The sequence below is a fragment of the Undibacterium sp. JH2W genome, assembly GCF_049340425.1.
In the GTDB taxonomy this organism is placed as follows: Bacteria; Pseudomonadota; Gammaproteobacteria; order Burkholderiales; family Burkholderiaceae_D; genus Undibacterium.
Genome location: NZ_JBMPOT010000016.1, coordinates 57,672 through 115,342, shown reverse-complemented (window position 1 = coordinate 115,342; position 57,671 = coordinate 57,672). Strand labels below are relative to the sequence as shown.

At 49.2% G+C, this 57,671-nt stretch carries 46 protein-coding genes and 1 tRNA gene (2 of these 47 cut by a window edge); 19 read left to right on the top strand and 28 right to left on the bottom strand.

Annotated elements, in window-relative coordinates; translation table 11 throughout:
• Together ACO0LC_RS22545 and ACO0LC_RS22540 are read left to right on the top strand one after the other, a co-directional pair.
• A protein-coding gene (locus tag ACO0LC_RS22545) for a rhodanese-like domain-containing protein (protein WP_423007316.1) crosses the window boundary here: on the top strand, window positions 1-412 show its 3' portion. Its footprint begins 53 nt before the window's first position; 412 of the gene's 465 nt are visible here — the last part of the coding sequence; its start codon lies beyond the left edge, outside the window; its stop codon occupies window positions 410-412.
• A gap of 108 nt (window positions 413-520) precedes the next feature.
• Window positions 521-610: transfer RNA gene (locus ACO0LC_RS22540), tRNA-Ser, on the top strand.
• A gap of 315 nt (window positions 611-925) precedes the next feature.
• Here ACO0LC_RS22540 and ACO0LC_RS22535 read toward each other — a convergent pair.
• The 4 genes from ACO0LC_RS22535 to ACO0LC_RS22520 are packed head-to-tail and all read right to left on the bottom strand — an operon-like array spanning window position 926 to window position 4,626.
• Window positions 926-1,546: a hypothetical protein gene (locus tag ACO0LC_RS22535; RefSeq protein ID WP_423007314.1), complete on the bottom strand. Its 621-nt coding sequence runs from the start codon at window positions 1,544-1,546 to the stop codon at window positions 926-928.
• Window positions 1,521-2,690, bottom strand: a complete 1,170-nt coding sequence (locus ACO0LC_RS22530) for a helix-turn-helix domain-containing protein (protein WP_423007312.1) — start codon at window positions 2,688-2,690, stop codon at window positions 1,521-1,523. The genes ACO0LC_RS22535 and ACO0LC_RS22530 overlap by 26 nt, the downstream gene beginning before the upstream one ends.
• Window positions 2,687-4,060, bottom strand: coding sequence for a 7-cyano-7-deazaguanine synthase (locus tag ACO0LC_RS22525; protein ID WP_423007310.1), 1,374 nt, complete (start codon window positions 4,058-4,060; stop codon window positions 2,687-2,689). The genes ACO0LC_RS22530 and ACO0LC_RS22525 overlap by 4 nt, the downstream gene beginning before the upstream one ends.
• A complete protein-coding gene (locus ACO0LC_RS22520; protein ID WP_423007308.1) occupies window positions 4,057-4,626 on the bottom strand; it encodes a hypothetical protein in 570 nt (189 codons plus the stop codon). Before ACO0LC_RS22520 ends, ACO0LC_RS22525 begins: the two co-directional genes overlap by 4 nt.
• A 532-nt stretch (window positions 4,627-5,158) precedes the next feature.
• Between ACO0LC_RS22520 and ACO0LC_RS22515 the strand changes: the two genes are divergently transcribed.
• Window positions 5,159-6,421 carry a hypothetical protein gene (locus ACO0LC_RS22515; RefSeq protein ID WP_423007306.1) on the top strand — a complete coding sequence of 421 codons (1,263 nt, stop codon included), beginning with the start codon at window positions 5,159-5,161 and terminating at the stop codon, window positions 6,419-6,421.
• Window positions 6,422-6,951: 530 nt separating this feature from the next.
• Here ACO0LC_RS22515 and trhA read toward each other — a convergent pair.
• Together trhA and ACO0LC_RS22505 are read right to left on the bottom strand one after the other, a co-directional pair.
• Window positions 6,952-7,569, bottom strand: a complete 618-nt coding sequence (gene trhA / locus ACO0LC_RS22510) for a PAQR family membrane homeostasis protein TrhA (protein ID WP_423007304.1) — start codon at window positions 7,567-7,569, stop codon at window positions 6,952-6,954.
• Window positions 7,570-7,935: 366 nt separating this feature from the next.
• Window positions 7,936-9,450, bottom strand: coding sequence for a hybrid sensor histidine kinase/response regulator (locus ACO0LC_RS22505; protein WP_423007302.1), 1,515 nt, complete (start codon window positions 9,448-9,450; stop codon window positions 7,936-7,938).
• Between the two features lie 799 nt (window positions 9,451-10,249).
• On the opposite strand from ACO0LC_RS22505, the gene ACO0LC_RS22500 reads away from it, so the two are divergent.
• The 5 genes from ACO0LC_RS22500 to ACO0LC_RS22480 all read left to right on the top strand — a co-directional run bounded on the left by ACO0LC_RS22500 (window position 10,250) and on the right by ACO0LC_RS22480 (window position 17,553).
• A complete protein-coding gene (locus tag ACO0LC_RS22500; protein ID WP_423007300.1) occupies window positions 10,250-11,374 on the top strand; it encodes a sensor histidine kinase in 1,125 nt (374 codons plus the stop codon).
• A gap of 143 nt (window positions 11,375-11,517) precedes the next feature.
• On the top strand, window positions 11,518-12,270 hold the full coding sequence (locus tag ACO0LC_RS22495; RefSeq protein WP_422952408.1) for an ABC transporter ATP-binding protein: 753 nt from the start codon (window positions 11,518-11,520) through the stop codon (window positions 12,268-12,270).
• Window positions 12,271-12,399: 129 nt separating this feature from the next.
• The gene (locus ACO0LC_RS22490) at window positions 12,400-14,763 is read left to right on the top strand and encodes an FtsX-like permease family protein (protein ID WP_423007297.1); all 2,364 of its coding nucleotides are present in this window, start codon (window positions 12,400-12,402) and stop codon (window positions 14,761-14,763) included.
• Between the two features lie 64 nt (window positions 14,764-14,827).
• A complete protein-coding gene (locus tag ACO0LC_RS22485) occupies window positions 14,828-16,198 on the top strand; it encodes an efflux RND transporter periplasmic adaptor subunit (protein WP_423007295.1) in 1,371 nt (456 codons plus the stop codon).
• A 104-nt stretch (window positions 16,199-16,302) separates the two neighbouring features.
• Window positions 16,303-17,553 (top strand): IS256 family transposase, encoded by a 1,251-nt coding sequence (locus tag ACO0LC_RS22480; RefSeq protein ID WP_423007293.1) that lies wholly within the window; start codon window positions 16,303-16,305, stop codon window positions 17,551-17,553.
• Window positions 17,554-17,907: 354 nt separating this feature from the next.
• Here the strand turns inward: ACO0LC_RS22480 and ACO0LC_RS22475 are convergent, their stop codons facing one another.
• From ACO0LC_RS22475 to gnd, 8 genes are read right to left on the bottom strand one after another with little or no spacing between them, the layout of a single operon-like run.
• A complete protein-coding gene (locus ACO0LC_RS22475) occupies window positions 17,908-18,222 on the bottom strand; it encodes a chaperone modulator CbpM (protein ID WP_423007291.1) in 315 nt (104 codons plus the stop codon).
• Complete coding sequence (locus ACO0LC_RS22470; protein ID WP_423007289.1) at window positions 18,219-19,151, bottom strand: DnaJ C-terminal domain-containing protein; 933 nt, start codon at window positions 19,149-19,151, stop codon at window positions 18,219-18,221. Before ACO0LC_RS22470 ends, ACO0LC_RS22475 begins: the two co-directional genes overlap by 4 nt.
• A gap of 13 nt (window positions 19,152-19,164) precedes the next feature.
• Complete coding sequence (locus ACO0LC_RS22465) at window positions 19,165-21,549, bottom strand: phosphoketolase family protein (RefSeq protein WP_423007287.1); 2,385 nt, start codon at window positions 21,547-21,549, stop codon at window positions 19,165-19,167.
• Window positions 21,550-21,552: 3 nt separating this feature from the next.
• Entirely contained in the window at window positions 21,553-23,220 is a 1,668-nt protein-coding gene (gene pgm / locus ACO0LC_RS22460) for a phosphoglucomutase (alpha-D-glucose-1,6-bisphosphate-dependent) (RefSeq protein WP_423007284.1), read from the bottom strand.
• A 5-nt stretch (window positions 23,221-23,225) separates the two neighbouring features.
• Window positions 23,226-25,391, bottom strand: a complete 2,166-nt coding sequence (gene tkt, locus ACO0LC_RS22455) for a transketolase (RefSeq protein ID WP_423007281.1) — start codon at window positions 25,389-25,391, stop codon at window positions 23,226-23,228.
• Entirely contained in the window at window positions 25,388-26,518 is a 1,131-nt protein-coding gene (tal, locus tag ACO0LC_RS22450) for a transaldolase (RefSeq protein WP_423007279.1), read from the bottom strand. Before tal ends, tkt begins: the two co-directional genes overlap by 4 nt.
• Window positions 26,519-26,538: 20 nt before the next feature.
• Window positions 26,539-27,324: an HAD family hydrolase gene (locus ACO0LC_RS22445; protein ID WP_423007277.1), complete on the bottom strand. Its 786-nt coding sequence runs from the start codon at window positions 27,322-27,324 to the stop codon at window positions 26,539-26,541.
• Window positions 27,324-28,376 carry a phosphogluconate dehydrogenase (NAD(+)-dependent, decarboxylating) gene (gene gnd, locus ACO0LC_RS22440; RefSeq protein ID WP_423007275.1) on the bottom strand — a complete coding sequence of 351 codons (1,053 nt, stop codon included), beginning with the start codon at window positions 28,374-28,376 and terminating at the stop codon, window positions 27,324-27,326. The genes ACO0LC_RS22445 and gnd overlap by 1 nt, the downstream gene beginning before the upstream one ends.
• 278 nt (window positions 28,377-28,654) lie before the next feature.
• Here gnd and ACO0LC_RS22435 point away from each other — a divergent pair, with 278 nt between their 5' ends.
• The 3 genes from ACO0LC_RS22435 (at window position 28,655) to ACO0LC_RS22425 (ending at window position 30,422) form a co-directional block, all read left to right on the top strand.
• Complete coding sequence (locus ACO0LC_RS22435) at window positions 28,655-28,873, top strand: hypothetical protein (protein WP_423007273.1); 219 nt, start codon at window positions 28,655-28,657, stop codon at window positions 28,871-28,873.
• 130 nt (window positions 28,874-29,003) lie between these two features.
• Window positions 29,004-29,393: a translational machinery protein gene (locus tag ACO0LC_RS22430; protein WP_422977665.1), complete on the top strand. Its 390-nt coding sequence runs from the start codon at window positions 29,004-29,006 to the stop codon at window positions 29,391-29,393.
• A gap of 84 nt (window positions 29,394-29,477) precedes the next feature.
• Window positions 29,478-30,422: a CHAD domain-containing protein gene (locus tag ACO0LC_RS22425; RefSeq protein ID WP_423007271.1), complete on the top strand. Its 945-nt coding sequence runs from the start codon at window positions 29,478-29,480 to the stop codon at window positions 30,420-30,422.
• Window positions 30,423-30,800: 378 nt separating this feature from the next.
• On the opposite strand, the gene dnaK is transcribed toward ACO0LC_RS22425, so the two are convergent.
• From dnaK to ACO0LC_RS22375, 10 genes are all read right to left on the bottom strand, one after another.
• Complete coding sequence (gene dnaK / locus ACO0LC_RS22420; protein WP_423007268.1) at window positions 30,801-32,729, bottom strand: molecular chaperone DnaK; 1,929 nt, start codon at window positions 32,727-32,729, stop codon at window positions 30,801-30,803.
• Window positions 32,730-32,753: 24 nt separating this feature from the next.
• Entirely contained in the window at window positions 32,754-33,251 is a 498-nt protein-coding gene (locus ACO0LC_RS22415; RefSeq protein WP_422952326.1) for a general stress protein, read from the bottom strand.
• A 93-nt stretch (window positions 33,252-33,344) separates the two neighbouring features.
• Window positions 33,345-33,998: a BON domain-containing protein gene (locus ACO0LC_RS22410; protein ID WP_422977673.1), complete on the bottom strand. Its 654-nt coding sequence runs from the start codon at window positions 33,996-33,998 to the stop codon at window positions 33,345-33,347.
• A gap of 124 nt (window positions 33,999-34,122) precedes the next feature.
• On the bottom strand, window positions 34,123-35,106 hold the full coding sequence (locus ACO0LC_RS22405; protein WP_423007265.1) for a zinc-dependent alcohol dehydrogenase family protein: 984 nt from the start codon (window positions 35,104-35,106) through the stop codon (window positions 34,123-34,125).
• Window positions 35,107-35,117: 11 nt separating this feature from the next.
• On the bottom strand, window positions 35,118-36,599 hold the full coding sequence (locus ACO0LC_RS22400; RefSeq protein ID WP_423007263.1) for an NAD(P)H-hydrate dehydratase: 1,482 nt from the start codon (window positions 36,597-36,599) through the stop codon (window positions 35,118-35,120).
• A 9-nt stretch (window positions 36,600-36,608) separates the two neighbouring features.
• Complete coding sequence (locus ACO0LC_RS22395; protein WP_423007261.1) at window positions 36,609-37,643, bottom strand: zinc-dependent alcohol dehydrogenase; 1,035 nt, start codon at window positions 37,641-37,643, stop codon at window positions 36,609-36,611.
• 332 nt (window positions 37,644-37,975) lie between these two features.
• Entirely contained in the window at window positions 37,976-39,358 is a 1,383-nt protein-coding gene (locus ACO0LC_RS22390; protein ID WP_423007259.1) for an NAD-dependent succinate-semialdehyde dehydrogenase, read from the bottom strand.
• Between the two features lie 399 nt (window positions 39,359-39,757).
• On the bottom strand, window positions 39,758-40,249 hold the full coding sequence (locus tag ACO0LC_RS22385) for a response regulator (protein WP_423007257.1): 492 nt from the start codon (window positions 40,247-40,249) through the stop codon (window positions 39,758-39,760).
• A 400-nt stretch (window positions 40,250-40,649) separates the two neighbouring features.
• A complete protein-coding gene (locus ACO0LC_RS22380) occupies window positions 40,650-41,495 on the bottom strand; it encodes a DUF6920 family protein (RefSeq protein ID WP_423007255.1) in 846 nt (281 codons plus the stop codon).
• 4 nt (window positions 41,496-41,499) lie between these two features.
• Entirely contained in the window at window positions 41,500-42,660 is a 1,161-nt protein-coding gene (locus ACO0LC_RS22375) for an Acg family FMN-binding oxidoreductase (protein WP_423007252.1), read from the bottom strand.
• 939 nt (window positions 42,661-43,599) lie between these two features.
• Between ACO0LC_RS22375 and ACO0LC_RS22370 the strand changes: the two genes are divergently transcribed.
• Together ACO0LC_RS22370 and ACO0LC_RS22365 are read left to right on the top strand one after the other, a co-directional pair.
• Window positions 43,600-46,170, top strand: coding sequence for a cation-translocating P-type ATPase (locus ACO0LC_RS22370; protein WP_423007250.1), 2,571 nt, complete (start codon window positions 43,600-43,602; stop codon window positions 46,168-46,170).
• Window positions 46,171-46,646: 476 nt separating this feature from the next.
• Entirely contained in the window at window positions 46,647-46,871 is a 225-nt protein-coding gene (locus ACO0LC_RS22365; RefSeq protein WP_423007248.1) for a hypothetical protein, read from the top strand.
• An 84-nt stretch (window positions 46,872-46,955) separates the two neighbouring features.
• On the opposite strand, the gene ACO0LC_RS22360 is transcribed toward ACO0LC_RS22365, so the two are convergent.
• The 4 genes from ACO0LC_RS22360 to ACO0LC_RS22345 form a co-directional block, all read right to left on the bottom strand.
• The gene (locus tag ACO0LC_RS22360) at window positions 46,956-48,182 is read right to left on the bottom strand and encodes an acetate/propionate family kinase (protein WP_423007246.1); all 1,227 of its coding nucleotides are present in this window, start codon (window positions 48,180-48,182) and stop codon (window positions 46,956-46,958) included.
• Window positions 48,179-49,600 (bottom strand): bifunctional enoyl-CoA hydratase/phosphate acetyltransferase, encoded by a 1,422-nt coding sequence (locus tag ACO0LC_RS22355; protein WP_423007244.1) that lies wholly within the window; start codon window positions 49,598-49,600, stop codon window positions 48,179-48,181. The genes ACO0LC_RS22360 and ACO0LC_RS22355 overlap by 4 nt, the downstream gene beginning before the upstream one ends.
• Window positions 49,601-49,617: 17 nt before the next feature.
• A complete protein-coding gene (gene fabI, locus ACO0LC_RS22350) occupies window positions 49,618-50,397 on the bottom strand; it encodes an enoyl-ACP reductase FabI (protein WP_423007242.1) in 780 nt (259 codons plus the stop codon).
• 677 nt (window positions 50,398-51,074) lie between these two features.
• Entirely contained in the window at window positions 51,075-51,941 is an 867-nt protein-coding gene (locus tag ACO0LC_RS22345) for a hypothetical protein (protein ID WP_423007240.1), read from the bottom strand.
• 252 nt (window positions 51,942-52,193) lie between these two features.
• Here ACO0LC_RS22345 and ACO0LC_RS22340 point away from each other — a divergent pair, with 252 nt between their 5' ends.
• The 6 genes from ACO0LC_RS22340 to ACO0LC_RS22315 form a co-directional block, all read left to right on the top strand.
• Window positions 52,194-52,523 carry a hypothetical protein gene (locus ACO0LC_RS22340; RefSeq protein ID WP_423007238.1) on the top strand — a complete coding sequence of 110 codons (330 nt, stop codon included), beginning with the start codon at window positions 52,194-52,196 and terminating at the stop codon, window positions 52,521-52,523.
• A 105-nt stretch (window positions 52,524-52,628) separates the two neighbouring features.
• Window positions 52,629-53,003: a hypothetical protein gene (locus tag ACO0LC_RS22335; protein WP_422952342.1), complete on the top strand. Its 375-nt coding sequence runs from the start codon at window positions 52,629-52,631 to the stop codon at window positions 53,001-53,003.
• Window positions 53,004-53,161: 158 nt separating this feature from the next.
• Complete coding sequence (locus tag ACO0LC_RS22330; protein WP_423007236.1) at window positions 53,162-54,121, top strand: DUF932 domain-containing protein; 960 nt, start codon at window positions 53,162-53,164, stop codon at window positions 54,119-54,121.
• Between the two features lie 247 nt (window positions 54,122-54,368).
• Window positions 54,369-55,409 carry a YqaJ viral recombinase family protein gene (locus ACO0LC_RS22325; RefSeq protein WP_423007233.1) on the top strand — a complete coding sequence of 347 codons (1,041 nt, stop codon included), beginning with the start codon at window positions 54,369-54,371 and terminating at the stop codon, window positions 55,407-55,409.
• Between the two features lie 96 nt (window positions 55,410-55,505).
• Entirely contained in the window at window positions 55,506-56,480 is a 975-nt protein-coding gene (locus tag ACO0LC_RS22320; RefSeq protein WP_423007231.1) for a hydrolase or metal-binding protein, read from the top strand.
• Window positions 56,481-56,532: 52 nt separating this feature from the next.
• Window positions 56,533-57,671, top strand: partial view of a DUF4942 domain-containing protein gene (locus ACO0LC_RS22315; RefSeq protein ID WP_423007229.1) — the 5' portion only. 436 nt of this gene lie beyond the right edge of the window; only the first 1,139 of its 1,575 coding nucleotides appear in the window; it begins with the start codon at window positions 56,533-56,535; its stop codon lies beyond the right edge, outside the window.

Here is a 57,671-nt window from a genome sequence, read left to right as displayed (position 1 = left end):
CCTGCCCTATGCTGGCGCAGTCACCCCGCAAGAAGCCTATGCCATGCTGCAAAACGACGGCAAGGTGCTACTCATCGATGTGCGCACCAATGCCGAGCGCGACTGGGTAGGCAGGGTCAACATCAATCCAGAACAACACCTGGCCGTACAATGGAGCCTCTACCCCGGCGGCACACCCAACCCAGACTTTCTGGCACAACTGCAAGCTTGTGCAACAGACAAGAACAACATCATCCTCTTCCTCTGCCGCTCCGGCGTACGCTCACGCCACGGCGCCAAGCTGGCAACAGAAAAGGGCTACACAAACTGCTTTGACATCCTGCAAGGCTTTGAAGGCGACAAGGACGAGCAAGGCCACAGAAAAACCATAGGCGGCTGGTGCCAACACGGCCTGCCCTGGCTAGGTGCTTAACTTAATGCATAAGCAAGATTTACAAAAAACAAGAAAAAGCTTCCATATTGAAGTTTGCTTTGCTAGAATAGCGGACTTCGCTGTTACGGCAAGTTACTAGCGAATGCAGGAGAGGTGGATGAGTGGTTTAAGTCACACGCCTGGAAAGCGTGCGTAGGTTTATCCCTACCGGGGGTTCGAATCCCCCCTTCTCCGCCAAGATAAATGAATAAGCCCTTGATTTTCAAGGGCTTTTTTATTTTGTAGCTATTTCAGTGTGCCATTTGGTGTACCAACGCCGCTTGGAAGCTATTGGAACGCATTGGCAATGTGTCCCTCTAAAAAGCTCAACGAAAGCAAACCTGCGCCGCCGCTGAATTCCGCGATGAATTACGAAACTTCCTGATGCAGGCTTGTGGCGATTCTAAAGCAACAGGCTCAAAGAGGTGTTGACTGCCAGCCTGCACTGAATTACGACCAGCGCTTCAATATTTCCATAGAAATCAACAGTACAGACCTCAACTTCCATCGCTATCACTTCAAAGTTTTAAGACGGGCATGCCGCCTTAGACTGGGACAAGCCTGCACTTTTGCATCCCCAATTATGTTAACCACCCAATCGAACTGACAATCTCGGACCTGCATTCTTGCAAAACGTAGCGCATCGAACGTCGCCTCAGCAAGTTTTTCATCTCCTAGCGCTGCCTGCACCCGCTCATGCGCCAAGATGTCGATAGTAGTCACAAGTTTCAGCGCACAAAACCGCTCAGCAGCAATCCTCGTGGCCTTTTTTTCATCAATCGCAGCAATAAATCCATAGCCATCCGCGAGCGCAAGCGTAGCAGCCTCGCCATCGCCAAGCGAATTAGATGCATCACCCGACACCAATTCGAAGAACGTCCTCAGAGCCGTCCCCTCAAGCCTTTCCAATTTCAAAATCTGATCATTTATAGCTTTTGTCAAAAGGCCAAACTCCTGACGGCCTTCTGTCGCACCTTGTTCCAACTCCCGAACAACACTATCGGTGACGAGCAACGGCACATTCAAGGATTTGAGAATAGCATCGGATTGCCCTGTCGCTAGTAGATTGATCACTACACTCGCATCAAGCACAAGCACTGAGCCTTGGTCAGTAAGATAATTTGAAAAGGTCATTAACCTCGTCCTCCTCAGCCTCGTCTAGCAGCTGGCGTACTTTTTCCCGTCCGATCTTCAACATTTCCGACATCTGGCCCTCACTGATGAGATTCTTCTTCCACGCCTCGATCGCGAGCAAAAAGAGGCGCGACGACTGCGCCAATTCAGTAGCGGGCGTGTCATCTGCTGAAACTCCTAAGACCTGCTGGACTTGTTCGTCGGTAATTCCGCCGTTGTCCATGAACCAATCCCATGTACCTTTTTTCGTAAGTCCGAGCTCTTCTAAGCGCAGTACCATGGCTTGACGAGATACTCCGAAAAAACCTGATAGCAAAATGATGTGGCGACGGGTAAGATGCGTTCCGCCAGTCGTTACTTCTTTAAACTTCTCCATTACTGTACGGGTAGGTGTTAAAAACGCACTTCCAAACGCATTTGCATAACGCTCCTCCCGTGAATTCTCGTACTTCCCGTCCTGATAAATTTCAGGTTGCCTACGAGTTGCGATAAAATGACCGAGCTCGTGCCCTCCAGTTTGAGTTCGTCGGTCCTTTCGATGGCTCGCATTAATGAGAATGCAAGCACCAACATTGTCATCATAGGCAAATAGTCCTGCGACTTTTGAATCAAGTTTTCGACTGTAAACCCTGACCCCTAATTGAAGTTCAAGAATGGGGAATAAGCTCTGGATTGGCGCCTCACCCAACCCAAGCCAGTTTCGCAAATTCTGCGCGTCGTGCTCCGCCTGCTTGCGAACATCTCCTGGCAACAGGTTCTTTTCTGCTGGATAGTTATACGTTTTTTTGACGCCTAAAATATTCTCAAGCTCTACCTCTGCTCGAACGAGATCATTCAATAGTCGTGCAGCGTGCTCAATGCCACTATCGCCCGTTTCAGGCAATGAACGGAATCGTGGCACCAAGTCAACAAAGATCGACTCCCTGCGCAGCAACGCGTTAATTGATACGCCATAAAGTCGGCTAAGCGCCTGAATTTCTTCAAGCCTCGCGGCTCGCTGCCCCTTTTCAATCGAGACAAGAGTTGTCCTTGCTATTAAAGCAGCCTTCGCCGCAGCATCTTGGGTGACGTTCGCAGTTTCGCGCGCAACCTTTAGCCGCTCACCCAGTTGCACTGGGCTCAATTCATAATCTAATTTACTCATAACGCATTACCTATCCAATTTCGAACAAACGACTCTCGCCCCAGAGCGTCTGTAAATGCAAACCATTCCAAGGAGTGCTGCTCTAGCAGTCGGTCAAGGCGCTGCACAATGACTCGGGAATCCTCTGCCAGTGATCGTGCTAGTTCGCTCGTGTGTCGGCGCTTTAAGAGCTCATACTCCATTGATTTTCTGATTAGGGCCAGATGCTCGAAATGAAGCACTCCCGCTATGGCATATTCGCGCAAAGAAGACGTTAAGCGCTTGAAGTCTTTCGATGCTCCCGCCTCCCAAGTCGTAGCCTGCAGAGACTCCCACACATATGTCTCCCGTGGCTCTTGTAACCCAGCTGCGTGAACGCTAAGTCGCCGAAGGACACATGCCGCACAAATACCGCATTGCCTTTGTGCCCCGGAGACACCCACTTGCCTCGACTGCTGCCAGCACGATCTCGTCTTAATCCATTTCGCACCATCAGAACAATTGACCACGAACTCACGCAAGGTTTCAGCTTTTGTCATCCACAGACGCGGGAATCTGTACTGAATTTGATGTCCGAGGAGCTCTCGTATAAATCGCTCCATTAAGGCAGTGAATACAGGGTGACTGCGATAGTCCTCATACCCATGTCCAACGGGAAGAATTGCAGGCCCTATCGCGCCCTGCCCACTTTCAGGAACAATTATGTCATGGGCGTCGATTAAATAAGCCGCCATTGAAGATACGACACTGAACTTAAACCCTCGACTGCGAGCGCTACTCTCGGCGTTCCATTCACCTTCAATTCTTACAGAATAAGGGATGGCGGCAAAAGGAACTTGCCTACGCTCCCGCAATGGTACATCATGTTTTTTGTTACCGACTCTCACGCGTATTAAGCGCTGACCAAGCCGGTTTCGCTCAAGCCCATCGACTGCCCGTGAGTCCATTCCATCGCTGAACGCAATAACTGCCTCGGCATTAGATGGAAACTCCATACGGCTCTGTGCTGGTGGCTGCGCGGCAACCTTGCGCGCTCTAAATTCGAAATGCCAGTCATCTCCAGTTAGTAGATTCAGCGCCCGAACCAATGAACCGCCCACGGATTTATCGGACCATCGGAATGGTTCATGAACTGGAATATGAACAACGAATCGTCGCCCCCAATTCATTGAACTACGGGCCAAGCTACGATCACAGAACTCAACTACTGCGGCAACGACAAGTGCATCAAAAACAACTGGCTGCCATTTCTTCGAAGAAAAAGATTCAAGCGCAGCGATATCGAACTTGATATTCTGCTCCAACCGACATGCAACTGCACCCTTGCGGCGTCTCTCTCCAGGCTCGACCACGTGAACAGTCATTTCCTTAAGCTGAAGTGCATTCGTCATATTGGAACTCCTTCATCTAGGCTAGTGCTTTTCTTCAAACGGCGGGAATTGTTTGACTGACGGTCAAGAAGCATGGACCCAAGCGCGCTTTCCGATAATCCACTGATCGCATTGTTTAAGCGGGCGGCCACGCCTTCCGCTCGGTGTTGATTAGTTTCACGGAGAACATGCTCTTGAATAGAACGAGTATTTGCAAACCCTCGAGCTTTTGCAGCAAGGCCAATAGCGTCATAGACTGCTTTGGGTTCCAAGCGCCCCTCATTGACGAGCTGAATACTCCATTCAACGGCATTGCTCCCAAACACAGAGCCAGCAGTTGACGGCCGCAATTCTGATAGTTGGTGAATGGCAATTTCCGGGATCATAAGAGAATTATCAAACCCAGCGAAAATTGACTTCAGGGCACTGATCAACGACCAGGAAACCTCATTTTTGAAGTCGCTGGCGAGTGCGCTGGTTGCTGCCTCTGCAACTTGATCCGAATCGTATGTAGATTGGTCACCACGCTTCGCCAGCTCCTTCCAAGGTTTTCGCATCGGCAGACTTCTATGTGGTCCATCACTCATCGCCAGTCCTCCATTTTGTCAGATTTTACAAAATATATTCAGACAATGTCAAATGTTATTTCAATCTTGAAAAAGAGGCCATTTCACTTTGCCTAAGCTAGAGAAAGTGAAATAGCAGCCACCGCCATTTGCCCTCCTCGTCTCGACTCCCCAAATTCGCAGCCCAATTTAGATCTATGCCCCAATACGTCGCCGGAGAGTCAGGTCCTGTGGCAAAAGTCAGTATTTGAAAAAAGTTAACTGAGTGAACCCCCAGACGTATCGAATTCACGGATCAGCAAATCGGCAGTCCACGGCAGATCCGTTCCGCTACTCTTATCTGTACGGCAATTGGTCTGGCTACCGCGCTACCAGGCTTTTTCGGTTGCGGCCGAAACGCCAGCTCCTACCCAAATTGCAGCCACTTTCTGCAGTCGACTGCAGACGACCAGATCCATTGGTATGATCTTATAAAGTTTCAGCTCATACTGAGCCATTGCCAGTAAATCGGTTGGACTAGCATATATTGGAATCTTTTAGATCGTGAGATGAAATGAACGAAGCAATTGTCGTTTTTACGAGGAATGGGCTGTTCGCCGCGACAGTCGCGGCGCACGATGTTCATAGCCACGAACATGCACGTAAGCTTTGGCCGCTTGTTACAGCGACAACACCACGTCAATTAGTAACTTGGGTCAAGCCTTCTTTTGAAAATGGTAAGTGCACGCGACGACCTCATTTTCGAACACTCCCAGGAACCAAAAATCTCAGTGTTGGTCAGATTTTTGATCAAGAAGAAGCAGTACGCTTTAAAGCTACTCAGGAAAGCCAAGAACATGCGCAAGCGAAGTATATGGTCGCAGAAGCTTTGCGGACACGGCTAGCTGGCGGAAAAGCGATGCCTTGGTACTTCAAAGACGAAGAAAGCTCCCAGTATCACCTTCAAGGCAATCTACTAATGGGCGCAGCAGCCGTTCATGTCGAAGAACCAGTAGAAACGTCTTTTGGCTGCAAGTACCGACTGGACGTGGCAATTAGTTCAAAGCCCATCAACACGAAACCTATCCTACTAGGAGGTGTTGAGATTGAATGGGGTCACCAATTTGATGGCAGGAAAGCTCTCATTGGCAAATCACAGGCATTTCCCCTTATTTCGATAGACATATCAGGAATGACGTTGGATGAAATCACACCGGAATGGGCAGATATGGCCTTAACAGCAACAACCCACTCCAGTAATTCCGGCCAGCGAAAAACCTATGTTTACCTTCATGATGTGCTGTATCCGTTATATGTTCAAATTCCAAGCGGATTGATAAACGAAGATCGGCATCAATTCTTAGTGTTTGCCCCTGACGTGGAACTATCTCAACTAGAACGATGGACAAGACAATTGCAGGGACTTGTAGGCCTTCGATCAGGTGTTATGGCGGTCTCGATCATCAATGCTAAAAGTGAGCAATCAAGAACCATGCTAAACAATGCTGGCGAAGTTGTTGGTATCGACTGGCAGCAAGTCAATGCTCAAAGATGTCTAATGCTCACTGTGCAACGCCCCACTGCTGTCGATGTTTCATCCCATCTTTTTCACTTGTGCATGGCGAATCTGTTCCTGTCACATACAGATAGCTTGGTGGGGTATAAGTACATGACTGGGATTTTAAATGAAGACCCACAACAAGATGTCTGGCATCACTCAAAATGGAATCCTGAAACAAAAAGATTCGATTACTATCGAATTCTGCCTAAACGACTTTCAGAACCACGCTCTCGCATTATTAATGTATTGAATGACCTAGGGCAATCGGCGAATTGATGCGTAAGGGTAAAACCATCCCAGACGATCAGTTTTACGCGATTGCGCTGCCGATTGGGCAAAGACGTAGTCAGTGCCATCGCAAGGAGCGCGCCAGTGCTTGCCGGACACGCAGTGACATGCCATCGACACCGATGCGCATATCAACAGGGGTGACGACCAGCCAGACTGATTCTGGTTGCAACATCATGTTGGAGCAACGCCGTCCCTTAATGCAAACTTGGGCGGATTTTCTGAGTAGTGCAACTATTTTGGGTCGAGCGGATTGAGGATCCTTGTATCGTTGTTAGATTCTGCAGTGGTCCGCCAAGACCAGGCGTCACGCAACGCCCGCTCATGCAAGTAGGCGTTTTGGTTTGTGGGTTCGTTGTTCTCACGTGTGTCTATTTCCGGTGCCTGATCAATTGGTATAGAGAAATACTGGCGACACTCATGGAACGAGACGATGTGCAGATTTATTTGGCACCTTTCGATCAACAGATTTGCAGTAATCCTGTCAGGAGTAGTCAAATCGCTCTGCTTGGCCTCTACTACGCCACGTACAGCAATACCGCGCCAAAATGGCATATGCTTCCGCCAAGCACGAACAGGTGCCAAACCCCGTGTCCGTGACGCCATTTGTGATCTGTGGCATAAAACACGATGCCGCCGGTGTAGAGTGCACCACCGGCTGCCAGCCACCGGAAGCCGTCCATCGTGAGCGCATTGATGAGCGGCTTAGCAGCGATCACGCCAACCCAGCCCATCACCACATAAATTAGCAACGACATTAGCCGTGCTCCTTTGGCGTACCACAATTCTTGCAGGACACCAATAACGGCAAGCCCCCACACCACGCCGAACAGCGACCATCCCCACGTCCCCCTTAGGCTGACCAGTGTGAATGGCGTATAGGTACCAGCAATTAGCAAGTAGATTGCGCAATGGTCGAGCCGACGCAATACGTCTTTGGCTGGCCCTTGGGTGCTGTGATACAGGGCAGATGTAAAATAAAGGGCAAATAACGTGGCAGCGTAGATGCTGAAACTAACAATCTTCCAATAGTCACCACTGCGAACTGCTATCGTGATCAGCGATACACCGCCCACTGCCGCCAATGCAGCACCCACCGCGTGGGTAATGCCATTGAAGCGCTCTCCGTAATACATGCGTATTCCCTTACAAATTTCCCACTATTGAAAGCTGCGGCCCAGACATTGTATTTTGCGTGGGCGCGCTGTGCACTTCCTGACGAACGCCATCACCCGGTTACGCAACCTATCAAATCCCAATTCTTTCCGATCGAAGTGAAGTTGTTGCAAGCTACGCCGTTAATTGTCATTTCAATAAATTTTAATTTTAAGCCTGCTTAAAAGTTACAGTGCATATTTATCGATGGCACTTGTTGTCTGTCGCTCCGCATAGGCTGGTTCTGTGATCTCAAAGCGCAGATATAATCGGCGTAAAGCAAAAACAAGGACATTGTCCTTAAACATTTGTGTTTTGTTTGTTATCTTTATTTAAATCACACTTGGTCAACTACGATTCAACAATTTTTGCAATTCATCCATATCCGGTGGTTTGACTAGATGCGCATCAAATCCTGCAGCAAGCGATTTACGTATGTCCTCAGCCTGTCCATAGCCCGTCACGGCGATCAACAGCGAGGTCGCAGTCTCTGGCAGTTCACGCAGGCGGTTCGCTAATGCCATGCCATCCATATCAGGCAATCCGATATCCAGTAGACTTACTTGCGGTTTTAGGCGGCGTGCAATATCAAGGGCAGCACTAGCGTCATAAGCAACAACGACCTCATGACCAAATTCGCGTAATACTGTACAGAGCATATCGGCCGCATCTTGATTGTCGTCTACTACCAATATCCGCTGGGTTGGAACCTTCGGTATTAGTTCTCTACAGGCTACCGATTCTCGCATCACCTCATCAGCAGGCAGGCAAGGTAACCTGAGAGTGAATGTACTGCCCTGCCCAAGGCCTTCACTACACAGATGAACGCTACCGCCGTGGGCATTGGCTATCAATTTCACAAGTGCCAAGCCCAAGCCCAGACCACCTTGAGTGCGGTCTGGTGCGCGTTTAGCTTGAGTAAACAAGTCAAAAATATAGGGGGCCAGATCAGGCTCTATGCCCATACCATCGTCACTGACCTCGAGTACCACTGAATCTTTTTCAACTGCGAGAATCACTTCAATGCTTCCTCCAGTCAATGTGTACTTGACTGCGTTGTTGAGAAGATTGGCGATCACTTGAACCAGCCGATTCGGGTCACCTTTCACCCACACAGGGCGAATAGGCAAGCAAAGGTTTAGCCGGTGTTGCTTTGCTTGCATAGCAGATTCAAGTTGCTCAACGGCTTCTGATGCTGCATTTCGCATATCAACCTGCTCACTCGCGAACGCTACCAGATTGCGTGTGAGCCTGGCCATGTCCAGCAAGTCGTCAATGAGATGTGACATATGCCTGACTTGACGCGCAATAGTCTGGCTGGTCTTCAGCACCACCGTTGCGTCTTGTGGTCGCAGGCTAAGCAATTGCGCAGCGGCCCCGATCGGAGCCAGTGGATTGCGCAACTCATGCGCCAACATAGCCAAAAACTCATCTTTGTGCTGGTATGCTTCACAAATTTGGTATTGCCGCTGCCTCCCTCGTAGCGCAGAACGCACTGCGCTCATTAAGGTTGGAACGCGTATAGGACGCTCCAACAAAGTCAGATTACCCAAAACATCATAAGCGTGCTGTACCCAATGAGGATTGCTACCCGGCTTAGTTAGAACGAGAATAGGAAAATCAGACCAGTCAGGCTGATGGGCAATAAATGTATATAACTCGTCAAACCATTCACTGTTCAATGCCTCTTCCACTGTTACTAGCGCTCCAGCCCCCTCCTCCAGTGCCTTTAGCAATGACGGTAGGCCCGAACAATGCTCGCAAAGCACATCAGCGCTATGTAGCGCATTGGCGACGAGCGTAGCGTCCTTACCGTAGGGTGCGTAAATCAAGACACGATTTTTGATATGCAACTCGCTCATAGTTGAACCTCTGCGCCCTTAATAACAGGCAAATGCGGCGTCCGACTTAAAAAATCTCTGGCGTTTGCAAGTATGGTATCGATAGGTATCACTTCGACGATAAATTGTAGTGTCATAGCAAGTATTCTGCACTCGGCCAATCCAAATCAGGCAATGCCAATGGACAACGAACTTTATGGTATCAATGCTTTTGTTGGCCATAACCATCTGCTAACATTGTCAGGAAATATTGCTGGCACACTACATTATTCGTTACAAAAAAACAATAGTGATCGCCCTCAATATAGGCTTTCGAAGCCGTTTTATGCCATCGATAGTTGTTCTGCCTTTATCTCCCATTTGTAAATAACTTAACTACAAAGCTAAATTGTCAGCGATAGACTAAATCAGGGATTAATAAGCAACCGTGCGTTGCCGCACAAAGAAGGAGATATTACGCATCAAGCTTGTCGGGATGATCGCGTCACTGAGATTCAAAAGAGGCAAAAAGTATATGTTGCTCAGCACTTTCAATCTCGAATTATTATGCACTTAGCCGTTTGTCAGCCTATATTCTTGTATCATTTCTTTCACTCGGTTATGAGTTAAAGAACAGTTTTAAATATTAGGAAATTTTCAATTTCTTGCATCTTAGAATGCGCGATTTGTTTGACTCGCACTTCCCTCAATACATCTTAGAGGAAGAGAGTTTAAACAGCTTACAAAGTACAAAAGCATTGTCTACTTGATATGTAGTAATATTAATCAAGCATTCTCGCATCCTTCTCAAGACGCACTTTCTCCTCACCACGTTCAAACTATGAATATCGCTAAATTCATTAATCAAAATATGGAGCTGATCCTTGTTGAATGGGATGCATTCGCGGCGACCTTTGGTACTGTTGCGGATAAGATGTCTACTCAGGAACTACGGGATCACGCTAAACAAATACTACAGTTCGTGGCCGAAGATATTCAAACAGCAGAGACCCCGGAACAAAAGGAGGCAAAATCACAAGATCTCAGCTCACCTCCAGCCAATGATGAGAGTGCTTCATCAATTCATGGGAGATTGCGTTACGCGAGCGGATTCACTCTACGTCAATTAATTGCCGAGTACCGTGCATTGCGAGCAAGCGTACTTAAGCTATGGCAGCAAAGTTGTTCTGATGTTTGGGTAGAAAATGCGCAAGACATGATGCGGTTTAATGAAGCAATAGATCAATCACTTGCCGAGGCTGCTATAGCGTATTCGGACAAAGTGAATGAAACCCGGGATATTTTTTTGGCCATATTAGGTCATGACTTGCGTAGCCCCCTGGCGGTTACAGCATTGGCCGGCACATATCTATCCAGAGCGGGCGCATTTGACAATCAAATTCAGCAGATTGGATTTCGTGTCAAGCGTAGTGCTGCCACAATGAACGCGATGGTCAATGATCTATTGATATTGGCACGCACTCAATTGGGTGATGGCATTCCAATCGAACGACTTGAATGTGATCTCAACGACATAGGCCGTTGGGCTATTGAAGACTCTACTGCTGTACATCCAAAATCTCTGTTCGAACTGAACACCAGAGGCGAGTTGAAAGGTGCTTTTGACCAGCAACGGCTTCAACAAGTGTTAATAAATCTAATTAACAATGCCGCACAGTATGGTGCGGCGGATAGGCCGATCATCGTTGATATAGTGGGAGAAAAAGATCGCATACTTCTTCAGGTCTGCAATGAAGGGCCTCCAATTCCAGAAGAGCTATTACCAACATTATTCAGCTCATTGGTGCAATTGCCAGAGCAGGATGGCAACGACAGGCCGCGTAGCAGTCTAGGCTTAGGCTTGTTCATAGCAAAAGAAATCGTTGTAGCACACGGCGGCGATATTAATGTAAGTTCTGATCAAGATGCGGGCACTGTATTTTCAGTTTATCTACCCCGAAAATAATATAAAGTATTTTTAATCTGCCTCAAAATTAGCAAACATGCTTTCCTGAGCCGCAAAGCGTATTAAATACCAAGATCTATTGGGACTGCCTTTGTGTGACAACGCACAGACCTACTTCAAGCCATTGGAGTAGCGTGCAGGTCATGCAAAACATCAACGTCCAGGCGCTACCTGTCACCGTGTCACCGCAGGGTACACCTCTTTTTGTTGCCAAAGGACTTGCCAAAACCTACCAGATGGGCGAGATAACGGTCACTGCCCTGGTTGATGTTGATCTAACTATCTACAAGGGCGAGTTCATAGTGTTGTTGGGACCGTCTGGCAGCGGCAAATCGACTTTATTGAATATTCTGGGCGGCCTGGATCGCCCTAGTAGCGGCAGTGCCCTTTTTGCTGAACAAGATTTAACCGCAGCCAACGAGAAAGAACTCACCACCTACCGGCGTGAGCATGTAGGCTTTGTGTTTCAGTTCTATAACCTCATCCCCAGTCTGACGGTGCGGGAAAACGTGGAGCTGGTGACCGACATTGCCATTAACCCCATGCCCGCGCTAGAAGCGTTGACGCTGGTAGGGCTGGCAGACAGGGTAGATCACTTTCCATCGCAATTATCTGGCGGTGAGCAGCAGCGGGTGGCGATTGCCCGCGCCATCGTAAAGCGGCCAGACGTGTTGCTATGCGACGAACCCACAGGAGCACTGGACTATGTAACCGGCAAGCTGGTGCTGGAGGTAATTGCCAACATCAACCGAGGCATCGGTACTACGACAATCGTCATCACTCATAACGCCGCCATTGCAGGCATGGCGGATCGGGTGCTGTTTTTGGGTGAGGGGCGAATTCAGCGCATCGAAGTCAACACTAACAAGCTGCAACCGTCCCAACTGACCTGGTAATGCTCTAGTCCCTTGATTTAATAAGAGGCAAGTAAGCGCAAAGATACGCAACAAAACCAGCTTAATTTTCATTAGCTTCCACATAGGGGTGCGGGTCACTACAGACCGCAGAGTCCAGATAAAAATTCCATGAAAACGCTGAACAAGAAGCTACTGCGCGGCATGATTTTGATGTGGAGTCAGGCCTTGACAATTGCGCTGGTGGTCGCTAGTGCCGTCGCTGGTTTCATCACCAGCTTCAGTGCTTACGACGCGCTATCGTGGTCGCGCGATTTGTATTATGCCGATTCACGTTTTGCAGATGTGTTTGCCACACTCAAGCGAGCACCACTGACTCTGGAGCGACAATTGCAGGAAATTGTTGGTGCCGCGCATGTTGAAACATCCCAAGCCCAAGTCGTCCCAGTGAACATCCCCAATGTAGTGGACCCAATTGTCGGTCTGTTGTTGGGGATGGACCCACTGCTGCCGCAGCGGCTCAATAAGGTCAATCTTCGCCTGGGGCGTATGATTGCTACACGCCATACAGGCACAATGGAAGCACTGGTATCGGAAGGTTTTGCCGTGGCGCGCAAGCTTGCGCCGGGTGACCGGGTCAACGCGCTCATCAATGGCAAACGAGAAGAACTGCTAATCGTAGGCATTGCTCTGTCGCCAGAGTATATTTTTGCGGGTTTGGGGGGCTCGCCCGACCAGCGCGGTTTTGGCGTTTTTTGGGTGGATAAGCGTGCACTGGCATCAGCCTACAATATGGAAGGTGCGTTCAACCAGGTTGCCGTGCGCCTTAGCCCTGGTGCCAGCGAAGGGGCGGTGATAGATCAACTAGACCGCCTGCTGAAGCGCTACGGCGGGAACACCGCTCATGGCCGCGATTTGCAGATGTCGCACGCCATGCTCAGCTCTGAAATTACCCAGCAGCGAGTGATGGGCACGGTCTTGCCAGCTATCTTTCTTGGAGTTGCCGCCTTTTTGCTTAACGTAGTCCTAGGGCGGCAAATTGCAACCCAACGCGGACAAATCGCCGCGCTCAAGGCACTGGGCTATGACAACCTGGCAATTGGCGTGCATTACTTAAAGCTGGTACTAATCATCGTAGCAATAGGGTTAGTTTTGGGACTAGCCCTGGGCACAGCAATGGGCAAGTTTTTTGTCGGAATGTATGAAGAAAGCTTTCGTTTCCCTGACATGCATTTTCGCTTGCGCCCAGATATCGTATTGGTAGCCGTGAGTGTGGCCGTAGGCGCGGCAGTACTTGCCACTGTCAACGCCATTTATGCAGTCGTGATCTTGGCTCCGGCAGAAGCCATGCGCCCTCCCTCCCCTGGCATCTTCAAACCTATGCTCATTGAGCGCTGGGGTTGGCAAAAGTGGTTTTCGCCTGCGCTGCGCATGGTCTTGCGTACCATGACACGTAGACCGTTGCGCACCGTCTTGACGGTGTTTGGCATAGCCATGTCTATGGCGATTGTTGTTACCGGCTCTTTTATGCGCGATTCGGTGGCGGTGCTGATGGAAACCCAATTTCGGCAAGTGTTACGCGGCGACGTGGTTGTTGCCCTGCTGGAAGCAACGCCATCCAACGTCTTGTACGCAGCTGACAAGTTGCCCCATGTCACAGCGGTGGAAGGAGCTCGCAGCGTGTCGGTGCGGCTGGTACATGATAACCACAACTGGCACGGCATCATCATGGGCAAAGCACCCCGACCTGAACTGCAACGCATCGTGAATCTGGGAAGGCAATTCTTTGCTGCCCCACAGGACGGCCTGTTACTAACTGATCGCCTCGCTACCAAGTTGCAGCTTCGCGTGGGCGATATAGTACGAGTAGAAGTTCAGGAAGGCGAACGCGCAGTGCTGGAATTGCAGGTGACCGGCACAGTACAAGAAATGCTGGGTATGAATGCCTACATTGAGCGAGCCAGCCTGAACAATCTATTACGCGAAGGCGATCTGGTAAACAGCTTCACCCTGGCGGTTGAACCTGGCTTTGAACCCGAGCTGCTACAACGTCTGCAAGGATTACCCCGTGTTGGCGTGGTCATCAGCAAGTCAACCATGGCCAAGAACATAGAGGATGTGACCGTCGGCAACCTGCTGATGGTCAGTTCTGTGTTGACAGCATTTGCTATCGTGATTGCCGTGGGGGTGGTGTATAACAACGCCCGCATCGCACTGGCCGAGCGCGCCTGGGAATTGGCCAGTCTGCGCGTTCTGGGCTTTACCCGCACCGAAGTGTCTGCCATTTTGCTGGGCGAGCTTGCAATTGAAATCACACTTGCCATGCCGCTGGGCATGTTGCTGGGATATCTGCTCGCGGCAGGCATCGTCAGCGGGATACAAACCGACGATTTTTACTTTCCCTTTGTGATCACGCCCGCCACCTATGCCTTTGCTGCCATCTGCGTGGTACTGGCAGGCATGGTCAGCGCCTTTATCGTGCGCCAGCGTGTAGATGGGCTGGACATGGTCAGCGTGCTCAAGACGCGTGAATAAAATACACATCAGCCAACACCATATCCCTCTAACGATTTCGTCTCAACAATAACCTGGATTCAATATGACTGATAGCTCGCCCCCAACAAGCGCACAAGAGCCGAGCACGGTACCGCCGGCACCTCCTTCTCCGACGCAAGTCGCACCTGCGACTCTGCCAGTGACACCCGTTGCGCCGACGTCCGGCACGTCACCTGTTCCGCCCGCCACCGCCCCACCAGCACCACCAACTAAACCCAAGACCAAACTGAAACGCTATCTGATCATCGCGGGCGTGAGCATGGTAGTCATCGCGCTGCTGGTGTGGGCATTCAAACCCAAGCCGCTGAGCGTGGAAGTAGCCAAGGTGACCCAGGGCCGGTTTGAACGTGCCATACAGGAATATGGCAAAACTCGTGTGCGCAACCGCTACATTGTCTCTACTCCACTGGCAGGCCGCGTGGGACGGGTACTACTAAATCAAGGCGACAGCGTCACACAAGGTGATACCGTGGCACTGTTGTGGCCAATGGCACCTGCCTTACTGGACGAACGCGCCCGCGACGAGCAAAGTGCGCGCATTGCTAGTGTGGCAGCATCGCTGGCGCGCACCCAGGCCAACGTGGGGCATGCGAACGCGGCATTGGATCAGGCCCAGGCAGACTTAAGGCGCAGTGAAGCCTTGGCGAGACAAGGCTTTGTATCGCCCAATCAGAATGAAACCGGACGGCTCAATCTTAGCCTGCGCATCCACGAACTGGAAACTGCGCGACAGGAAGAAAATGCAGCAAGGCATGATCTGGAACAGTCTCGCGCTGCGCTAAAACAGTTTGCGCAAGCGCCGTTGGGTGGTTCGCAGCCCAGCTTTGCTATCAAGGCACCAGTCAGCGGCAAAGTGTTGAAAATCTTGCAGCAAAGCGAAACAAGTGTAGCGGCAGGCGCAGGCTTGCTGGAACTAGGTGACCCGACCAAGCTGGAAGTGGTGGTTGATCTCCTGACCGAAGACGCCACTCAGGTACGCCCAGGTACTACCGTACAACTACTGAACTGGGGCGGTGCAGAAGTGCTCAGTAGCAAGGTGCGCTGGGTTGAGCCAGCCGCATTTACTAAAGTGTCGGCGCTGGGCGTAGAAGAGCAGCGCGTCTACGTGGTCATCGACATAATAGCCCCGGCTGCGCAATGGCAGGCATTGGGCGACGCCTTCAAGGTCGACGTGCGGGTATTGGTGCAAGTGGTAGACAATGTCATCATGGTACCGGTGAGCGCCCTGTTCCCTATCGGCTCCCGCTCTGGCGTATTTGTCGTTGAAAAGAACCACGCTGTCCTTAAAGAAGTCAGCGTAGAAGCACGCAATGGCGTCAGTGCCTGGGTGAAAGAGGGGCTACCCGTAGGCACCCAAGTGATTGTGTACCCAGATAGCAAGCTCAAGGACAAGGCAGCAGTGAAGGTGCGGTGAGTATTAGATAAAACACAGAATTGACTCTTGGTTTTCGAGGAGGGTGTAAATAATTTTGTGTAAACGGTCATTTAGCAGGACACTGCTACCCTCAAGGAGAAATGATGACCGTTGCAAAGCGTAACAAGCGGGCCAAGCCTGACCCGGAATTGCTCAAGCTGGCCGATGGATTGTTGGCCAACTACAAGAAGCCCGAAGACCTGATCGGCGAGAACGGCCTGCTCAAGCAGCTCACCAAGATGCTTGTCGAGCGAGCTCTGGAAGTCGAAATGACCGACCATCTGGGTCACGACAAGAGTGGAGCCGTCAGCAATGACAGCGCCAACACCCGCAACGGCCACAGCGGCAAAACACTCAAGGGTGATTTCGGCACGCTGCCAATCGACATACCGCGCGACCGTCAAGGCACGTTCGAACCGCAAATCATCGCCAAGCACCAAACCCGCTGGAGCGGCTTCGACGACAAGATTATCTCCCTCTACGCCCGTGGCCTGAGTGTACGTGAGATCCAGAGCCACCTGGAAGAGATGTATGGTACGGAAGTGTCACCAGCGCTCATCTCCAGCGTGACCGATGGCGTCAGTGAGGATGTGAAGGCCTGGCAAGCCCGTCCACTCGACGCGCTCTACCCCATCCTGTACCTTGACTGCATTCACGTCAAAGTGCGCGATGCGGGTGCAGTACGTAACAAGGCCGTATTTCTCGCCATTGGCGTGAACATGGATGGTCACAAGGAAGTACTGGGTCTGTGGATTGCCCAGACCGAGGGAGCCAAGTTCTGGCTGCAGGTCGTCACTGAACTGAAAAATCGTGGTGTGCAGGACATCTTCATTGCCTGTGTAGACGGTCTCAAAGGCTTCCCTGATGCGATCGAAGCAGTCTACCCCAAGGCGGCAGTCCAGCTTTGCATTGTTCACATGGTACGCAACAGCCTGCACTTTGTGCCATGGAAAGATCAAAGGGAGGTAGCCGCCGATCTGCGCACCATTTACACTGCAGCCACTGCCGACGAGGCCGGTCTTATGCTCACGCAATTCGAGGCTAAGTGGGATCAGCGGTACCTGCCCATAGGACAATCATGGCGACGTAACTGGGAGAGGGTCATTCCCTTCTTCGACTACCCGGCAGAGATCCGTAAGGTGATCTACACCACGAACGCCATTGAATCGATTAACATGAGTCTGCGCAAGGTCATCAAAACGCGTAGTTCATTCCCTACTGATGAAGCAGTCAGCAAGCTGTTTTATCTGGCGCTCAACAACATCAGCAAGAAATGGACAATGCCAATACGGGACTGGAAAGGCGCGCTCAATCGCTTTACCATCCAGTTCGATGACCGGATGTCGCTGAACTAAACGAAAAACCGTTTACACAAAATTCCGGACACCCCCTTTTCGAGGGCATAAAAAGGAGTCTGGAATCTTTGCCAGAATCGATGGAAATCCACCAAGACAATATATGGCATTACTTTAGGATGTTCAAATTCTGCATGTACTAACAACACCACCTGATGATAAAACAAAAAGATCGCTACTGAAATACGTTTGCAAAAGGAGGCGCGACACATGAATCGACCTAAAAATACCTTGACTGCAATAATCACTCGAAGTGTTTCAGGCTCAGATTCAATCGCACTAAGATCAAGTTGCACTTCGAACTTGAATCCACCATGGCAACAAAGGCCGACACTATCAGATTACTATTTTCACTTAATTGAATTGTGCACGAATCTGTTGTAACTCACTTTGCAATTCATCTATGCGCTGCATCAGGGTGAGTGCCAGTATCATGCCATGACTATCCAATTCAAAGTCGTCACGCAACCTGCGGGCACTGCTCACTGTAACAATGGAATGCATAGGAAATATCTTTGCCATCGCATTGTCGTCAATCGGAGTAATTAGACCATTTTCAATCAACTCATTGACTTCTCCTTCAGATAAGCCTGATACGTCACACAGGTAAGTGATGGAGCAGGAATTTTGATCATTGAGCAAAGTCCATTCTGCAATTTGAACGTTCATTTAGCCTCCAAGTTGAAGTGGGCACGGGGCTGGAAGGTGGATAGACCAGAAAGCTGTTGGTAGATATCTTGTTCGGCCTTGCTAATTTCTTTTGGAACCTGAATTTGCGCAACTGCATACAGATCGCCGATTTGTCCGTCTACTTTTGGTAACCCGCGTTTTGACAAGCGCAGACGCTGCCCCGAAGATGTGCCTGACTTTACCTTGAGTTCTACATTGCCGCCGGGAGTCGGAATCTGCATGCTCGCGCCAAGTGCCGCTTCCCAAGGAGACAGTGGCAAGTCAAAATACAGGTCACTGCCACTGACCCTGAACAAAGGATGCGGAGCAATTGTCAGAACCGCATAGAGATCACCAGATTGACCTCCATTGAGGCCAGGGCCACCTTTGCCAGCAAGCCGCATGCGCTGACCTTCTTGCGCTCCTTTTGGGATGGTTATCCGAAAAGTATGGGGCTTGCGATGAGGCAAGCCATGTTGGTCATACTCTGGCATTTCGACAGATACATTGACTGGTCCCCCGTGAAAGACTGTTTCAAGTGGTACGGAAACGGATACCGAATAGTCTTCACCTTTCAATGGAGAGTTTGCTCTTTTTTGCCCACCTGACCTGAATGCACTGAAGAAATCGGAAATATCAACATCATCAAAACTTGAGGCACCTGCTCCGTATTGCGCTTGCCATTCAGGAGGTGGCGTGAAATTTTCACCGTTTTTATGGCTGCCTATTTTGTCGTAGTCTGCGCGTTTATCTGTGTTCTTCAAAGTGGCATAAGCTTCAGCGATTTCTTTGAATTTTTCCTCGCCTTTTGGGTCCTTTGATACATCGGGATGATACAGGTGAGCCAACTTGCGATAGGCTTTCTTGACATCATCTAATGTCGCCGTCCTGTCTACACCCAGAACTTCGTAATAATCTTTATATTTCATGGGAATCCAGTCTTTAATTTATCCAGCGCCAATTAATTACCTCGGGCAAATCTTCTCCATGTTCACATATAAAGCGTTTATGACGCTCCATCGTTGTCCAGTATCGTGCCTGTGCAATTGGTATCTGATCGCTAAAGCGTGGTATATGCATAATCGCGTCAAGTGCCAACTGGTAGCGATCAAGATTATTCAATACGACCATATCAAACGGTGTTGTGGTAGTGCCCTCTTCCCGATAACCACGAACATGAAAATTGCTATGGTTATGTCGCCGGTAAGTCAGTTTATGTACCAATGCCGGGTAACCATGAAATGCAAATATGACTGGCTTGTCAGTCGAAAATAAGTTATCAAATTCGTTATCATCCAGACCATGGGGATGTTCAGACTGAGGCTGCAACACCATCAGATCAACGACATTGACTACACGGATACGAATTCCCGGTACATAGCTGCGCAATAAGCTAACTGCTGCGATGGTCTCTAGTGTCGGTACATCGCCTGCGCAAGCCATAACTACATCTGGGCTTCCGATATCATTGCTCGCCCACTGCCAGATACCCGCACCAACAGTACAATGTCGAATTGCTGCTGCCATATCCAGCCATTGCCATTCTGGCTGTTTACCAGCAACAATGACATTCACATAGTTGCGGCTGCGCAGGCAATGGTCGGTGACTGATAATAGACAATTGGCATCAGGAGGAAGATAAATACGAACCACCTCAGATTTTTTGTTGGCGACATGATCAATGAACCCTGGGTCCTGGTGTGAGAAGCCATTGTGATCCTGGCGCCAGACATGCGAAGTCAGCAAATAATTGAGTGACGCAATCGGTGCACGCCACGGGATGTCATTGCAGACTTTAAGCCATTTTGCATGTTGATTCATCATTGAATCAACAATATGTATGAACGCTTCATAGCAAGAAAACAGGCCATGCCGCCCAGTGAGCAAGTAACCCTCCAGCCAGCCCTGGCAAAGATGTTCGCTTAACACTTCCATGACCCGACCATTGACACTAAGATGAAGGTCAATGTCCTTGATGTCTGCCATCCAGGCTTTGCCGGTCACCTTAAAGACGGCATCAAGGCGGTTCGACGCGGTCTCATCAGGACCAAAGAGGCGAAAATTCTTTGCATCAAGATTATTGAGCATCACCTGCCGCAAGAAATCTCCAAGTACGCGCGTTGCCTCAGCTTTAACCAAGCCGGGCATAGGAACAGCAACCGCATAATCATGCATGTGAGGCATTTGCAAAGCTTGTAATATGCCCCCACCATTGGCATGTGGATTAGCCCCCATACGTCGATGTCCGGTCGGAGCCAGGTCCGCCAACTCTTCCAATAATCTGCCATTTTCATCAAAAAGCTTATTGGCCTGATAGCTTTGCAGCCACGCTTCAAGTTGAGCAAGATGTTGTGGATTTTTGAAGTCAGCAATCGGCACCTGGTGTGCCCGCCACGTATTCTCGACTGCCAATTGATCAACGAATTTGGGTCCTGTCCAGCCTTTGGGACTACAAAATACGATCATCGGCCAACGGGGACGTTGCAACTCATCTTTTGCAATGGCATTGCGTGCAAGATGTTGAATGTCTCTGATTTTCTGCAACACAGCGTCAAGTGTCGCTGCCAAGGCTTGATGCATCAACGCTGGATCATCACCCTCGACAAAGTAAGGTTCATGACCATAGCCTCGCAGCAGTTCACACAACTCTTCACGACTAATGCGCGCAAGAACTGTAGGATTAGCAATTTTATATCCATTCAAATGAAGAATGGGGAGCACCGCGCCATCCAGTGCAGGGTTGAGAAATTTATTCGAATGCCAGCTCGCCGCCAAAGCACCAGTTTCGGCTTCACCATCACCAATGACACATGTAACGATCAGGTCGGGATTATCAAATGCTGCGCCATAAGCGTGTACCAGGGAGTAACCTAATTCACCGCCTTCATGAATAGAGCCTGGGATGTCTGGCGAGACATGACTAGGAATGCCGTTTGGCCACGAAAATTGACGGAACAATCGCAACATGCCGTTTTGATTCCGTTCTATGGCAGGATAGTGTTCTGTGTACGAACCTTCAAGATAGGTATTCGCAACGATACCTGGCCCACCGTGGCCGGGACCAATCACATAGATCATATTGAGGTCGTTCTCTTTGATCAGCCTGTTTAAATGTACATAGATAAAATTCAAACCGGGAGTTGTACCCCAATGCCCTAAAAGGCGAGGTTTAATTTGCTCCAGTTTCAATGGTTCTTTGAGAAGAGGATTCGCCTGAAGATAGATTTGCCCCACGGTGAGATAGTTTGCCGCACGCCAGTAGCCATGCATTTTTTCTAGCAGCTCGGCAGAAAGAGGATGCGAAGTATAGGGATTAAATGTGTCCATGATCTACCCTTCTTCCAATGATAAAATTGCATTACCAACCACGGCCTGCGCTTCATGAAGAACCTGCTGCAGATGCGCTTCGCCAATAAAACTCTCTGCGTATATTTTGTAAGTGTCTTCTGTGCCAGAGGGGCGTGCAGCAAACCAGGCATTGGCAGTCACGACCTTGATCCCACCGATCGCATTGTTATTGCCAGGAGCACGAGTAAGTATCTGTTCTATCTTGTCACCACCAAGATCGCTTACGCTGATCTGTTTTTCAGATAAGGCTGCGAGTTTTCGTTTTTGCTGTCTTGTTGCCGGGGCATCTACGCGTTCAAAAAAGGGTTCGCCTAATTCGTTTGCCAGTTTGCGGTACAAAACACCAGGGTCGTAGCCTGTTTTTGCTGTCATTTCTGCTGCCAGCAGGGCGGTGGAAATACCATCTTTTTCTGTCGTCCACACTGAACCATCTATGCGCAGAAAACTCGCCCCTGCGCTTTCTTCTCCACAAAAACCCAGGGCACCACTCTGCAAGCCATCAACGAACCATTTAAAACCTACCGGCACTTCGTACAGACCACGTTCCAGTTTTTTTGCCAGCCTGTCTATCAATTGTGTACTGACGACGGTTTTGCCAATTCCGGCAGAACCAGCCCACTGTGGCCTGTGTGTAAATAGATAATCAATGGCAACTGCGAGGTAATGATTGGGTGGTAGCAAGCCCGCCGACCTGCTGACAATGCCGTGCCTGTCATGGTCGGTGTCGCAGGCGAAGGCAATATCGAATTTGTCTTGCATGCTGATCAGGCCTTGCATGGCATATTTTGAAGACGGATCCATGCGGATCTGACCATCCCAGTCTAGCGGCATAAAAGCAAAGCTGGGGTCGATCACGTTATTGACCACTGTCAGGTCTAACTGATAGCGGTCTGCGATGGCTGACCAATAATGGACGCCAGCACCGCCAAGCGGGTCTACGCCGATGCGTATCTGTCCGTCACGAATGGCATTCATATTGACGACACTGCCAATTTCATCGACATAAAAATCCATAAAGTTGTAACGATGCGTGGTCTTTGCCTGCATGGCTTTGCTGCTGGTGATGCGGCGTACACCTGCCAGATCATTCTCCAGATATTGATTTGCTGCGTTTTCTATCCATTCGGTAATTTGCTGATTGGCCGGACCACCGTTAGTTGGATTGTATTTAAACCCGCCGTCACGCGGTGGATTGTGGGACGGAGTAAGAACGATGCCGTCTGCCAGGCCTGTGAGATGATCGCGCCGTTTGTTGTAACTCAATATCGCAAGGGAGATGGCCGGGGTAGGTGTGTATTCATCATTGCTCGCCAGCATGACCTCGACGCGATTGGCCGCCAGTACTTCCATGGCGCTGGCGCATGCCGGTTCGGATAAGGCATGCGTATCCATACCCAGAAAAAGTGGGCCATTGATGTCATTTAAGCTGCGAAAATCACAAATTGCCTGTGTGATTGCCAGCACGTGGGCTTCATTGAATGCACTGTCGTAAGCTGATCCACGATGCCCGGATGTACCAAACTTGACTCTTTGTTCCAGAACGGATGGATCCGGTTTTAAAGTGAAATAAGCCGTGACCAATTTTGAAACGTTGATCAGTGAAGACAATGGTGCCAGTTTGCCTGCCAGTGGATGAATAGATGTTGTCATGGTTTTTACCCGATAGATGAACGATGACGTAATGCCTGCGCCCTGGCTGCCGCGACGACATGGGAGACATCGAAACCAAAATGTGTTTCGACTACTTTCCCCGGGGCGGAAAGGCCAAACGACTGCATGGATATCATCGTGCCATGCTGGCCGGTATAACGCTCCCAGCCAAATGCCGATGCTGCTTCAACCGATACCCGGGCCAGCACGCCTGGTGGCAATACGTGATCACGATAAGCGTCGCTCTGGCTTTCAAATAAATCCCAGGATGGCATGCTGACGACGCGGGCGCGAATGCCTTCTGCGCTCAGTTGCTCGTAAGCGGCAATACAGAGTGCTACTTCGCTTCCCGTTCCCAGCAGTAGTACTTCTGGTCTTTCATCGACCGCATCGGCGAGTATATAGGCACCCTTTGCGACTCCACTGGCGCTGGCGTATTTTTGTCGGTCTATCGTAGGCAATGCCTGCCGCGACAAGACCAGGCTGGCAGGGCGATTACTGATTTTCATGATCACCCGCCAGGCTTCCAGCACTTCATTCGCGTCCGCCGGGCGCAGTAAAACCATGCCGGGCATGGCACGAAATGACGCGAGCTGCTCTACAGGCTGGTGAGTAGGACCGTCTTCACCCATGCTAATCGAGTCATGCGTCCAAAGATAAATGACCGGCATGCCCATCATTGCTGACAAGCGGATCGCCGCACGAGCATAGTCGGTAAATACAAAGAAACTGGCTGCAAAAGGCCGTAACCTGGATAGTGCCATGCCGTTGGCGATAGCACACATGGCATGTTCACGTATGCCGAAATGGAAATTTCGTCCTGCATAACTGGCAGATGCATTCCCCAGTTCAGCACTGACGTAGGCATTGTCAATGGCGACAACGGCTTCAAAATCACCTGCCGCGTCAAAATTCAAATTTGTCTTGGTGGATGGTGCCAGATCGGCTGCGCCGCCAAGTAACCATGGCATGTGTGCGGCGATGGCATTCAAGACTTTGCCCGAGGCTTCTCGCGTGGAGAGCCCTTTTTCGTCTGGTGCAAAGTCAGGTAAGGCAAGATCCCAGCCGTCTGGCAATTCACCGGCCTGCATGCAATCAATTTGTTTTGCGAGTTGGGGATGCTGCTGGCAATAGTCGGCAAACAAGCTATTCCACGAGGTATGGGCGTCTTTGCCACGTTGACCAAATTGCGCACTGAAGTGTGCCTGCACGCCGTCAGGTACGGCAAATTGCGCATCCGGGTCCATGTGGTAAGACTGTTTGGCCAGCCTCGCTTCGTCAATGCCAAGTGGTTCGCCATGTGCCTCCCGGTTGTCTTGCTTGTGGGGTGCGCCATAGCCTATATGGCTTTGCACGACGATCAGCGTTGGCCTGTCCTGGGTGTCAACAAAACGCTGTAAGGCGCTGGTCTGTTGATCCAGGTTGTTCGCATCAGCTACGCTGATGACTTGCCAGCCATAGGCACGAAATCTTGCTACGACATCTTCTGTAAAGGTGATTGCAGTCGTACCTTCAATGCTGACGTGATTGCTGTCGTAAATCCAGCAAAGATTGGCCAATTCCAAATGGCCTGCAAGGGAGGCCGCTTCAGCACTGATACCTTCCATCATGTCGCCATCACCACACAAGGCGTAAACATTGTAGTCAAACAGGGCATAGCCAGGTCTGTTGTAGGTAGCGGCCAGCCAGCGTTGGGCAATTGCCATGCCAACACTGTTCGCCAAACCTTGACCAAGTGGCCCTGTGGTAGCTTCTACCCCCGCAGTCCAGCCGTGTTCTGGATGGCCTGTGCAGCGGCTGCCAGCCTGACGAAAGCTTTGCAGATCTGCCATGCTGACGGCGAGATTGTCAGAAAAATCGTCGGCTTTCGACTTGACACTACATAAATAAAGCATGCTGTATAACAAGGCTGATGCATGACCGACAGACAACACAAAACGATCTCGATTGAGCCACCCAGGGTCATCGATATCAAATCGCAGATAACGTTGCCAAACACAATACGCAGTTGGCGCTGCACCCATCGGGGTGCCAGGGTGACCCGATTTCGCCTTTTCTACCATGTCAATGGAAAGCGTACGCAAGGTATTGATACAAAGCACATCGAGCGCGGCAAGCGAATCTTGCCTGGCTGTACCACGACTCTCTTTGAGAGTATGGTCGGCATTCATGAAAAAGAGCTAATTGTTAGTGCGGCGGTGTTTGTCGAATTTGCAGCCAGGTCAATTTTTTTACACTTATCCTCGATGACGGACATCATTTCATTCCATGAAGCTGTGAATGCGAGAACACCTTGGTCTTGCAAACGGGATGCAAGCGTTTCGACATCAACACCCTCACGCCTGAATTCTTCCACCACCTCGCTTGCATAGCCTCCATCCTTTGGCAATACTGTAGCCACCTTGCCATGGTCTGCAAATGCCAATAGTGTTTTCTCAGGAACGGTATTGATTGTATTTGCAGCCACTAAGGCTTCAACATACATCGTGTCCGATACATTTGTATCTTTAGTCCCGGTGCTGGCCCATAGCAACCGCTGGGGCATTGCACCATTAACCGCCAGGTTTTGCCAGCGTTCAGAGTTTAACAGCTCGAAATAGGCTTGATAACATTGCATAGCAATGGCTATACCAAGGCGGTTATGAAATTCAGGAGATATTTTCTCTTTCACGGCAACATCCCAGCGACTCACGAACAAAGAGGCAACTGAATGGACGTGTAAATGTAAGCCCGCAAGCTGACGTCGTTCCATACCTCTTAAATAAGCATTTGCCGCTGCCAGGTACTGTTCACGCGAAAACAATAAAGTAACGTTGATGGGAATGCCATCGAAGGTGGCTTGCTCAATCGTCAGTATACCCGCTGGTGTGGCTGGGATTTTGATGTACAGGTTAGGTAATGCCGCTTGATTGTGTAAGTGCGTAGCGGCTCTTAGCATATTGAGCGTGTCATGTGCTAATAGCGGCGACACTTCGAGCGACACCCAGCCATCAACGCCATCACTTGCTTCAAATATAGGACCAAGCAAATGCGCTGCCTGCGTCAAATCCTCTAGAGCTAACGTAAAAAAGAGTTCTTGGCAAGTCAAGCCCTCTTTAGAGAGTTGGACAATGGCTGAGTCATAGCTAGTCCCTGATCCTATGGCATGTTGGAAAATGGTAGGATTTGAAGTCAAACCACTCACATTCAAATCGACGATGTAGCTTTGCAATGTGCCACTTGTGAGTAGATCACGATGAATATTATCCAGCCACACACTTTGACCCAGGTCGCGCAATTGGCTGGTATGAGCATTCATATTGGTTCCATTTAATATTTCTAACTAGAGAATGGCCACGACTTAACAGCAATTGGGCTGTCAAAGTTGACAAATGCGTTGTACTTATAGTCCATCAAGTCCCCCAGGCAATCAACACTGATGTCTGCAGGTGGATACATAGCCAATGTGTCTGCATCTAAAGCAAAATGACCTTGGCGGACGAATACGGTTGTAAGTCGGTTTTGCATAAGTTTCTTCATTGCGGTGAGCACCCGCAATTTATCGTCTATCATCACATAGTGCTGCCCAGGGTATTGATGAACGATGGCCGCAATCATTTTTTCTTTGTGAATATAAACCAGTACCCTTCCATCCACTGCGTCCCATAAACCAGAACGGAGAATCTTCCGTGGCTGATAAGCTATGTCTCCATCAGAAACGATAACAGTGCTTCCTATTGTTTCAAGCTGCGCGATCAACTCCAGAGCATGAGGGTACAAGCGGTCTGCAAATAAATAATCCATCAAGAAACTTGATATCCGCAGTAATGCTTGATTGTTTGCACTATGCTTATGGCCAAACTCATTTTCTATCGAAAAGGCTTGATCAGACCGGAAGCGTTGCAATGCACCAAAGTAGTCTGCATACCCTAATTCGACGCGCAGTTGCTCAACGATGTCCCAATAATGCGCGGCACTTTCAGAACCAAAATCTGTATAAAGAAGCTGGCCTAATTCATATAAAATTTGGTCGTTGTTGAGTAAAGTGTTGTCAGCGTCAATCAAAAATACCAGGTTCTTCCTGACAGGCATTTCTTCAAGCTCAAGATCTTTTTCAGGTGACATTATTGAAGGCTCTCTATGGGAGATGCATTATGTTTTTCCACATGCCCACCAAATTCATTGCGCATTGCGGATAACATCCTATTGGCAAAGTCCCCCCTTCCTCGAGAAGCGAAGCGCTCAAACAATGCAGCACTCATCACGCTAATGGGAACCGCCTCTTCAATCCCAGCAAGGATAGTCCAGCGGCCCTCGCCGGAGTCAGCCACATGCCCTGCGTAAGCTTGTAGATGAGGGTCTTGAAGCAAGGCCGATGCGGTCAAATCAAGCAGCCAGGAGCTAATAACACTACCACGACGCCATACCTCAGTAATTTGAGGTAAGTCCATATCGTACTGATAAAATTCTGGATTGCGTAGCGGAGTACTCTCAGCATCGATATCTACTTTAAACTCTAGCTTGCCTATATTGGCGCTATGAAGAATGTTTAATCCTTCAGCATAGGCGGCCATGATTGCATACTCAATACCGTTGTGTATCATCTTGACGAAATGACCTGCGCCATAACCACCACAGTGTAAAAATCCTTGTTCAGCATCATTAACTTCAAGCGCATTGAGCACACGTCCTGGTGTACGGGTAGCGAGTGCAACGCCAGGTGAAAGAGACAGAAATATTGGACGCATATAAGCAACGGTGTTGGCTTCGCCACCTATCATCAGACAATAGCCACGCTCCTGACCTGCTATGCCACCACTCGTTCCGACATCAAGGTAGTGTATCCCTTGCTCCTGCATTTCAGAACTACGTCGTATATCGTCGCGATAGTAAGAATTTCCGCCATCAATAACAATGTCGCCCCTTGCAAGCAAGGGCAATAAACTTGCCAATACACCGTCGACGATTGCTGCTGGCACCATTAGCCAAATGGCTCGGGGTGTTGACAACTGCAGCACCAAATTTTGCAAGGAAATGGCCACACTTGCACCATCCGCTTCAACTTCAGACATTGCCTGCTCTAAAGAGTCATGGACAACGCAGTCATGCCCACTTGCAAGCAGACGCCTAACCATGCCTGAGCCCATCCTGCCTAAACCTATCATGCCCATTTGCATAGTCGTTTACCTGCTTTAAGTGAGAGTACGGACAAGCTATAGATTAAGCCAAAATAAGCAAGCCATCTGTTCGATGGCACACAGACAGCACAGAATAAATTCAGCATGATACGTTTAAAATTCGAATAAGCACTTGAGTATGTACTTGTTCGGTAGCTTTATGAATGTACAGAAATTCACCGCAAATAATCTTGAAGTAAATCGATATACAAAGAAGTAAAAAAGAGGCATAAAAGACGCTCTTTCGCATTTTTTTGATAACTAGGTTTGACACTAAAATGAGTAAAAAATCGACTACTTCAAAATCAAAGAAGCGTCTCCAAATTCAACCTAAAATCATCCCGCATGTGCAACCGAAGATGACAGATATTGAAGACGATGTGGATAAAGCTTTAGACGAAGCTTTGAAAGAAACATTTCCCGCAAGTGACCCTATTGCCGTGGATGCTGACATGCCTCTGCACGGATTTAACGAAGCAGACAAAAATAGCAAATAGTGGCGACAAGTTTAGTAAGTACCACTTCCCTGGACCGTGTTGCAAGCTCGACGGCAATTGCGACTCTCTCCTTTATTGATTCGCATCCTCTTTGCAAATCAGTCTTTACACCTACCCAGAAAGAAATTTCATGTCAACTAATCTTGTCCTCGTATGGATAGATCATGTCCAGGCTCACATAATTCATTTCAATGCGGATACTGCAGAGACTGACATTATCCATACTCACTCTACTCATCCTCATCTGCATACCAAGGCAGGAAATGTGGGAGCAGGCCGGGCACCTGAGGATACGCAATATTTTGATGATATCGCCGCCAAGCTAAAAGACTCGCTGGAAATTCTGATTGTTGGGCCTGGATTTGAAAAACTGGAACTGATGAAGTATCTCCTGAAACACCATGATGCAATTGCACAGAAGGTTGTAAGTGTAGAGACAGTAGGTCATCCAAGTGATGCGCAACTCTTGGCTTATGCACGAATTTATTTTCTCAAAGAAATTAAACCCGCAACAATTTAGGTCTTGAAGATGCAATCAATCATTAAATCTATCAATAGCATCGAATGAATTAGCGTCATATCACACTAAAACTGGGAGGTCAATTTGTTACCACAAGTGAAGCAGTCTGCGACAGTAAAAATACACGAAGTGAAATTGCGTCGCAAAATGAAGGCAGAGTCAGCTGTGAAAATAATAATAAGAAATTGCCTAAGACAAGTTCAAGAAAACAAGCTAGCAATGCAACTTCGCGACAATCCTGAGCACATTCGGCAAATGCATATAAGTCTACGTCGTTTATCGTCCGCATTGGAGTTGTTTAACGAGATTGCACCGCTTTCCACAACGCTGCAGACTGGTCTGGACAACTTATCATTAAAATTGGGATTGGCCCGGGATTGGCGAGTACTGTCAGATTCGTCACTAATCGAAATCGAAGCAATCGCTCCGGCAGAATTAAAAATGTCCACCCTGGGAAAAACTGCATTAAATATCACCAACAAAGAGGAGAAGAATGCCTACGATGCGGTAAGTAAAAATGGTTTTTCACAAATGATGTCTGCCGTATCAAATTGGCTTGAGCAAGAAAAATCTGCTGAGCCTGACAATTCTCATAAGAACAAGAAATGGAATAAAAAAATCCCGCATGTAGCAAAGAAAATTTTAATGCGTCAACAACGGCATTTACTTAAGATTGGCAATCACCTTCTTAAGCAAGATAAGGATGCAAATCCTTCTGAAAATCACAAATTTCGGATAGCAGTGAAGCGATCCCGTTATTCATGCATATTCTTTCGGGATTTGTTTCCTAAAAAGGATATGGATAGATACTTAGCTTCATTAAGTGCCTTGCAGGACAATTTGGGCGTCAGTAATGATGCTGCAGTCGCTGAAATACTACTGCTTGATTTGATTCAAGATAAGCCAGATCATCTGGCAAGTTGTAACTTTTCGCGTGGGTATGTGCTTTCGCAATCCATACCTCAACAGCGCAAGTTACGTCCACTTTGGAAGTTATATAAACACATAAATCTACCGGACCTTAAGTGAACATCAAATTTTCTTCTTAAAGTGAGAATAGTGTGAGTAAAGGATTCAAGCTTAGTTATCGTGACTGGATAATCAGTCCATTCGCCATTCCCTTATCCGATGGGCGATGGTCGGCTAGCTGTGAAATTGGATGCTTCGACGCACATGGCCTGGACACTTTTCAAAGCGCATTGCCAGTATGTGTGCGTGATAACAGGCACGATGCGATCAATGCTGCTTGTGAAGATGCAAAGCATCACATAGATGGAATTATCGCCGACCCACGTGGGTGATTAGGTTCACTGCATTAACAACAGAATCTCCAAAAAAAGAGCTTATGTTGTTAATGCAGTTGAACACGTAAGTTAGGCTGCACAGCTTGAGTTCAATTTAAGCAGATTACTTCGCTTCTTTGACTTCTTCAAAATCGGCATCAACGGTGCCGTCCTGCTTTTCATGATGCATGTCTGAAGACGCTTGCTTGTCTTGTTGCGCCTGTTGCTCGTTAGATTGATTATTCATTTTAGGGCTCAACTCTTGAGCAATACTGGATAAGGCGAGCTGTTTGGCATCTATGTCCGACTTGTCATTGCCGAGCATGGCGGCTTCCAAGTCTTTGATCGCTGTATTAAATTTTTCCTTATCAAGCGTACTCAACTTTTCACCATGTTCACGCATCAATTTACTCACTGTGTGGACTAATGTGTCAGCCTGATTACGTGATTCCGCCAAATCTTTTAATTTCTTGTCTTCTTCAGCATTTAGTTCAGCATCCTTTACCATAGTCTGAATCTCTGTTTCAGTGAGGCCTGAGTTGGCCTTAATTGTTATCTTATTCTCTTTTCCGGTGGCCTTGTCCTTAGCACCGACATGCAGTATGCCGTTGGCATCAATGTCAAAACTGACTTCTATCTGGGGTGTACCGCGTGACGAGGGTGGAATTCCTTCCAAATTGAATTCCCCTAAAGTCTTGTTGCCAGCGGCAATTTCTCTCTCTCCCTGATACACCTTGATCGTTACCGCAGCTTGATTGTCATCAGCAGTCGAAAATACCTGACTGAACTTGGTTGGAATCGTCGTATTTTTAGGTATCATCTTGGTCATGACACCGCCCATTGTTTCTATACCCAGAGACAACGGTGTAACGTCCAGCAAGAGTAAATCTTTTTGGTCGCCGGATAACACTGCACCCTGAATCGCTGCACCGACAGCAACAGCTTCATCTGGATTAACATCCTTGCGAGCATCTTTCCCAAAGAATTCTTTCACTTTCTCCTGGACTTTTGGCATGCGCGTCATACCACCAACAAGAATAATGTCATCGATGTCAGTCACTTTGACGCCAGCATCCTGAATTGCAATACGGCATGGTTCTATTGTCGCGCTGATCAATTCTTCAACCAGAGCTTCTAGCTTTGCTCTCGTGATCTTCTGTGAGAGGTGGATAGGTGCGCCATTGGCCATAGCGATATATGGCTCGTTAATTTCAGTTTGCTGCGCAGACGATAACTCAATCTTTGCACGTTCTGCAGAAGCCTTGATACGCTGTAGCGCAATAGGGTCTTTTTTAAGATCAAGTCCATGTACCTTCTTAAATTTTTCGATGATGTAGTCAATAATGCGCTGATCGAAGTCTTCGCCCCCAAGAAATGTATCGCCATTAGTGGACAGAACTTCAAACTGACGTTCACCTGCCAACTCAGCGATTTCGATGATAGATACATCGAAAGTACCACCGCCCAAGTCATATACGGCAATCTTGCGATCGCCTTTTTCGTTCTTGTCCATACCAAATGCGAGAGCCGCAGCGGTAGGTTCGTTAATAATCCGCTTTACTTCCAGCCCAGCGATGCGTCCAGCATCCTTAGTAGCTTGTCGTTGAGCATCATTGAAATAGGCCGGTACAGTAATTACTGCTTCAGTTACCTCTGTGCCCAAATAATCTTCTGCTGTTTTTTTCATTTTGCGCAAGATTTCAGCAGAAATCTGCGGAGGAGCCAGCTTTTTGTCGCGCACGGCTATCCATGCGTCACCGTTATCTGCTTTAAGGATGTTAAAAGGCATAAGAGCAATATCTTTCTGCACTTCTTTTTCATCAAACTTTCGGCCTATCAACCTCTTGACTGCATACAAGGTATTTTTAGGGTTGGTCACTGCTTGCCGTTTGGCGGGTGCGCCCACCAGGATTTCGCCATCTGCCTGATAGGCGATGATAGATGGCGTCGTGCGCGCACCTTCAGAATTCTCAATGACTTTTGGCTTGCCATTTTCCATCACTGCAACACAAGAATTGGTGGTACCCAGATCAATGCCGATAATTTTAGTCATGATAATTCCTTTGTTGGATAGGCTTCAGGTTGCTGCTACGGCATCTGCTAAAACCGAATGCACATGTGCCAGGTCATCAGCATTGCCATGTACCATGAGAATGTACTTATCAACTTTTAATGCCATCTCATATTTAATTATCTGTTTGTCTGATACACCTATCTGACTGAGTGCAGCACCTATTGCAGACAATCCACCAACAACCATTGCCCCTTCAAGGGCTGCAACCAAAGCCGTGACCACGGGACCAGCCATAGCCAGCAACCCAAAGCCGGGCAGGAAGAAAACAGCAGGCGCCATTAGCAGCCCCCAAATCCCGCCCCAAAAAGCGCCATTTCCGCCCCAGGATCTAATACGATCGCCGGTTGTGTAGAAGCCGATCGGTTGTTCTTCACTGTGATAGCCCTTGCCAATTAAGGACAATTTTTTTACATCGAAGCCAGATTTACTGAGCGAACGAATGGCGTCTTCCGCTTCTAGGTGCGTGTTATAAATGTAGGCGGGTGAATTTTTAATGTCCATTATTTTTCCTAAAAGATTTGAAGAAATGCGAGAGCATTGAGAATTTAAACAGCACCTACAAAGACGAGTAAAGATGCTGGTATTGCTTGAGGATCAATAAGACAGCGTCATGTTATCGACTACTTTTTTTACACCAGGTGTACCCCATGCAGCATGCCTTGCAGATTCACGCTCAGACCAGTTGCCTACTTTTCCGGACAAGGTCACATTAGCGTTATCCACTACGACGTTTATTTTTTTTGCGTCATCCATGGCGCTGCGTTTCAATGCAGCTTCAATTTCTGATTTGACGACACCAGGGAACACTTTACTTTTAATCTGGATATCGTCGCTCACGCCTCTGACACCCATTAAGTAACGAACGGCAACGACTGCTGCTACCTTTTGAAATTCCCAATCAACTTCTCCTGAGAGAGTGATCCAGCCATTTTCAACCATGATCTTGACTGATCCATACGGTAAAATCGACATCCAGCCCAGCACGTTTTGTGCCGTAGCGGCAATGTCACGATCATGCCTGTGGCTAGTGCCAGGCAAATCAATTTCGATCTCAACAGCGAGCGCTCTAACACCAGTGACACGTTGTGTAGCGCGTTCGACTTCCAGTTTTTCTGAATAACTATCGACATGTCCAGCGAGAGTCACGATGCCATCCTTTACCTCCACACCAATTCTTGCTGCATTAATAGACGGCTCCCATTGCAACTCAGCATTAACGTCTTCTTTCAGTTTTGCATCGGTTTTCATTTTTGTCTCTTTTCACAGTTGAGGAAAATTTAGCCTACAAGCATTTCGTTGCTTGGTCTGTTCGATGTCAAACATATAGCAGTCTTTTTTTATATTTTTTACGCGTAATTCCAAATGAAATCACTTATGGAACAAGCACTGCTGCACCTTCGAACCGACCGGCACGAAGGTCATCAAGCGCAGAATTTGCCTCGCTAAGGGGATAGCTGTTGGTGTGGGTAACGATTCCAATCTGAGGTGCTAGTCGGAAAAAATCGGCTCCATCTTGCCGCGTCAGGTTTGCTACCGACACAAGTTGCCGCTCTTCCCACAATAAGCGATAGGGCAAGCTGGGAATATCACTCATGTGAATCCCAGCGCATACAACACGCCCACCCTTTCGAACCGCCTTTAACGCAATAGGCACTAGATCACCGTCGGGTGCAAAAATAATCGCTGCATCGAGGTGGTCTGTGGGCAATTCGTCAGATCCTCCCGCCCAATTTACGCCAAGATGAAGCGCAAAAGCTTGGGTGGCAATATCACTGGGGCGGGTGAAAGCATATACAGAGCGTCCCTGCCATTTCGCTACCTGTGCCACGATATGTGCAGATGCGCCGAATCCATACAGTCCTAGCTTTCTGCCGGGTCCAGCGATACCTAAGGAACGCCACCCAATAAGGCCAGCACACAGCAAAGGCGCAAGGTCCACATCGCTGCCCACTTCCCCTAGTCGTATGGCAAAGTGGGCATCAACAATCGTGTGCGTCGCAAAACCACCGTCGCGAGTGTATCCGGTGAATATCGGTCGATCACAGAGATTTTCATGGTTGTCGACGCAATATGGGCAAACACCGCAGGTATGGCCAAGCCAAGGGACTCCGATACGCTCGCCCAACGTGAATCCCTCAACCCCCAATCCTATTTTATCTATTCTCCCTACAATTTCATGTCCAGGGATTATCGGTACCTGCGGAGTCGGCAATTCGCCATCAACCACATGCAAGTCTGTGCGACAGACGCCGCATGCACCAATTTTCACGCGAATTTCGCCTGGCCCTGGTTCACGATCAGGTAAATTCGTCCATTCAAGCGGAGTACCAATCTTGTTCAATACCATTGCTTGCATAATAAATTCACCTATGACCTAGGTAACGCTTGTAATTGCGAAAAGACTGTTGGAAGCAGATCAGGAATATCCTCAGCTAATAGCTTTGGACCGAAAGCACTAGCAGCAGCACCGTGCAGCCAAACTGATGCTGCGGCGGCCAGGAAGGGGTCCATACCTTGTGCCAGTAGGCCCAGTATGATGCCGCCAAGTACGTCTCCTGCACCTGCAGTAGCTAAGGTGGGTGGTGCGTTGGCATTGATAATGGCCCTTCCATCTGGTGCCGCGATTACTGTATCGCTGCCTTTGAGAACGATGATGGCGCCACATGCTCGTGCCGCAGCACGGGTCCGGGTCAGCTTGTCGCCGCTGACATCGAAGAGGCGGGTGAATTCGCCTTCATGGGGCGTCAACACACAGGGTCCAATGATGGATCGAGACAACACTGATAGATCATCCCGGAAAGTCGACAATGCGTCAGCGTCGAGTACAGTGGGTCGCCCCGTCTTTAAGATTTCCTGTACCTGCACACGAGTTGCCGGACCACACCCTGTGCCAGGGCCAATCAGAAATCCCGTATATCTACTATCTGACAGTAGCAATTGCAGATCTTCGGCAATCACGAGGGGACTTACCATGATACTGGTCAGGGAAGCCGCGTATATGGGCAATGCCAACTCAGGCACGGCTATGGTAGTCAGTCCTGCGCCGGAGCGTGCCGCAGCGCGTGCTGCCATACGCGCAGCACCAGTCGCTGGATACCCGCCGATCAACAATGCGTGTCCACGCGTATATTTGTTGTCATTTTCCGCGAGCTTAGGAAGAGCACTTGCCCATAATCTTGGATCGTTTTCAAAAGTATCGGGATTGACCTCACCGAATACGGACACCGGCGTGCCAATGTCGACCACTACCACTTCGCCGCAGAGCGATCGTCCTGGCAACAGCAGATGACCGGGCTTCTTGCGAAAGCAAGTTACCGTGAGTACACACTTTACAGCACCGAGACTTAAACCCGAGTCACCCATTAAGCCACTAGGTACGTCAACCGCGACGATTGGCAACTTGCGAGCTGCTGCGGCGGCTAACGTGGTAGCAGCAGCACCTTCGAGCGGACGACTTAACCCTGCCCCGAAAATTGCATCGACAACCAATTCCGCACCATCAAGTGACTCTGGAGCCATGCATTCTACGGCCCCCCGCCACAGCGCTGCGTGATGGGCAGCAGGGCCTCGAAGTTGATCACGCGGAACCAATAATGCAATACGTACAGGCCAGTTGACTTCAGCTAGTCGTCTGGCTACTACAAAGCCGTCACCACCATTGCTACCAGGGCCACATAGAACGATGACAGGACATCTTGCCCAGCGTTGCAGGATTGCTTGTGCGACGGGGCGACCTGCATTTTCCATCAGATCAATATCGCTGATGCCGTTCGCAGTAGTCAAGCGATCCGCTTCAGCCATTTGAATTGCCGTAAGCAAAGCCGTGGAAGTATTCAAGACTATTGACATTGGATTACCCTAGGAATCGATAAATTCGAGCACAACACGGGCGGGTACATCACCATGCGCAAGTCGTTCGAATACTTTATTGATCGCCGACAGTGGTTGCAATTCAATATCCGCTTTGACCTTACCATCCACTGCGAAAGCTAATGCTTCTGCCATGTCCAGGCGATTGCCGACGAAAGAACCACGAATCGTGATGCAATTGGCGACGACATCGAACAATGGCGTCGGGAATTCCCCGGGCGGCAACCCTACCAATACACAGGTGCCCCATTTGCGAGTCATACCTACGCCCTGCTTGAACGCTGCAAGCGAAGGTGCGGTAATCAGTACTCCATGCGCCCCGCCACTAGTGGCTTTCTTCACTGCTTCAATCGCATCCTCGGCCTTGGCATTAACAACTGCATCCGCGCCGAGACGTTTTGCATGCGCGAGTTTACTGTCATCAATATCGACTGCACATATATGCAAGCCCATCGCCTTTGCGTACTGAACAGCTAAGTGTCCCAAGCCACCAACGCCGGAAATGACAATCCAATCGCCGGGTTTAGCTTGCGTTTCTTTGATTCCCTTATACGATGTAACGCCCGCACAAATAAGCGGTGCAGCATCTCGTGATGCCAGGTGTGATGGAATGTGCGCAACATAATTTGGATCAGCAACAATGAATTCGGCAAATCCGCCATTCTTCGTATAACCACCAAACTGGGCATTAGCACACACCGGCTCACGGGCAGCCAGGCAGTATTCGCAATGTCCGCAAGCCGAGTAGAGCCAGGGTACGCCTACCCGGTCACCTTCTTTTACAGCAGTTACTCCTTTACCTAGGGCAGTAACAACGCCTATGCCTTCGTGCCCTGGAATGAATGGTAATGCAGGCTTGAGCGGCCAATCACCATTGGCAGCATGTAAATCCGTGTGACAAACACCGCAGGCTTCGGTTTTTATGAGAATCTGGCCGGGACCAGGTTGGGGAATGTCCCATTCTCTGATAGCTAATGGCTTACCGAAATTTTCGACAACTGCCGCTTGCATTTTTTGTGTCATGAATATCTCCTTTGAGCTTACGTAAGCTCGCAACCTGCGATGTGGTAAGACAACGACCCCAATATGGGTTTTACATCTGGATGTATCAAATTGCTGAAAGTGGACGAAATCAGTCCGAGGATCCGCTCTGATAGCTAATCTGGTTTTTGGTATCAGACAATCTACCTTCTTGAGATTTCATTGTTAAGGTTCCCCTCAAACGATGAGAACCGTCGCCCGCTTCGTTTATTGTCGAAGTCAAAGGAGGCTCGAGTGCCACGCGACACCTGCGTGCAAGTGGCTTTGTTAAAACTGAGACGTTGTTGATGTACATGATTGAATTTTTTCGTCAATCAGTTGGGGGCAGCGTGATCTGCAATACGGACCAACTTCTTATTCACGAATTCCTGTATTCCCATGTTGCCCAATTCGCGTCCGTAACCGGAGTATTTGATCCCGCCAAACGGAAGTTCAGCATCTGCCCAATCGAGATTATTAATAAACATCATGCCGGTATCGACCTGGCTTGCAATACGTTTGCCACGCGCGATGTCTTTGGTGAATACTGACCCGCCCAAGCCAAAGTCGGAATCGTTTGCTAACGCAATGGCGGCTGCTTCGTCTTTGACACGGTAGAAGCAAACCACTGGTCCAAAGAATTCATCGCGGAAAGCTGGATTTTCTGGCTTGATGTCAGTGAGCATCGTAATTTCCATAAAGGAGCCAGCGCGGTTAAGACGCTTACCTCCCATCACTAGCTTGGCACCATGTTTCACGGCACCGTCAACCTGCTTAATTAATTGAAGTAATGCTTCTTCTGTCGATAAAGGCCCATGCGTGGTTGATTCGTCCATCGGATCACCTGGTATTAATGCAGACAATGCAGACGAGAATTTCTCAAGAAATTCGTCAGCTATAGAGTCGACCACAATAAAACGCTTCGCAGCACAACAAGTTTGACCACCGTTATACATTTTTCCCCAGACCGCCCATGGAATAGTTGTTTCGAGGTCAGCGTCTTCAAGCACGATAAACGCATCACTACCCCCTAATTCCATCGAAGTCTTTTTGAGATTTTGCCCAGCTCGGGCAGCAACGGCCCGTCCCGCCGTAACACTCCCGGTCAATGCCACTCCTCTGATACGTGGATCGTCGATCACGGCCTCTGACTGTTCATGTGTAATCAGTAAATTCGTATAAGTTCCCACAGGAGCACCAGCATCAATCCAGAGCTTTTCAAAGGCAATCGCACATTGCGGTACACAGCCTGCATGCTTCACTACCACGACATTACCAGCCATTAATTGCGGTCCGGCGACACGCGCAAGTTGGTAATACGGGAAATTCCATGGCTCAACGCAAAAGAGCACACCAAATGGGCTGCTTTCCATGTGTGCCTCTCCGACTTTCGGGCTCAACGTCATTGGCTTGAGAAAGCTTTCAGCATGATCTGCGTAATAGGTCAGGATATCAGCGCTGAATATAACTTCACCGCGCGCCTCGTTGATGCGCTTGCCCATCTCCAGCGTTGCCAGCTTGGCGAAATCATCCACATTCGCAGCCATAAGCTTGGCTGCCCTATTTACGATAGCGGCGCGGTCTTTGTAGCTCGTATGTCTCCATGCTTGAAAACATGATTCAGCAGTAGCGAGTGATTTTTCAAGTTGAGATTTATTGAAATGCTCAAATGTTTTAATGATCTTACCGTCGTTCGGGTTGATGCTTTGATAGGCCATGATGTGAACTCTTTCTGAGTAATTGCAAAGGCTTCGTTCTCTGCAATATTGCTGAGAATGATCGTTTGCAAGGTAAATCTAATCGTCCGATAGTGGACTTCTATGCAATAGCCTTCGGTACGGTGGCACGCATATTAAAAATATCGCAATGTAAGGACTATCACGACATTTGGCAGCGACGATTAGAGAAAGAATTTGAAGCCGTCACGTGCTTGTAAGAACATCCTTGTTACCGATTTGTCGGCGATAAATACTGGAAAAATGGAGTGAATATTCAGACTACCAGTGAAGGAACAGTAGCCTTATCAGGTTGAGGTGGCGACGCAGAAAAGAACAAAGTAAATAGGAAAATAGTGCTTGTGCTGCTTGGGATTACGGTTACTATGTTTCGGTCTTTTTTTACGTTAGAACGGTGGCCTCTTCGCCTGGATTGGTTGCCGAGTAACCACAGTTATTTAAAGAAAAATAGATGGAATCATCCAACGCACCCATCAAATGATCGAGCTTGTATGGTTTGGTCAAATACCGAAAAAATCCGGCCTTGATACCTTTTTCTATCTGATGCGGAAACGCATCTGACGATAATGCAATGACGGGAATATGCGCAGTTTCTGGACATGCAAGCAAAATTTCTAATGCTTCGAAGCCGCTAATACCGGGCAAGTTAATATCCATCAAGATAACGTCCGGTTGATTAGTGCGGGCTATCGTAATACCAAGATTGCCATCCCTAGCTGTTAGCAACTTCCAGTCAAGGCGTCTCGCCAGTAAGTTACCTACCAAAGCTAAATTTGCCGGATGGTCTTCGATATAAAGCACTTTACGATAATCAGGTCGGATTTTTTGCGTGGAAAAAATAGTTTCTTGACTGCAAATATGTGTATTAGACAAATCAGGAGCCTCTTTACAATTAGTTGGAGATCATAGAAAAATCTATACACACCCAAAATAGTCCAAGTTGGAAAACTCTTGGTTAAACAAAAGTTTTATCTTTAGTAAGTGCACAGGTGAGATTAAACCTTATGTGAGCTCTGGTCTGTGCGACATCACACTTATACGCATTTCATTTCATTGCGCAACAGTAATGGGACATATGAGTGCAAACGACAAATCGTTTGATTTACATCAAGGTGCTAGACCAAAGATATCTCTGTAAATCATAGAGAATGGATTTACTCAGACTGAATAGGTCGATGATAATCCCAAGCAAGTGATTTGATTGAGAAGATTTGGAAACAATTTCCCATTAAAATAGTGACGTTAGATCGAATTAATCAGCAGAATGAATTGTTTACTGGCTTACGAACTCATAATCAATGTTTGTCAATCGCCCCTTAAAGTATGGTGCCGGTCCCGCCGGCAATTCCCACTCCACCTCACCCAGCAGCGGGATAGACATACCGAAACGCTTTTCATACGTACCTAAACGGCAAAGCCATGGTGCCGACTCCGTTGCCGTTCGCGAACGGGATTTAGACCATACTTCAGCGATCAAGCCATCTGCCCCGAATCTAAAATCTAGCGAGACAGTAGTTGTGCCATCACTGAGAGTCGCCCTTGCGGAGGTTTCATCGATGCTTTGCCATAGCACACCCTGGCTAGGCAGCAGTGCTGTTGGATACCAAACCGCCTCGGCCAGATAACGCATCAGCTCGCCGCTTGCCAACGCCGCAGTATCACGTAGGTCTGCCACTGTTATAAGACCGAGTAAGGCAGCACGCAAAGATCCGGCACCAAGAACATAGGCATCCCGAACCCAGACATAGATGCCTGGGGCCATCCTGATGCGCGCATCCCATTCAAATCCTGGCGGATGCGTTGTCACGAACTGGATAGCCTGGAACGGTTGCCAGTTGTCCTTCTTCTCGTTTTGCCGAAACGTCCCTTGCTGTGTAAACCGAACAATGGCGATCATTGCCTGCCCCTCGCGCAATGCGGTCTCAAAGTAGCGTTTCACTGGTAACGGTAGATCTGCGATTTCGACTGAATCATAGAATTTTCTGGAAAAGGGACGACAGGCAGCTTGCATTTTCTCGGACAGTTCGAAGCTCCTGCGCTGCCAGCGCAAGCGGCCCTGTGTCAAAGCGACAGCTGTAGCCGAAACCACCAACGCTATCATGTAGGCCAGAATGATCATCAGCTCATCCCTTTAGCAGTTGTGCGTCAATCCCACGACGTGGCGCGGGTCCGACTGGCGGTGCAAAACCAGCACGAGCCCACATCTGCACGGTGCTGTCCGGATGAGATACATTGAGTAAACTGCGAATATCTGCATAGGGTTTGGCCTGTTCTGGATATTCCTCTAAGGCCTGCGAAAGTGGCTGCAAAGCGATTCCTGCGGCAGTGGCAGCAAGTTGCACACGAACATAGGCGCGACCTGCATTAACCTGGGTCACGCGGTCATTGCCATCGGTAACCATCCACAAAAACCCTGGTGTTGAGTCGAGCTTTGTATTGAAATCTTTGATCTGGCTGGTGGTGGCGTAGTCGGATGGTGCGGGCGGCTTGCCGCGGTTGAATAGCCCAAGCTTGCTCATCACGACAGGGAATCGGTCCAGCACGAACAAGCCATCTCGGTGTTGTGCAATTTCCGCACCTCCGACACGCAGCACCTTGTACGTTTCCATGACTACCCTCGCCGTACTCAGTTCGATACGCCATGCTTCGGCAGCAATGGAACGATGACGATGTAGCGCATCAGGCTGATCCAGGCCAACGAATCCAATACGCAAGGAATTCGGTTTAACACTCTCCGACATCGCTTGCCATGCCTCCGACGGCACGCGCTTGGCAGAGTCATAAACACTACGATTGGTTCGCCGATTCAGTATTTGAGCAAATAGGGGGTCTCGGATTAAAGAGGGATCAGGCACCAGCCTTATACGCGCGACCGGTCGTTGATCAAGCGTGGACGAGCCAAACACGCCTTCTGGAAACAGTGAAATATCGGCTCTCAGACCCCGCTCACGTGCTGCCAGATCCAACAGCTCAAGAAAGGTACCATGGCTCATCATAATTTGCCGCGAGAATGGGTCAGTCTCTGGCAATAGGCGGGTCAGGTCGCAACGCAATACTATCTCATTCGGTGTACGCAAATCTACAATCCATGATTGCAAATTGTGGGAGTGCGGTGCCAAGATCGCATAGCCGATTATCCAGCGTCTGAGGTCAGCTTCTTGGCCTGGGCCGCGCCACGACTCAATGGCAACGGCAGGCATGTGTTGAGCGCATCCTGCGGAGGCAAATGCAGCAGAGACGATAAAGCCGCCACCGGCTACCTGAACGAACGTACGACGATCCATGTGCTGCTCCTCTTGCGTACATGCGTTTAAGCTTCCATAATCAATCATCATGCGCGTTGCTTAAGGCTGACTCTGTGCGCTGACACACTTACTGTTTGTGGTTACTAGCCAGCATAAATCCGACAATCTGGACGTATCATAGAGGCATAAGGAAACTGAATTTTTCCTTATATCGAAAGAGTTTTTGGAGCAACGAAGCATCTTGTGAAGATATGCCTTACTGATGCTAGCGATTTTTCAACTCAAAGCGGCCAGCGTCTTTAAAAAACTTCCCATGCATAGTAGAAATTTTTCTTCCAGCCATCATTTTGCGATTCATTTCGGTAATGACCATTTGATTCACACCATGAGTAAACTGAACCAGGAAAGCAACTTCCCTTACAAGAAGTTCTAAATAAACGTTAGGATCTAATCAAGATTAGAGTGCGATGTTGAAGTATTTCCGTTCACAGCCAGTCCTACAGGTAAATTGCATATCAGATCGCTGATAGTTTCCGACTACAGTATTGCTCGGCGCAAACTTAGGGGTTCAAGCCAAATTGCTGCTGACGGAATTCGACAGTAAATTTTATTCGCCTGGCACATCGCCACCAGAGCGATTCCAGCGATGGGACATATGTGAGGATTTGGTCAAGCGGTTTAGCGATAAGTCTCTGGAATCTAAGGCAGGCAAGCGAGCCCATATGTCACAAGTTAAAATTCTTCATCAATACTATATTCATCTATCAAAGACAGGTCAGGTCTCAAATGCTGAAGGTGGTTGTGTCATCCTTCGCGTTGCCTTGCACTACACCTCAAATCGACTTGGCCGCACCCACTCCTATTGATGAAATGAGTTCTACTTCCTGCTTCAATGCCGTAGCTTTGCGATTTATCAATATGCCAGCCTGCTTATCTCTGTAAAGCTGTAACTTTGAATTACCATTGACAGGCGCTGACATGGCAACACCTGAGCTTGCTGCAACCACCGGACTTAGCTCTGCCGCTTCAAGCGAGCGACTTCTGGCAATGGGTCCCAACGAGTTGCCATCAGCCAAGCCACGCAAGGTCTGGGCAATTGCCTGGACAGTATTAAGTGAACCTATGCTCTTGCTGTTAATCGCTTGTGGCAGCATTTATCTATTACTGGGAGACTTGCGAGAAGCGCTGGTGCTTCTGGCTTTTGTTTTTGTCATCATCGCAATAACTTTTTATCAGGAGCACAAAACTGAGCGTGCGCTGGAGGCCTTACGTGACTTATCCAGCCCGCGGGCGCTGGTGATCAGGGATGGCCAACAAATACGGATAGCAGGCCGTGAAGTGGTTCCTGGCGATATGCTTGTACTGGCCGAAGGCGACAGGATAGCCGCAGATGCTGTCTTGTTGTCTTGCTTGAATATGACTGTCGATGAATCCCTGCTGACCGGTGAATCTGTTCCTGTCAATAAAGCCGCCCAGGAAGTTTTACCAGCACTAATGGGACAAGCTGGAGGTGAAGATACGCCTTTTGTCTTTTCTGGTAGCCTGGTAGTGCAAGGCAAAGGGTTGGCGCAAGTGCTGGCAACAGGTGGCCAGACTGCCTTAGGCAAGATAGGCGCAGCCTTATCGTCGGTCGAAATAGAGCCCACGCGGGTGCAAGTTGAAACCCGCAAGGTAGTCAAATATGTCGCCCTCTCCAGCCTGGGCATGGCTGTATTATTGGCAATCTGGTATGGATTAAGTCGTCATCTTTGGCTGGATGGGGTACTGATAGGTCTTACTTTTGCAATGGCCTTGATACCTGAAGAATTACCAGTCGTATTAACCCTCTTCCTGGGAATAGGCGCATGGCGCATGGCAAAGCAGCAGGTATTGACACGCAGAGTACCAGCCATAGAGACTCTTGGAGCAACGACAGTTTTATGCACGGACAAAACCGGCACGCTGACGCAAAATAAAATGGAGGTAGTACTATTATTCTCAGGGAATAAAGTCATTGACTGCCAGCAGCCGACATCTGATTTGCCAGAAGAATTTCATGAAGTGCTTGAGTTCGCCATTCTGGCCAGCCACCGTGAGCCGTTTGACCCTATGGAAGTGGCTATCCAGAAGGCCGGTAACAACATGCTCGGCAAAACCGAGCATTTGCACGCGGGCTGGGGACTGGTCGAAGAATATCCACTGTCAAAGGAATTGCTGGCCATGTCTAGAGTATGGGCATCGGAAGACAGGGAGCAGTATGTCATTGCCACCAAAGGAGCGCCCGAGGCTATCGCCGACCTTTGCCATTTGCCAACCGATGAAGTAGAAGCATTGCTGGAACAAGTCAACTTGATGGCTGAAAAAGGGCTACGTGTACTCGGTGTTGCCAAAGCAAAATTCAAGGCCGCCCATGCGCCCATTATCATCGAGAACATAGGGGACGCTGAACTGCCTGACATCCAGCATGATTTTGATTTTGAACTGGTCGGTCTGATAGCAATGGCAGACCCGATACGTCCCGGAGTGCCAGAAGCTATCCATGAATGTCAGACTGCCGGGATACGGGTAGTGATGATTACTGGTGACTATCCTGCAACCGCAAAAAATATTGCAGCACAGTGTGGCTTGCCAGTTACCGGGGGCATCATCACCGGGGCAGAACTCAACGACATGGATGAGACGCAATTGCAGCAACGCATTGCCGACGTAGCCATATTTTGCCGTGTCGCCCCGGAGCAAAAACTGCGTCTGGTAAATGCCTTCAAAGCCGCCGGAGAAGTCGTTGCCATGACGGGTGATGGGGTGAATGATGCCCCTGCGCTGAAAGCTGCAAACATAGGTATTGCCATGGGCAAGCGTGGCACTGACGTGGCGCGTGAGTCTGCTGCATTGGTATTACTGGATGATGAGTTTTCATCCATCGTCGCAGCCGTCAAATCAGGTCGCAGGATCTTTGATAACCTGAGAAAAACCATTTGTTTTATCGTTGCCGTTCACATCCCTGTCATTGGCATGTCGGTTATCCCGGTCATGATGGGTTGGCCTGTCATGCTAATGCCTGTGCATATTTTGTTTTTACAACTCATTATCGACCCTACCTGTTCACTGGTATTTGAAGCAGAGGTGGAAGAAAAAGATGTCATGCATAGGCTACCACGCGCCACCAATGCAAGCATCTTTAACCGCAAAACCTTACTCAAGGGTTTACTGCAAGGTTCAGCTTTGCTCTTAACCATACTGGCAATTTACTACCTGGCCCTGCAACAACCGATGGAAGTGAATCAAGCCAGGACTATGGCATTCACGGCCATGGTGATAGGCAATATAGGTCTTATTTTCATCAACCGTAGTTTGTCAGCCAATATTTTGCATAGTTTGCGTCTACCCAACCCAGTGTTGTGGTGGGTGGTAACATTTGCTGTCGCAGTGTTGTCTTTGGCGCTGTTTTTACCTGAATTAGTCAAGCTGTTTTATTTTTCCAGATTACCGTTCGCTCAATTGGCAATCAGCTTGCTTGCCGCGCTGCTTTGCATCACTCTGATGGCGACCTCCAGAGTATTTATGAAATGATTTCTAATCTTTCGCTCACAGCTTAATCTCAGGAATGATGTTTGGGTACTTGAAAGTAACGGTAAGGCAAGTGATCAGAAAATGCAAAACAATAATGTGGACGCTTGCAATACCAATTGTGAAGGCGATATTCTGTTCAAAATTTCGAATGGCCAATTAGATTATTATATTGTTTTATGATCCTTGCTAAGGATTTTACTAATTTTTTAAAGATGTACTGATACGCTTGATTTCTGAAAAATAACCTTCTGGTTCTGACCAACATAATGGTCCAGCCAGTCGTAATCTTTAGTGATGTATACTGTCAATAAAGGACGTCCTTGTTTCAAGTAGCCTGTGATTGTTTATTGAAATTCTCATCAAAACAAGGAGCTATCATGTATCCATGGTTATGGGTTTGGTCACCACAGGTTCACTTCCCCTGGAGTGGCAGCGTTGCGCAAAGCATAGAGCCGAATACGACCTGGTTCTAAAATATGATTCCGCCTGTTTCAGGGGATGCAGGAATAGAAGCGCAGGTATTTCAGCTAGCGTCATATGGTACTCAGCTTGGTCAGATCACTGATGTGTTATTGGACATCGTGAAAGAGACAGAAAACCTGTCTCCCAAAGCCCTTGAATCGCTAAAGGAATTACAAACCTTGAAAACCAAAATTGAAGTGATCAAGAAGAGATCGGCGCAAGCAGCAAAACTAGAGTGAGCTAAGATTTCTGATATCACGGCAAACTTTGTTTCGGTTCCAAGTCTGCTATGTAATCACTTAGAGTCACTTGGAAAGTTCACCTCATTGCTTGGGGTGGAGTAGCTGCTGCGCATCCATTGCAGCGATACGTCCCTCATCAGTAGGCACCACCCAGACTTCTATGCTGCTGTTCGGAGTATGGATTGCCATGATATCGTCACCACGCGCTGCGCTATTTTTGTTTGCATCAACTTGCACACCAAGATACGCCAGCCCCTCTGCCACTTGCTGCCTTAATACAGCATCGTGCTCGCCTATACCGCCTGTAAACACCAGCACATCCAGGCCGTTCAAACAGGCGTTTAATGCGCCGCATTCGCGTATGACGCGATAGGTGAATAAATCGATCGCGAAGCTGGCTTGCGGGTCGTTGCTGGCGCGCAGGGTGCGCATGTCGGCGGAGATGCCTGATACGCCAAGCAGGCCGGATTCTTTATACAGAGTTGTTTCTATGCGCTTTGCATCCCAGCCCTGCTGTATCAGGTGTAGCAAGACGCCGGGGTCGAGTGCGCCGCAGCGGGTGCCCATCATCAGGCCGTCGAGTGCAGAAAAGCCCATGGAGGTGGCGATGCTTTTGCCGTTTTTCATGGAGCAGGCGCTGGCACCATTGCCGAGGTGCAGCATGATGACGCGCCCGGCAGCAGGATCAAAAGCGCGTGCCGATTGCTGGGCCAGGTGGCTGGCGACATAGCGGTAAGACAGGCCGTGAAAACCGTAACGGCGTATGCCAATGGCACGCAGAGATTGCGGTAAAGCCAGCGTGGTTTCGCGTGCAGGCATATCGGCATGGAAGCCAGTATCAAAACAGGCTATTTGCGGTATGCCGGGATAGGCACGACGAAAGGCGGTTACTCCTTCCAGGTTATGCGGCTGATGCAGGGGGGCCAGCGTATCGAGGGTATGCAGGTAAGCAAGGGCATCATCATCAATGATAATGGAAGATGAAAAGCGTTCACCACCGTGGACTATGCGGTGGGCAACGGCGGCAATCTGTATGTCTGCGCTATGGCTCATCAACAAGCCGTGCAGGGCTGCTAATGCAGCAGAAAACTGGTCACCATCTGCCGCCTTGATTGCGGCTTCGTCCAGAGTCAATTGCTGCACTTCAGTACCTGCGCAGAATTCTATGACGGGCTTGCCACCGGGTTGCAGGCCCTCAATCACGCCAGTCAGATTGCTGCGTATGACTCCCGCCTTCGTGTATGGGTACAAGGCAAACTTGATGCTGGATGAACCTGAATTCACGGAGAGGATAACCGGGTTTTTCATGGCGCATTCTTCCGGTACTCGTGTGCCAGCAATTTGACCAGTGCGGCTGAAGCAACTCTGGAAGATGGCCCATCGGCACGACTGGTCAATGCAATGGGCACTTTGGCACCCAGGACGACACCACAAGTTGCAGCGCCAGCCAGATATTCAAATTGCTTGCCCAGCATATTGCCCGATTCCAGATCCGGCACCATGAGAATATCAACATCTCCAGAGACGGCAGAGACGATGCCCTTGATCTGCGCAGCACGGGCAGAGATGGCATTGTCAAATGCCAGCGGGCCATCAACAATTGCGCCAGTGATTTGTTTCCGTTCCGCCATTTTGCACAAAGCAGCAGCATCAATCGTAGACATGATTTTAGGGTTAACAGTTTCTACCGCCGACAACAGGGCGACCTTGGGTAGGGGGATGTTCAGTGCGTGAGCCAGGTTGATGGCGTTTTGCAGTATGTCAGCTTTTTCTGGCAGGGTGGGATAGATATTCAGAGCGGCGTCTGTCAGCAACAAGAGCTTGTGATACATGGGTACATCCAAATGATAAACGTGTGACAACCGCTTACCAGTGCGCAAGGCAGTGCATTCAACCACGGCATGCATGAGTTCATCAGTATGTAAGTTGCCTTTCATCAAGGCTTCTACCTGGCCTTTGGCAGCCATTTCGGCTGCTATGTCGGCAGCGCCATGGCTATGTGGAGCATCAACTTTTTCAAATCCTGTGATATCAATATTTGCGGCTGCAGCAACGGTGAGCAGTTTTTCCAGTGGGGCGACCAGCACCGGGATGATCAAGCCCTGCCTGGCGGCATCCACTGCCCCTTGCAAGGAGTCTGCATCACAGGGATGAACAACCGCGCAGCGTATCGCCGGCAAATCCTTGACACTGTCCAGCAGGTGGCGCTGGCGTTCACCCAAGTCAAACATGGTCATGGTGGGCAGACGTGTACGCGGACGGCTGACTTTTTCTGTCGGGGCGATGACCAGGGCATTGCCATAGACGACCCTGTCACCTTTCTGGTTGATGATTTCGCAGTCCAGGGTCACGCGCTTTTTTTCGTCGTCTTTTGCCACGACGGTAGCTGACACAGTCAAGGTGTCGCCTATGCGTACAGGCTTGGCAAAGTGCAGATTCTGTTCCAGGTAAATCGTACCTGGCCCAGGCAGGCGCGTGCCAAGGATAGTGGAAATCAGCGCCCCGCCCCACATGCCGTGAGCGATGACGCCATGGAACAAGGTATGCGCTGCATACTCGGCATCCAGATGGGCAGAATTGACATCACCAGAGACAGTGGCAAAAGCCTGGATATCGGCATTGGTCAATGTACGTACCTGGCTGGCGCTCTGCCCTATTTGCAAATCTTCGTACACCACGTTGGAAATGATGTCTGGCTCGTTCAAATCAGTGTTTATGGTATTCATTGGAATCTGGACTTTCATCAATTCACGATGTGATAACCACCATCAACATACAGGGTTTGCCCTGTCATGCCTGAGGATGCATCGCTGACCAGAAAGGCGGCCAGTCTGCCGATTTCATCCAGCGTCACCAGCCGGCACAAAGGTGAGCGGGCTATGGCTTTTTGCATCAATGCATCAAAATCCTGCAAACCCGATGCGGCGCGGGTAGGCACAGGGCCTGGGGAAATGGCATGTACCCGCGTACCCCTGGCGCCAAGCTCGGTCGCCAGGTAACGTACTGTTGATTCCAGCGCAGCCTTGACCGGGCCCATGATGCCATAATGAGCAACTGCTTCGTCTGCCCCCAAGTAGGTCATGGTCATGATACTGGCATTCTTGCTCAAATGTGGTTCGCATAATTTAGCGAGGCGGGCAAATGAATGGCAGGACACATTCATGGCACGCGAGAAGCCAGCACTGGAACTGTCGATGACGCGACCATGCAAATCATCCAGCGGTGCCCAGGCGATGGAATGAATGACAAAGTCGAACTCACCCAATTCTTTGGCTGCGGCATCAACCAGCGCTTCCAGTGAACCATCCTGCTCAACATCGCACACCACCAAGCTTGATTCAAGCGCGCCTACCAGTGGTGCCACGAATTGCCGGGCTTTGTCATTCACGCAGGATAACACCATCTTTGCGCCCAGTTGCCGTAGCATGGCAGCACAGCCATAGGCGATGCTGTGTTCATTGGCCAAGCCAATGATAATGCCACGCTTGCCTTGTAATGAAAAAGAAGAACTTGCTTCAGTCATTTGTTTTACCGATCCGGGTGATGTAGGAAAGTTGCATAAATAAGCTGCATGAATAAGCTGCGAGCGCCATCTTGCTTGCGCATGCCAGAAACTGGTCAGCGCAAGGCCAAAACATTGATGCGGATCAAACTTCGTTCTGATCCGCTCTACAATGCCATCCAGGTAAGTCGTCGAAAGTTGAATTTCAAATACAATCTTTATTCCCCGATATGTAGCACAAATATCAGGCTGGCGCCACTCGCCGGACAGGCCTCCCTTCCACCTCTCTTCTATCTTGATGTCGGAAAATCCTTTATCTACGGCCAGAGATTGTGCTACTAAGGACTTCATTCTCCAATGCAGTGCACTTTCCTTTGCACCATTGTATTTGCGCGCATTGATCTCCTCCCTGGATAATTCACCACGAGAAATTTGCAGACACCGTCCATCTTCCTTCAGATGTCTAAAGAAAAAATGGCGGCTCATCTTGTTCCTTAGCAAGCTCACCGCAATTCCACAGACTGAGCAAGCATAGAGAGGCATCCCATTCTTTAGCCCCTCTTTTTTCTTCATACGAAGCTGGATGAGTTTCTCATAGTCAGTGCCGCTGACTTGATGAGCTGACATATGCAACCCAGACGACAAATCCAATACTTCCGGTATAGCCAGGTCTTCTACCGCGAGTATATTCATGAGGATTAAACAGAGTTTGAAAACTGCTGCCAAATGTCGTTATCAAGAGTGACCAGCGTCTTCCAATATGCTTCATTTTTCAGGGCCTTCGCCTTCCAGTAATCCTGCGCATAGCCGAGGCATGATTCGGCCTCCCCGAAAGAATCATTATAATGACCCTGTGCTTCACCTAGATTTGCGCCGCGAATTGCTAGCAGGACTTCCTGCATAGATTTCAGCAAGTCTTCTGGATCGGCATTAAATATGTTTAGCATCTTCCCACGAATGGCTATTGCTTGTTCAGTTAACCTGATTGCCTCACTATTGTCTGCACCATATCTCTGTAATTCAAAACGGTGCTGCGTCAACAGACTTAAACAGGCATGAATAGCTTTATCCGCTGGTGAAATAAGATCAATAAAAACCGACCGATGCCAGGGCTTGCTCACTTCTTCCAGTTCTTCCGCAGACATTCCAATATCTGACAAATGATTGAAGATTCTTTTGGCTTTCTCCAGACTCTGCACTCTTGGCTCGGTTTTCCGCCGTCCAAGTAAGGACAATTGCTGAAACAAGAAATTTGCATGAATTCGGGATGACTCAAGGAATTCTGCTTTTAATTGATCATGGAGATCATTTTTGACCTCTCTCAATTTTGCTTCAAATCCTAAAGCCTTGAATGAATCGAATCGCTCTGGAATAGCCAATACGGAAATTGCCATGCCCAATGCAGCCAGGGCTGTGCCATTTGCTGTGAATCCATACAACAGATAGCCGATTCCAGTAACTAAAGCTATTGCGCTAAGAGTAAGCAGGAAATATTTCCAGTAGTCGGAAACCCGATTACTCATTTCACTTGATCTCTTATTCTGTTTTGTATCGTTGTTAGCCATATCGCTTTTAATAACCTCAAAATCAGTTCAAGAGATATCTTCCAATTGCCGCCCTCGCCGCGACGTTAAGAATCTATCACGAGTGTGTACTAAATTATATCGCCGCCCCAATAATTTATTAGCAGATTTCAAGTCTCTCCAAGAGGTATTCTAAAAATTCTCAGTCACATATCACTGAATTGGAATCAGGCGTTGTATCTCTCTGATACCCAGTCCCTTCCCTCTTCAGAATATTCAATAAAGGAAATCCTCATGGATCACAACATTTTCTTCTCTATCGTCAATGCCGTACTCACACTAGCGACTATTATCCTCTACCACCCGCTCCTTAAAGCATCGAGTGCCGAGGCATTGCACGAAGCAATCAAGTCTCGCCCTGTGCTGGCAAGAGCCCTCGCCCGCAAGAGCAACCGCAGCTATCTCCGTGTCTGTCTGTACTTTTTCATTTCCCTAATTACTTACATGTTCCTTGCCGTCCACGGCAATGCGGACATGGACTTTGCAGCCTTTTCCTTGTTTGTCTTGTTCCTGGTGTCACTCTCCAGAGTCTGGATGCTTAGAATGATGCTTGGCAAACCCTGAGTTCGTTTTACTTTTCTTGTAATTCGCTCAAAAAATTCATTCGAACCTAGTTTCACTTTCTAGTACTACCCTTCCCTATCAACTCTTCAAAACAAAAGGCATTTCATGTCAGAAATCAACACGTCCGCAATAAACATATCAGCGGCAGCAGATCCTGCCTGCCCCTGCTGCAATTCAACCCGCATCCGCATTAAGAACTATGGCAAGAAAACTGGTGGCACAGTCGGTGCAGTTGCCGGTGTCGCCGCAGGCACAGCCAGCTTGGTCGGTGGTGCCGAGGTCGGCGCTTCTATCGGTGTCGCCGGTGGTCCTCTGGGTATCGCCCTTGGCACGCTCGCCGGTGCCATCATTGGCGGCCTGATCGGCGGCGCTACCGGTTGTTCGGTAGGCGTCAAACTGGGTCAGGCCGTGGATGACCGTATCCTGGACAATTATGAGTGCCAGGATTGCGGCTATCACTTCAGCATGCAAACCCGGTAATCCCGCAGCTCTTCTCTTCTTTCAGTTTCATCCTTCGTTTCCCCCTTCAAGCAACACCTTCATTCAATCCCTCCGCGCAACGTATTCATTTAGCTGCTTTGTCCTGCTGTTCAGGCTCAGCGGTATGGCTACCTGCGTCTCTATATTAGGAAATTTTTATGGCACACCTTATCGAAACCATGGCTTACGTTAATGAAGTTCCCTGGCATGGCCTGGGCAATCAACTGACTGCCAAACAGCCCATAGAAGTCTGGGCAAAGCAGGCTGGCATGGCATTTGAAATCAAGGAATCCCCTGTCCGCTTTATGACGGAAAGCGTTGGCAGTCTCGGCGCTATCATGACCTTCCCTGAGCAAAAGGTATTGTATCGCTCAGACACCAAGGCAGCTTTGTCAGTCGTCTCCAATCGCTACCAGGTTGTACAACCCCGTGAAATCCTGGAGTTTTACCGCGACCTGACGGAAGTATCGGGATTCGAGTTGGAAACTGCCGGGGTCCTCAAAGAAGGCCGCAAGGTCTGGGCGCTTGCTAAAACCAATCAATCCGCCACCCTCAAAGGTAATGATGTCGTGAATGCCTATCTGCTGCTGGCAACTGCCTGCGATGGCAGCCTGGCGACCACAGCACAGTTCACCAGCATACGGGTGGTATGCAATAACACGCTGGCAGTCGCACTGAATAACAGCAGTGGTGCAGTCAAGGTGCCACACAACACGAACTTCGATGCGCAGGCAGTCAAACGTCAGTTGGGTATCTCTGTCGCCTCCTGGGATGCCTTCATGTACCGCATGAAAACCCTCTCTGAACGCAAGGTGAAATCGCATGAAGCAATGAACTACTTCCTGCGTGTCTTCACTGATCCCAGCAATACGGCCTCAGGCCTGACCAATGAACGTGCAATGAAGAAGGTGCAGGAACTGTATGACGGTCAGGGCAAAGGTGCTGAACTGACTTCTTCCAAGGGAACAGCCTTTGGTCTGCTGAATTCTGTCACTGAATATGTCGATCACCAGAAACGGGCGCGTACCACTGACCACAGACTGGAATCAGCTTGGTTTGGTCAGGGTGCGACTCTGAAGCAGAAAGCGCTGGATCAGGCTTTGCTGATGGTGGCTTGAGCATATCCACGTCACGGGAAGAAGCAGGTTCTGACAGAAAACTGCCAGGCAAGTGCATTGGCATGGCTGTTCCGCAGTAACAATAAAAACAAGTGTCTTTAGGTGTTATGGGCACCAAAAACTGAAAACACCAATCCCCCTGCCCGGCAGCATGTGCTTGCCGGACTTTTTTGCCTTTAAGACCTGGCTCTTCTGTATCCCTTTGTTTTTCCCTTCATCAATCCATCAAATTCAAATCGGAGCTTATATGTCTGCCGCAGAAAAAACTGATTTACCCAAACCAAACCGGCCAGCCCTGAAGCTGGTCAAGACCAAGGAACTCAGCCGGGATGACTGGCTGACAGTACGCAAGCAAGGCATAGGCAGTAGTGATTCGGGCACTGCCGTTGGGCTGAACCCATATCAGTCACCACTGGAATTGTGGATGGTCAAGACTGGCCGGGATGCTGATTTACCCAAGATTGATCCCAATGACGAAACCAGCCCTACTTACTGGGGAAGTTTGCTAGAGCCTATTGTTGCAGCCCACTATACCCGCCGCACCGGTAACCGGGTACGCAAGATCAATGCCGTGCTACAGCATCCTGATCCTGACAAGTTCTGGATGCTGGCAAATATCGACCGGGAAGTGACTGGTGCCTCAGACGTACAAATCCTTGAATGCAAGACTGCAGGTGAATTTGGCGTCCGCTTGTGGCGGGATGGGGTGCCTGAATACATTGTTTGCCAGGTACAGCATCAGCTTGCTGTCACTGGCAAGGCTGCTGCAGATGTCTGTGTGCTGGTGTGCGGACAGGAAATCAGGATTTACCGGATTACCCGTGATGATGAACTGATTGCCAGGCTGATAGAGCTGGAAAGACAATTCTGGCATTACGTGGAAACGGATACGCCACCACCAGCGGACGGCTCAGAATCAGCAGATATGGCTTTGCGCTGCCTGTATCCGCATGACTCTGGCAATCATCTTGACTTCACCACTGACACAGAAATGTCAGCTCTCTTTGCGGATCTGGTCAATCTGCGGGCGGATGTAGAGAACCGGGAAGAACTAGCTGCTTTGCTGACGCAGCAAATTCAACAGCGTCTAGGGGACGCCAGCACGGCAAGCTTTGATAGCGGTCGTGTCAGTTGGAAACGCTCTAAGGACAGTAAGCGTCTTGATGTGGAGAAGCTGTTGCTTGATCAGCCGGGTCTGTTGCAACAGTATCCATTGACCAGACCGGGTAGCAGGAGATTTTTACTGACGCCCAAGACCATGAGTGGCGATAGCGATTCTGGACAATGACCTAAAGTACCAGCCATCAGTAACAAGTCAAACCAATCCATAGAGCCTGATTCGGTATTTCGAAACAGGCTTTCTTTTTTATTTCAAGGAAACTTCATGATTAAAGGACTTGCAATCACGCCACCGATTTTAGGGCGTATTTCCATAGGCAGTGTCGTTGAGAAGAATGGCAAGCGCCTGCCAGTGAAAGAAGATTTTTTCACCATCACTTCACAGGTGCAGGGACGCAATGGCTGGGTTAATCATCCACTGGATGAGGAGCTGCGAAAGAAAGCTGGGGTGGACAAGCTGCGCTCAATCCCAGTGAGCGTTCTGTTCAATGAGCCTGACCTGAACTTGCGGGCAGAATACAGCATGTTTGACAGGCAGACTGGGCGGCCTCTGTGTGTGGGGAATGGGGAGACTTGCAGGCGGTTCACAGACTCAGGGATGCAAAGCCTGCCCTGCCCTTCGCCGGATGGCTGTGAGCTGGCTAAGAATGGTGCCTGCAAGCCGTATGGGCGTCTGAATGTGCAAATCGGGGATGACGATGAACTGGGGTCGTTTATTTTCAGGACGACCGGGTTTAACAGCATTCGCACCCTGGCGGCTCGGCTCAGCTATTACCAGGCGGTGTCAGGCAACCTGCTGGCCTGTCTGCCTCTGGAACTGCGGCTCAGGGGTAAGAGCACCACAATGAGTCATCGCTCTGCCATTTACTACGTCGATTTAACGGTGCGTGAAGGATTAACGCTAGAGGCAGCGATAACTCAGGCTAGGGAGACGGATAAACGACGCAGGGAGTGTGGGTATGACCAGGCGGCGCTAGATGGAACTGCGGCGCAGGGATTTGCCAATGGGGCTTTTGAGGAAAGTGCAGAGGAAACACTGGAAACGTTGGAGGAATTTTATCCAGTATCTGAGGATTCTGAATCTGCTGCCTCTGCTGAGTCTGCATCCACTGGTGTACCACATGGCAGCCCGACGGCGGGCAAGCCGCTTGAGGCACTGGTTCGGCCCAGGCCCAGCCTGATGGACAAGCTGGACAAGAAACTTGGTGCGCCACATTCTGCCTTGCTCGATCGGCCTTAAGGAGTGCGCCTTTAAATCAATGAATGATCAATAAATTCAAGGAGAAAATGCCATGACAGACATGGACATGACAGATTTTAGTATTGTGGATGACGCGACGCCGTTTTTTGCGCCGGTGTCATCTGACCTGATTGATGGTCTGCTGGGGCAGTACAACAGTATGCGCCAGCGTATCACCCATATTGCAGGGATGATCGACGGGGAATTGTCGGCGGCAATGGAATATTTTCTGGATGGGAATGCCGATGAACATAACCGCTTCAAGCCCAGTGTCCAGAAGCTGTTCAATCCTGCGGGTGCGATTGCTGCCTTGAATGCGGCTTACTGGTCGAAGACGCTGGCAATGACGGATGTGTTGAGTGTGATGCCGCAAAAGCGTCGTGATGAATGGAACAAGACAATCAGTGAAATGACAGCTCCCGATTTCACGGAAGAAGCAGTCCGTCCCACTATCGGTGATTTGCTGGCATCGCGCCAGAAGTTCTTTGCTGAGCGTGTGGAGGGGATATTCCGGGGTTTGTCCGGAGAGCATGTGACGAACTCGCCTGCGGGTTTCAGCAAACGGATGATTATTGGCTATGTCACCAGTGAGTGGAGTACCAATACCAGCAGGGCCGGGCTGATCAATGACTTACGTGCGGTCATTGCGAAGTTCATGGGCAGGGATGAGCCTAAGTGGAATGCGACCTCGGGAATTGTGAGCATGGCGCGGCAGCGTCATGGTGAGTGGCTGATCCTGGATGGTGGTGCACTGAAGCTGCGTTGTTACCTGAAGGGAACAGCGCATCTGGAGGTTCATCCAGAGATGGCCTGGCGGCTGAATCAGGTGCTGCATTCTCTCTATCCCATGGCAATTCCTGCACAGTTCCGCAAGAAGCCGGTAAAACAAGAGAAACACCATCAGTTGATGAACCGGCCATTGCCATTTGCTGTTATTGATGTGTTGTCTGAGTTGCGGGCCAGCCGACACAATCCGCTGGAGTTTCAGTTTGGTTATCAGCACTGCGGCTCTTCACCGGCCAAAGCTGAGGCAATCAGGGTATTGCAATATCTAGGTGGGGTCATCAATAACAAGGGGAATGTCGAATTTGACTTTAAGCTGGATGGCGTACTCAATGAAGTGATTGCCAGCGGCTGCCTGCCTGACCGGGCGACCCATCAGTTTTTTGCGACTCCAGCAGAGATGGCAAA

Coding starts and splice junctions, on each gene's coding strand:
- ACO0LC_RS22535 (WP_423007314.1), bottom strand. CDS start 1,546: ATGACCTTTTCAAATTATCTTACTGACCAAGGCTCAGTGCTTGTGCTT.
- ACO0LC_RS22530 (WP_423007312.1), bottom strand. CDS start 2,690: ATGAGTAAATTAGATTATGAATTGAGCCCAGTGCAACTGGGTGAGCGG.
- ACO0LC_RS22525 (WP_423007310.1), bottom strand. CDS start 4,060: ATGACGAATGCACTTCAGCTTAAGGAAATGACTGTTCACGTGGTCGAG.
- ACO0LC_RS22520 (WP_423007308.1), bottom strand. CDS start 4,626: ATGAGTGATGGACCACATAGAAGTCTGCCGATGCGAAAACCTTGGAAG.
- ACO0LC_RS22515 (WP_423007306.1), top strand. CDS start 5,159: ATGAACGAAGCAATTGTCGTTTTTACGAGGAATGGGCTGTTCGCCGCG.
- trhA (WP_423007304.1), bottom strand. CDS start 7,569: ATGTATTACGGAGAGCGCTTCAATGGCATTACCCACGCGGTGGGTGCT.
- ACO0LC_RS22505 (WP_423007302.1), bottom strand. CDS start 9,450: ATGAGCGAGTTGCATATCAAAAATCGTGTCTTGATTTACGCACCCTAC.
- ACO0LC_RS22500 (WP_423007300.1), top strand. CDS start 10,250: ATGAATATCGCTAAATTCATTAATCAAAATATGGAGCTGATCCTTGTT.
- ACO0LC_RS22495 (WP_422952408.1), top strand. CDS start 11,518: ATGCAAAACATCAACGTCCAGGCGCTACCTGTCACCGTGTCACCGCAG.
- ACO0LC_RS22490 (WP_423007297.1), top strand. CDS start 12,400: ATGAAAACGCTGAACAAGAAGCTACTGCGCGGCATGATTTTGATGTGG.
- ACO0LC_RS22485 (WP_423007295.1), top strand. CDS start 14,828: ATGACTGATAGCTCGCCCCCAACAAGCGCACAAGAGCCGAGCACGGTA.
- ACO0LC_RS22480 (WP_423007293.1), top strand. CDS start 16,303: ATGACCGTTGCAAAGCGTAACAAGCGGGCCAAGCCTGACCCGGAATTG.
- ACO0LC_RS22475 (WP_423007291.1), bottom strand. CDS start 18,222: ATGAACGTTCAAATTGCAGAATGGACTTTGCTCAATGATCAAAATTCC.
- ACO0LC_RS22470 (WP_423007289.1), bottom strand. CDS start 19,151: ATGAAATATAAAGATTATTACGAAGTTCTGGGTGTAGACAGGACGGCG.
- ACO0LC_RS22465 (WP_423007287.1), bottom strand. CDS start 21,549: ATGGACACATTTAATCCCTATACTTCGCATCCTCTTTCTGCCGAGCTG.
- pgm (WP_423007284.1), bottom strand. CDS start 23,220: ATGACAACATCTATTCATCCACTGGCAGGCAAACTGGCACCATTGTCT.
- tkt (WP_423007281.1), bottom strand. CDS start 25,391: ATGAATGCCGACCATACTCTCAAAGAGAGTCGTGGTACAGCCAGGCAA.
- tal (WP_423007279.1), bottom strand. CDS start 26,518: ATGAATGCTCATACCAGCCAATTGCGCGACCTGGGTCAAAGTGTGTGG.
- ACO0LC_RS22445 (WP_423007277.1), bottom strand. CDS start 27,324: ATGTCACCTGAAAAAGATCTTGAGCTTGAAGAAATGCCTGTCAGGAAG.
- gnd (WP_423007275.1), bottom strand. CDS start 28,376: ATGCAAATGGGCATGATAGGTTTAGGCAGGATGGGCTCAGGCATGGTT.
- ACO0LC_RS22435 (WP_423007273.1), top strand. CDS start 28,655: ATGAGTAAAAAATCGACTACTTCAAAATCAAAGAAGCGTCTCCAAATT.
- ACO0LC_RS22430 (WP_422977665.1), top strand. CDS start 29,004: ATGTCAACTAATCTTGTCCTCGTATGGATAGATCATGTCCAGGCTCAC.
- dnaK (WP_423007268.1), bottom strand. CDS start 32,729: ATGACTAAAATTATCGGCATTGATCTGGGTACCACCAATTCTTGTGTT.
- ACO0LC_RS22415 (WP_422952326.1), bottom strand. CDS start 33,251: ATGGACATTAAAAATTCACCCGCCTACATTTATAACACGCACCTAGAA.
- ACO0LC_RS22410 (WP_422977673.1), bottom strand. CDS start 33,998: ATGAAAACCGATGCAAAACTGAAAGAAGACGTTAATGCTGAGTTGCAA.
- ACO0LC_RS22405 (WP_423007265.1), bottom strand. CDS start 35,106: ATGCAAGCAATGGTATTGAACAAGATTGGTACTCCGCTTGAATGGACG.
- ACO0LC_RS22400 (WP_423007263.1), bottom strand. CDS start 36,599: ATGTCAATAGTCTTGAATACTTCCACGGCTTTGCTTACGGCAATTCAA.
- ACO0LC_RS22395 (WP_423007261.1), bottom strand. CDS start 37,643: ATGACACAAAAAATGCAAGCGGCAGTTGTCGAAAATTTCGGTAAGCCA.
- ACO0LC_RS22390 (WP_423007259.1), bottom strand. CDS start 39,358: ATGGCCTATCAAAGCATCAACCCGAACGACGGTAAGATCATTAAAACA.
- ACO0LC_RS22380 (WP_423007255.1), bottom strand. CDS start 41,495: ATGATCATTCTGGCCTACATGATAGCGTTGGTGGTTTCGGCTACAGCT.
- ACO0LC_RS22375 (WP_423007252.1), bottom strand. CDS start 42,660: ATGGATCGTCGTACGTTCGTTCAGGTAGCCGGTGGCGGCTTTATCGTC.
- ACO0LC_RS22370 (WP_423007250.1), top strand. CDS start 43,600: ATGGCAACACCTGAGCTTGCTGCAACCACCGGACTTAGCTCTGCCGCT.
- ACO0LC_RS22365 (WP_423007248.1), top strand. CDS start 46,647: ATGATTCCGCCTGTTTCAGGGGATGCAGGAATAGAAGCGCAGGTATTT.
- ACO0LC_RS22360 (WP_423007246.1), bottom strand. CDS start 48,182: ATGAAAAACCCGGTTATCCTCTCCGTGAATTCAGGTTCATCCAGCATC.
- ACO0LC_RS22355 (WP_423007244.1), bottom strand. CDS start 49,600: ATGAATACCATAAACACTGATTTGAACGAGCCAGACATCATTTCCAAC.
- fabI (WP_423007242.1), bottom strand. CDS start 50,397: ATGACTGAAGCAAGTTCTTCTTTTTCATTACAAGGCAAGCGTGGCATT.
- ACO0LC_RS22345 (WP_423007240.1), bottom strand. CDS start 51,941: ATGGCTAACAACGATACAAAACAGAATAAGAGATCAAGTGAAATGAGT.
- ACO0LC_RS22340 (WP_423007238.1), top strand. CDS start 52,194: ATGGATCACAACATTTTCTTCTCTATCGTCAATGCCGTACTCACACTA.
- ACO0LC_RS22335 (WP_422952342.1), top strand. CDS start 52,629: ATGTCAGAAATCAACACGTCCGCAATAAACATATCAGCGGCAGCAGAT.
- ACO0LC_RS22330 (WP_423007236.1), top strand. CDS start 53,162: ATGGCACACCTTATCGAAACCATGGCTTACGTTAATGAAGTTCCCTGG.
- ACO0LC_RS22325 (WP_423007233.1), top strand. CDS start 54,369: ATGTCTGCCGCAGAAAAAACTGATTTACCCAAACCAAACCGGCCAGCC.
- ACO0LC_RS22320 (WP_423007231.1), top strand. CDS start 55,506: ATGATTAAAGGACTTGCAATCACGCCACCGATTTTAGGGCGTATTTCC.